Below are 55,707 nucleotides of genomic sequence, written 5' to 3'. Positions count from 1 at the left end.
TATCCTTCACGGTGATGAGCCCGACGCAGCGATAGGCATCATCGACGACGAGCAGCTTCTCGATCCGCCGCTGGTGGAGCAGGCGCCGCGCATCCTCCTGCGTGGTGCCGAGCGGCACCGTCGCCAGATTCTGGCTGGTCATCAGCTCTCGAACCGGCTGCTTGGGATTTTCGGCGAAGCGCACGTCGCGATTGGTGAGGATGCCGACCAGCTTGCCGGACGGCTCGGTGACGGGAATGCCGCTGATCCGATGGCGGGCCATCAGATCCTGCGCGTCGGCGAGCGTCTGGTCTGGACCGATGGTGATCGGATTGACCACCATGCCCGATTCGAAACGCTTGACGGCGCGGACTGCTGCCGCCTGCTCTTCCACGGTCAGATTGCGATGCAGAACGCCGAGGCCGCCGAGCTGCGCCATCACGATCGCCATGTCTGCTTCGGTGACGGTGTCCATCGCGGCGGACAATATGGGTATGTTGAGCGAGATCTCCCTGCTTACCCGGGTGCGCGTATCGGCCATGCTCGGCAAGACCTCGGACGCACCCGGCCGGAGGAGAACATCATCGAATGTAAGGCCGAGGGTAATATCCATGCGCGCCGATATCCTCATGTCCTGCTGCTGTCGAGAGGCTTCTCGTCGAGCCGGTCCTATAGGTATCGCGCACCGCAGTTTCCAGATTGTGTCGCACTGCAAAACCCGAAAATCCACCGAAGACGCCCTACGCTCACGCGCGAGAATCACTCCGGCGCTCGACCATTTCCAGCAAACTGGGCCGGATCGGCCAGCGCACGGGCGAAAAGGGAAAGAAAGGCTCCATCCTGCGCCGCGCCCGCGACGTCCAGCAGCCTGCCGCTCTCGTCATTGGGGCGGTGATAGCGGGTCGACATGAAAGAGCGCAGCCACCGAAGGTCGCCGTAGGCGCCGCCAACCATCACGGCGGGAATGCCGGCGCGCAGGAAAGCCCAGCCATCCTGCCGGCTGACATATGCGTTCGCGCCCCGGCTGTCGGTCACGACTCGCCCTGCATCTGCCGCGATCCGCTCGATCAGCGGATCGAGCGCCGTCTTCCCGCGGCCGATCACGCCGAGCGGCGCATCGCGCGGCGCCACGGCGACACAATCGAAATTGACCGCCGCGACGATCGATCGCAGCGGCACCGGCGGCTGGCGCAGGAAGGCGTGCACACCGCGCATGCCACTTTCTTCCCCAGTAGTCGCAAGGAAAATAATGGTGCGAACCGGCCGCGGCGCGGCGGCGAGCAGCCGGCCGAGCTCGATCAATTCGGCGATGCCGCTCGCATTGTCGATCGCGCCGTTGCAGATGCGATCCTCGGCTCTTTCGGACCGGCACAGGCCGAGATGATCCCAATGGGCGAGCAGCACCACCGCGCCCGCAGCTGGATCACGCCCCTCGATCCGTCCGATCACATTGTGCGACTCGCCCGATCCGCCGAGCCGCACCGGCTGATACCAGGCCCCTGCCCCGGCTCCGGCCGTGAGGCCCGCCTTCTCCATCTCCGCCGAAATATAGGCGATGGTCCTGGCCTCACCGGGAGTGCCGGGCTTGCGCCCCTCGAACGCATCGCTGGCGAGCACCGCGATATGGCGATGCAGCGCGGCGGGATCGATTTCCGGAACGGATCCCGAGGCGAGCATGGCCGCCAGCAACGCGAGCATCGACGCCCTCCTGTTCTCTTCCGTTCGCCGGCACGCGCCGGCTCCAGGCTGCATAGCGTAACCGAATGGTGGGGCAATCGCCGCCTTGCGGCATCAGGCCGGAGCGTTGCGCACCCCCGTGGCCATTCTTGTTCCATGGAGGATGTACCGATTCCGGCTTGCGGCACGCTCCATGAGGCGCATGATCGCGGGCAGACCAGAGGAGAGGCGCGAGGCCCATGGGTTATTTCTTCATCTTCGTGACGGTGCTTGCCGTCGCCTTCGTGTTCTCCGGCGTCACCGTGGTGCGCCAAGGCTATCAATATACGATCGAGCGGTTCGGAAAATTCACCGGCGTCGCGCATCCCGGCTTCAATTTCTACACACCCTTCTTCTATCGCGTCGGGCGCCGCATCAACATGATGGAGCAGGTGCTCGACATTCCGGGCCAGGAGATCATCACCAAGGACAACGCCATGGTCGCGGTTGACGGCGTCGTCTTCTTCCAGGTGCTCGATGCCGCCAAGGCCGCCTATGAGGTGAGCGATCTCTACATCGCGATCATGCAGCTTTCGACGACCAACCTGCGCACCGTGATGGGCGGGATGGACCTCGACGAGACGCTGAGCAAGCGCGACGAAATCAACGCCCGGCTGCTTGCCGTGGTCGATCACGCGACCGAGGCATGGGGCGTCAAGATCACCCGCGTCGAGCTCAAGGACATCCGGCCGCCGGCGGACATCGTCAACGCCATGACCCGCCAGATGAAGGCAGAGCGCGAGAAGCGCGCTTCGATCCTCGAATCGGAAGGCGCGCGGCAGAATGAGATCAACCGCGCCGAGGGCCAGAAGCAGGCGCAGATACTGGAGGCCGAAGGGCGTCGCGAAGCCGCCTTCCGCGATGCCGAAGCGCGGGAACGCGCCGCGCAGGCAGAGGCGACCGCGACCCGGCTCGTGTCCGAGGCGATCGCCAACGGCAACGCCCAGGCGATCAACTATTTCATCGCGCAGAAATATGTCGAAGCGGTGAGCCAGTTCGCTACCTCGCCCAACGCCAAGACGATCCTCTTCCCAGTGGAGGCGACGCAGCTCATCGGCACGCTAGGCGGCATCGGCGAACTGGCAAAGGACGCGCTCGGCGGCTCCGGCAATCCACCTTCCTCACCGCGACCGGCGCCGCGCCGGCCTGGTCCGTTCGAGCAGGCCGGATCATGACGATCGACGGGATCGCGATCGATCCGCAATGGTGCTGGCTGACCGCCGGGGTGCTGCTCGGCATCGCCGAGGTGATCGCGCCCGGCTTCTTCCTCATCTGGCTGGGCGTCGCCGCGCTGGTGACGGGCACCGTAACGCTGGCTTTCGGCATCCCGATCGAGGCTCAATTCGCCTTGTTCGCGGTCATAGCGATCGCCGCGGTCTATGCCGCGCGGCGCTGGTTCCTGGCCAATCCGGGTCCGACCGGCGACCCGCTGCTCAACGACCGTGCGGCGCGGCTGATCGGACAGACGGTGCTGGTCGTCGCCGCGATCGAGGGCGGCGAGGGCCGCGTGAAAGTGGGTGACGGCGTGTGGAATGCCGAAGGCCCCGACATGCCGGAGGGCACGCGCGTGCGCGTCACCGGCGCGACGGGAACGACGTTGCTGGTGGAACGGCTGAACTGAAAGCGCCGAGCCGCGGACAGGCCTACCGTGCCTCGTTTACCGGTTGCGGGACAGCGTCCTCCGACGCCGTCATGATCCGGGATGCCGCCAACCTATCAGGCAAATAATCCAGCATAACGATCGCGCAGCAGGTTCTTTTGGACCTTGCCCATCGCATTACGCGGCAGTTCCTCGACGAAGAGAATGCGCTTCGGCGTCTTGAAACCGGCGAGACGCGCCCGGGCCTCGGCGATCAGCGCAGCTTCGTCGCCCTTCCCGGTCGCCACGGCGATCACGGCTTCGCCGAAATCGGGATGCGGCACGCCGACGACCGCGCTTTCGCCGATACCCTCGAGCGTATCGAGCAGCAGTTCGATCTCCTTGGGATAGACATTATAGCCACCCGAGATGATCAGATCCTTGGCGCGGCCGCTGATCCACACGCGGCCGTCCGCATCGGCGCGGCCGACGTCGCCGGTCCTGAACCAGCCGTCGGCGGTGAATTCCTCGGCGGTCTTTTCCGGCATGCGCCAATAGCCGGAAAACACGCTCGGCCCGCATATCTCGATGCCGCCGGCGTCCTCGCCGCCCGCGATCCGCAGGCCGACGCCGGGCAAGGGGAAACCCACGCTGCCCGGCACGCGATCGCCGACCAGCGGATTGGTGGTGATCACGATCGCCTCGGACATGCCGTAACGCTCGAGGATGCGCTGACCGGTACGGGCTTCGAACTCGGCGAAGGTGCTTTCCAGCAACGGTGCCGAGCCGGACACGAACAGCCGCATATGCGCCGCCGCGGCCCGCTCGAAACCCGGCTGCGCGAGCAGGCGCGTATAGAAGGTCGGCACGCCCATCATCACCGTGGCGCGCGGCAGCATGCGCAGCACGTCCTTCTCGTCGAACTTCGGCAGCCAGATCAGCGCGCCACCGGTCAGCAAGGCGCAATGCAGGGCGATGAACAGGCCGTGGACATGGAAGATCGGCAGCGCGTGGAGCAGCACGTCTCCGCCGCCATAGCCCCAGGCCTCGATCAGCGCCTGCGCATTGGCGGCGAGATTGCCATGGGTGAGCATGGCGCCTTTCGAGCGGCCGGTGGTGCCTGACGTATAGATCAGCGCCGCGACATCGTCGGCGCTACGCGGCTCGCTGCGGTCCAGCGGCTCCAGCGCGGCCGCCTCCCCCGCGAGCGCGACCGCGTCGCGCACTACCAGCGCAGGCTCGGCATCGCCGATGAAATAGGCCATTTCGGCTTCGGTATAGGCGCTGTTGAGCGGCGCGTAGATGGCGCCGATCTTCAGCGTGGCGAGATAAAGTGCCAGCGCCTCGGGGGTCTTTTCGGTCTGCACGACCATGCGGTCGCCCGGCGCTATACCGCGATCGACCAGCAACCGCGCGATCCGCCCGACCAGCGCGGCAAGCCCGCCATAGCTCAGTTCGGCGCCGTCCCGCAGGATCAGGCAGGTCGCCGTCCGATCGGACAGCATGCGGGATTCGATCAGGGAATAGAAGTTCGAGTCCATAGGAGGCGCTTAAAGCATCGCGGCGAGCGGAGGAAACCGGTTTTGCGGCGCGCCGGGACTGCACGGGGTAGCCTCTCAGCGGGTGCGCGCAACCATGAAGAGCGAGCCGGTATAGCCGCTGTGCGTCTCGGCCTCGCTGCCGCCGATCGGCTCGACAGAAATGTCGCCGACATAGGGATGGAAGGCCGCGCGAATGGCATCGGCGTCGACCGGAAGCGCCGGAAAAGGCCGATCCGCTACTACGTAGCCGCGGGACTGATCGAGAAACGCCGCGACCAGCGTGCCGCCCGGACGGACGGCTTCGGCGAGGGCTCGGCAGGCGCTCGCGAATTCGGCCTCGCTACGGGTGATCGATTCGGCGCAGAAGAACATCGTCGCCAGATCCCACTGCGCCTTGGGCAGATCGAAGATCGACGCCTGCTCGACCCTCGCGATCGCCGCGATCGCCGCGACGGGATTCTCGTCCGGCACGTGTCCGGGGCTGACGACGTCCCAATAATAGCGCCAGAGCGGACGCAGTTCGTCACCGGCCAGTTCTTCCCGCAGCCAGTCCACATTCTGGCGCGAATATTCCCAGGCGGTGAGGCTCCTGGCGCGCGGCAGAGCGCACAGCCAGGGAAAGAGATTAGGGCCGGTGCCCACGTCGATGATGTCGAGCGCCGCGCCCGCAGGCGGCGCCGCCGCTATCGCCGCCGCCGTTCGCCGCGCGAGATCGACATCGTCGGGATGCGGCTCGCGATAATAATGATCGAGATAGGCCTCGCTATCGAAGGCATCCCAATCATAGCCGCTGTTGCTGGATGCGAGGGGCTCGCCCTCACCGCTCGACGAGCCCATCAGCCTCGCTCACTGCCTAGTATATGTAACCCAAACATTGGGTTCGACATATCGGCCGACACCGCTCTCGATATCAATATCCACCGGAACCAGGCCGCCTTGAATCTCGACCGGTCCGGACTGATCGAAGTGACGGCCGGTCCAGCTTTCCCAAAAGCCCACCGGCTCCTCGACCGACATCGAGCGTGCGCACGGACCGAGGATCGTCGCGCCCATCGCGACATGGCTGCGCAGCCAGGGATCGAAGGGCGCGCCGCTGCCATTGTCCCACGTCACATAGTCCGAGATCGAGACGTCCGGATAGCGATGCTTGGCAGAAGGCCGAACAGGGATCCACGGCCCGGCGAGGCCGCGCGAGCGCGCAACGTCCCCCATGGCCTTGATCACCCGACGGGCGAGGCCCTTGCCCTGGTGAACTTTGGGAACGGAGACGGCGAGGCCGATTAGAATATTCGGCGTCCGGTCGCGGGTCTCATAGGCGGTCCGCACCGCCCAGTCCCAGCCGTCTTCGGGAAGCTGGCTCATATCCTCGCTATAGAGCGGGACGCAATTTCCGACCGCAACGACATATTTGTGGCGCGCGTCGACCAGGCAGATCTGATGGTCCGCATAATGATCCAGCAGCGCCTGATAATGGTCGAAGCTTGCCTGGGTGAAGTTCAGAAACTCAAGGCCGGACCACGCCGCCTGATCGACGACGAGCGCAGCCTTAGCGATCTCCGGGCTGTCTGCCCGAGATGCCAGGAAATACTCGTCCATCAGAAATGCCCCATCATTTTTAACCGATTCGGTGCCCGCAAGGCCAGGGATATGACCAAAACCGCGCCGTTAGGTTAAAATCCTATAAACCATTTTGGTTTCGTCGGGAAGGCGATTCCCGCAAAACCTTAATCAAAAAGTGACCACCGCTGCTTAGGGTGCCCGCTTGTGGGGGCCGAGCTGCGCCTGCGGCAGGAGCGATTGATGGTGGAATCAACAGGAGGAAGCGTGCCCGGCCGAATCGGCACGCCCACCTTCGGCGTCTCGCTGATGCTGCTCGCGATCAGCAGCGCATTACTGTTCTTCATCGTCTACGCGGGCATTTCGATGAACAATGCCGCGCGGAATTCGCAACGCGACCTGATCAGCGCGGCGCTCAGCGATGCGGTCAACCGGACGCTGATGGAGCAGAAGGGCATCGCGCTCTGGGATGAGAGCACGCGTGCCGCGCAGGGGAAAATCTTCAACGTCAATTGGTTCGACGAGGAGGTCGGCGCCTACTTCACCGAGGGTTATGGCCACGATCAGGTCTATATTCTCGATCCGTCCGATCGGGTGATCTACGGCTATGCCCACGGCAAGCATCTCGATGCCGCGCAGTTCGAGGAAATCCGAAGCAAGGTAGGTCCGATGATCGCCGAGGTGCGCAGCGCCAAGAAGCGTACCTATCTGGAACGGGACCGCCTGTTCGGCCTTAACCAACAACGTTACAGCCGCCTGCAGGGCGCTCGCTCCGCGCGCTGGGCGGCCAACATCCTCTCCGGCCCGGAAGGCCCCGTCATCGTCTCGATCATGACGATCGTGCCAACGGTCGATACAAGCCTGCTGCTGCCCCGCCCCTATCTGATGGTCAGCGTGGTCAAGATCGATCAGGCGATGATGGATCTCATCGGCCGCAGCATCAAGATCGGCGCGATACGACTGGATCCGGCGAATGTGACCGACAGCCAGGCCGTACCTCTCGTCTCCGACGAAGGCGAAGTGGCCGCGATGATGAGCTGGACCTCGCCGAAGCCCGGTCAGCTGCTGCTGACACGCATCCTGCCGATCTTCGCCGTGCTGCTGATCGTCGCCGCCTTCTACACCATGATGATCTTCCGCCGGCTCAACGAGGCCTACGCCAAGCTGCGCGACCAGGAAGCCAGTGCCCGCTTCATGGCGATGCACGACGGCCTGTCACAGTTGCCGAACCGCCGGAACTTCATTCAGACCCTGCGCACCAGGCTAAGCCTGCTCGCGCGGGAAAACTCATCGAACCGGATTGCGATCGCCTATGTCGACGTCGATCGCTTCAAGGACGTGAACGACGCGATCGGGCACGGCGCCGGTGATTCGCTGATCATCCAGATCGGCCCTCGCCTCAAGGATCTGCTGCGGCCGCGCGACATGCTGGCTCGCCTCGGCGGCGACGAGTTCGCGGTGATGCGGGAAATCGTGCCGGGCGAGGATCCGGCCAAGCTCGGCGAGACGATCATGGCCGCGTTCAAGCGTCCGTTCGATGTCGGGAACCAGCAGATCGAAGTGACGGCATCGGTCGGCATCGCCGTTGCTGCGTCGGGCGAAGCCGATCCCGACCGCGTCGTGCAGGATGCGGATATCAGCCTCTATCGCGCCAAGGATCTCGGCCGCAACCGCTATGCGCTGTTCGAAGCGAGCATGGCGGAGGAAGTGCGCAGCCGCCACGAGATCGAAACGGATCTGCGCGCCGCAATCGGCACCAGCCAGATCCAGATGTATTATCAGCCCGTTATCTCGGTGCGAACCGGGCAGGTAACCTCGGTCGAAGCACTGGTGCGCTGGAAACATCCGAAAAAGGGCCTGATCGAACCGGGCCGGTTCATCTCGCTGGCAGAACAGGGTGGCCTGATGGTCCCTTTGGGCGATCATATCCTGGAGCAGGTATTCCGCGAGGCGCATCGGTTCGCCAATGTCGACATCGCGATCAACCTTTCGCCCGTGCAGCTCCGCCAGCGACACCTGCCCGACCGGCTGGACCAGCTGGCTCGCCTGTTCAGTGTCGATCCCCGGCGCATCGTCCTGGAAGTCACCGAGAGCATGCTCATCGATGCCGACGGCGCCACCGAGCGCAGCTTCGAGGACATCCGCAAGCTCGGCTTCCGCATGGCGCTCGACGACTTCGGCACAGGCTATTCGAGCCTCGGCTACCTGCATCGCTTCGAATTCAGCAAGATCAAGATCGATCGATCCTTCGTTTCCTCCGGCTCGCTGGAACGGCTCCGGCCGATCATCGAGGCGATCGTCCATATCGGCCGCGGCCTGCGCATGGACATCGTTGCCGAGGGTGTCGAATCGGCCGCGGAACTGGCGATGATCCAGGCACTGGGCTGCACCGAAGCGCAGGGCTACTGGATCTCTCGGCCGCTTCCCCTTGAAGACATATTGGCCTTCATTTCTACGCCACGCAGCGGCGGCCCCAAGCGCCAGCCCCTGCAGGTGGCGCGAGGCTGAACTTCGCCAAAGCGTCAGTCGATCACTTCGCCCGGGTCGACGCCCCATATCCCGCCGGTCTCGATATAGCCTTCTTGGCCGCGCACGTTGAACAGGCACCAACCGTCCGAGCAGTGACTTATGCGGCCCACGACGCCTGGCGCAGCGCGCCATACGATCGCCGATCCGGCATCGGGCTTGGCATACATGGGGCGGATACTACCCGTCACGATCGCGGTGCGCCGATCCGACAGGAGATTGACCAGCATCCAGCCGGTCGTTCCATCGGGATCCTGGATCTTGCGCCAGCTCGCCTCGCCCTTGCTGTGTTCGTCGGCCTTGATGACCTGAACCACCTTCACCGGCAGATCGGCGCGGCGATACAGCCAGGAGCTCGGGAAATTGCGTCCGGGTCCGGTGCGCATCCGAGCCTGGCCAGCCGAGATCGACGCCCAGTAAGGCGGGTTGCGATCGGGCGCGGCCAGCGCTGAAGCCGTGACCAGAACCGCAGCCGTGACCGCGGCAAACCGCGCGCATCCCCTGATTCCACGCATGAATACAACCATTCGAACACTAAGGAAGAAAGGACAGTAGGCCCGTTTCGATCCGGGCGGAACCGGCCTTTCGCGCAAATATGGCTTACCCGGATCTTCAGCATTCTGAACCACCGCTGGATGAAGCGGTCCGGCCGCGCTCCGTAGCTCTTGACGGCCATGGAGCGAACCGCCAAGCGCTCGGCATGGCCGCCGAACGCCCGGAACATCCCAAGATCGTCGTCACCCGACGACTCACCCCCGGCGTCGAAGCACGCATGGGCCAGCTCTTCCGGACCGAATTCAACGCCGAAGACGCCCCCTATGAGCGGGCGCGCATGGCTGGGGCGATGGCGCGCGCCGACGTGCTGGTCCCGACCGTCACTGACGATATCGATGCGATGCTGATCGACGCGGCCGGGCCGCAGCTCAAGCTCATCGCCAATTTCGGCGCGGGCGTGGACCATATCGATCTCAAGGCCGCGCGCCGCCGAGGCATAATCGTCACCAACACGCCCGGCGTGTTGACCGAGGACACCGCCGACATGGCGATGGCACTGATTCTCGCCGTTCCACGTCGACTCTTCGAAGGCGAGCGCCTCGCCCGCGCCGGCGGCTGGCGTGGCTGGAGCCCGTGCGGCATGCTGGGCCATCGCATCACGGGCAAGACTCTGGGCATCGTCGGCATGGGCCGGATCGGCCAGGCGGTCGCACGCCGAGCCCGCGCATTCGGCCTCTCGGTGCGTTATCATAACCGTCATCGCCTGCCCCAGATCGTCGAGCAGGAGTTGAAAGCGCAGTACGAGCCGGATCTCGACGCCATGCTTGGCCGCATCGACTTTCTGACGATCAACTGCCCCCACACACCGCAGACCCATCATCTGCTGGATGCCCGCCGGCTGGCGCTGCTCGGCCCCCAGAGCTATCTCATCAACACCGCACGCGGCGAGATCGTGGACGAAACTGCGCTGATCGCGACGCTGGAAGCCGGCGGCATCGCCGGAGCGGGGCTCGATGTGTTCGAGCATGAGCCGGCGATCGATCCCCGCCTCGCCGCGCTCGATAATGTCGTCGTGCTGCCACACATGGGCTCCGCCACCTATGAGGCGCGCGAGGCGATGGGCACCAAGGTGATCGCCAACATCCGCGCCTGGATCGATGGACATCGGCCGCCCGATCAGGTGCTCGAGGGATGGATCTGACACCAGAGAGCGGCGGGCGCAGGGAACCAGCCGACGCGCCGACGTGTTGAAGCCGTGGTTAAGACGTCAGAGGGACTGACCGAGGAACCGGACTTCAACCTGCCGGGCGGAACATGTCGAAGGCTGCCGATGCATGCCGTGCGTCCCGCCCGCACATGGAGACGAGAAAATGACACGCCTATGGGTAGTCGGGGCGGCAGTTGCCGCGCTTGGGCTTAGCGGCTGCGCAAGCGACAATCGGGCCGTGCGCGGTGCCGCAATTGGCGGCCTCGGTGGTGCTGCCGTCGGTGCCGTGGTTCCGGGCATCGGCGTCGGCGAGGGGGCGCTTATCGGCGCCGCCGGTGGGGCCGTGGTGGGCGCCCTGTCCGACAAGAAGAAGGGCGGACACCGCTGGTATCGCGACGAAAGCGGCAATGATTTTTGGGTCGATCGCCACGGCAGGCGCCATTACGACTGATCGGTCCTCGCGAATATGCGGCCGATTCCGGGAGCGATTTCGCCCATCTGCGATGCACGCTGAAACCGAGGCGGGACGAATGGATGTGGTCGCGCCTGGCCATCAGTCGAGATCGAGGCCTGCCAGCCAATCGCGTATCATGGCACGGCCCGCCGAAACCGCGTTCGGCCCTTTGACGGCATAGTCAGCACGAATACGCGTCGCATCGGTGCCGGCTTCCGCCAAATAATCGTCGGCTTCGGCGAGCCACGCTTCCACGCGGGGGTCTTCCCCCATTTCGGCATGGCACTGCAGCGCGAGCAGATTCGGCCCGAGCCGGAAAGCCTGTGGGTAGGCCGCGCTGGTCGCCAGCAACTCGGCACCATCGGGCAGATCGAAAGTGTCGCCGTGCCAGTGCAACACGGGCACTTCGTGGATGTGCCGAAGCGGCGACCCGGCGCCAGCCGGATTGAGCGTGATCGGCGCGAAGCCGACCTCCTTGACCGGGCCGGGAAAGACCCGCGCGCCCATCGCGGCGGCAACCATCTGCGCGCCGAGACATACGGCGAGGGTCGGCCGGCCTGCGGCGATGCGCAGCGCAAGGCGCGCAATCTCGCAATCTATCCACGGGTGAGCCTCGCGCTCATAGACACCCATCGGGCCGCCCATCATCACGACGAGATCCGGCTCCAGGAAATCGATCGAGGAGAAGGAAGCATCGGTCACGTCGATCCGATCGATGACGAAACCCGCTTCCTCGACGGGCTGCCGGAAACCGGCGATGCCTTCGTAAGGCGTGTGACGGATGATCAGGGCGCTGGGCATGTCGAGCGCTTAGCCAATCTCTACCAATCCGCGGAAGTTAGAGATTCTTGACCGCCTCATAGCTGTCGCCTTGTCCCGCCGCGGGCATGGTCTCTAGAGGCATATCGGCAGCCGTGCGTCCGGAGAAGCATGATGAGCGACGACCATATCAGCAAGCTGGAACGCCTGGCCCGGCTACGCGAGGCCGGCGTGCTCAGCGATGCGGACTTCGAGAGCGAAAAAGCGAAGATCCTCGCCGAACCGGCGCATCCCGCCTCCCCCAGACGCGACCGGCGCTGGCTCTACGGCAGCATCGCGGCCGGGTTCGCGATCGTCGCGCTGGTCGCCATCGTGATGCTGCTCAATCCGCCGCGCGCCAACATCCAGCCCGGAGTCACGGTCAGGCCGAAGACGCCGACGGATGGCAATGGCAGTGATATCCAGGATCTTCCCGATGTCGCACTGGCTACCCCCGCCAATCCCGTTGACGATCTCAGCGCCGCATTCTCTGCGGCGCAGTTGCCGACGATCGATGGGCCGCTGGAGGAAGGCTTCGCCTTCGCGCCCGACAAGCTGCTTCCCATCGGAGAGCATTACGCGCTGATCAGCGTCGGCCGCGGCCCGCAGACCCATGCCGGCGGCGGCGCGCTCGCGATCAGCTATCTCAATCGGACGCCGGACGGCTTCCAGCAGGCCGCCCGGCCGCTCATCGTGGAAACCGGCTCCTTCGGCACGATCGGCGGCTGGACGCTTCGACGCGATCTGGGCGCGCAACCGATCATCGTCCTCTCGGGCGGCGGCACATGGCAGGGCTGCACGATGAGCGCGGTCAACCTGATCGAACTGCGCGCCGAGCGCCCCGCACGCCTCGACGCGCAGATCGTCACCGAAATATCGGACCGGAGCGACTATGGCGACGGGCAGACTCTCACCGGTTCGCTAAGCCGCAGTCCGGACGGCATCCGCGCGACCTATACGGGCAGCGACCACCGGACCATCGATTATATCCGTGACGGGGACAGCCTTCAGCCGGACTCGGAGCCGGTCGAGGGCTGCTGAGCCCTCAGTCCCCGGTCAGGATACGATCGACGAGCTGCTTCACGCTCGGCACGAACCCGTTGGAATAGAAAGGATCCTGCTTGAAGCGATAAGCGGCATGGCCTGCGAACATCAGATTCTGATCGATCGGTCCGCCATGGGCGATATCCTGCAAAGTCTTCTGGATGCAGAAGCTGCGCGGATCGGCGAGGCGACCGGTGGAATTGCCTTCCATGTCGGCCCAGGAGGAGAAGCTGCACTGGCTGAGGCAGCCCATGCAGTCCGCCTGATCCTTGCGGATCGTCTTCATCTCTTCCGGCGTCACGAACACCAGCGTGTTGTCCGGCGTCTTGAGCGCGCTGGTGAACCCCAGCATGTCCCATTCGCGGGCGCGCAGCAGATCGTTGCGCGTGACCCAGTAGCTCTTGCCCTTGACGCCCACGTCGAGCTTATACTGGTGATCACCCGCCGCCTCGAGCGAGAAAGCGATCTGTCGTTCGGAGCGATGCTCGAGATTGCGCAGGAAATCGTTGCGCACCGCCGAGGAATAGAAGCCGGTCGGCGAGAAGCGGTGGAGCAGGATGTCGCCCTCGTCGAGTTCCGTCAGATGCTGTTTCCAGGCGTCGGGGATCGGGCTTTCCCGGGTAAGCAGCGGACGCGTGCCGAACTGAAAGGCGATGCTGCCGAGCTCGGGATTGTCGATCCAGTCGTTCCACTCGCGCAGATACCAGACGCCGCCTGCCATCACGATCGGGACATCGTCCGAAATCCCGCCCTCGCGCATCGTCTCGCGCAGCGCCTTCACGCGCGGATAGGGATCCTGCGGCTGTAGCGGATCCTCTGCGTTGGAGAGGCCGTTGTGGCCGCCTGCCCGCCAGGGATCCTCGTAGACGACGGCGGCAAGCCATTCGGCAGCCTTGGAATAAGCGCGCTTCCAGAGCGCGCGGAAGGCGCGAGCCGAGCTGATGATCGGCAGATAGTTCACATTATAGGATGCCGCGATCTCGGAGAGGCGATATGGCATGCCGGCACCGCAGGTGACGCCCGTCACCAGCCCGCGCGTCCTTTCGAGAACGCCGTGCAGCACGCGCTGCGCACCGCCCATTTCCCAGAGCACGTTGATGTTGATCGCGCCCCGGCCGTCGGAAATGTCGAAGGCGCGCCGGACCTGCTCGACCGCACCATCGATCGCATATTGGACCAGTTCCTCATGACGCTCGCGCCGTGTCAGAGTCCGGTAGATCTGGGGAATAATCTTGCCTTCGGGATCATAACTGTCGGCATTGACCGCAGACACGGTGCCGATGCCACCGGCAGCGGCCCAGGCACCCGAACTCATATGGTTGGATACCGCAACGCCCTTGCCGCCCTCGATCAATGGCCAGACTTCGCGCCCGCCATATTGAATCGGCCGCAATCCCTTGAACAATATGTCCTCCGTCCGTCAGTCCCGCCGCCTATAGCAGCGATCCCGTAAAATGCGCGGATAAAGTGGGCGGGCGCTCAGCCCAACGCACCGGGACGTCCTATTGCCGAACTATAGAGCGATCGATAGGCATCTACCATCGCATCTTCACCATATTCCGCCTGCGCACGAGCACGGTTGGCCTCGCCGACTGCATGACGCAGGCCGTCATCGGCGATCAGGCGGCCGAGGGCTGCCGCGAACGCGCCTTCATCGGATACGGGAACGACGAAGGCCCGGTTCGGCTCCGCCACCATCTGCGCGACGTCTCCCACATCGGTCGAGACGGCCGGCTTGCCCGCGGCCATTGCTTCGACCAGCGAGATGGGAAATTGCTCGCTGTCGGAAGAGAGGGCAAAAATGTCGAACAAACCGATATAGCGGGCCGGGTCCGGGAGGAATCCCGGCAGCAGCACCCGATCGGCAACGCCCGCGCGCCCTGCCTCGGCGGCGATCGCCTCGCGATCCGGCCCTTCCCCGACGATCACGAGCCGGGCAGCAGCAGCCCCGGTCTGCGCCGCGGCGAAGGCACGCACCAGACGGCGGAGATTCTTGATCGGCCGCAGGCCGGCGAGCGTGCCGACCACGATCTCGCCGGGTCGCTTCTCCAGCCCCGGAATGGCATCTGCCGAAGGCGGCGCGTCATAGCCGGCGAGCGCTATGCCGTTGGCGATCCTGCGCACGCGGCCGGCCGGCTGCTTCCAGACGTCATGTGCGATCCGTTCCAGCCGCACCGACGGGACCACCAGCGCGGAGGCGGCGGGAAAGGCGAGCCGCCGGAACAGCGAGCGGCCGGGCACCGGGCCGTTGCGTTCCCGCACGTTGAAACCGTCTTCATGATGGACGAGCGGTGGCCCGGAAAACAGGCGCCGTGCCATCACCGCATCCATCGCCCCCCAATTGTAGCTCAGCACCAGATCGAAGCCGCGCATGTAACGCGCCAGGGCATGATAACGACCGATCCCCGGCCGTCCGACGAGCGGCGGATGATCCTGCGGAAAATGCACGTCGATCGCCGGATCGATCGCATCGCGCGCACCGATCGCGCCCGGAACGCCGCTCAGCACCGTATGGCGTGCATGGCCGCCGAACAGGTTCATCAGCCGTACGGCGCGCGCTTCCTTGCCGCCGAGCGTGAAGGTGGAGTGGACGTGGAGAATATGAACCGGTTCCGCCATCGGCAGGCTTATCGGGCAATAAGGTGAAGAATTCCGTAGCTCCCGCGATCAGACGCGGCGCAGCAGCCGGTCGATGCCGGCCACGCACTCGGGCTCGTCCAGCGTCGGCGCATGGCCGATCCGCGGCACGACCACCTCCTCCATGGCCGGCAGCCGGCGGCCCATTTCCGCAGCCGTATCGGCAGACAGGATGTCGGAGAGCGCGCCCCGCACCAAGAGGACGGGTACGTCCTTGAGCCCATCGAGCGCCGGCCAGGGATCGGCGACGCTCTCATTGCCCGGCACGCGGAACGGCTCGGCGATCTTCATGTCGTAATCGAACACGATGCGTCCGGCCGGGGTGATGCGGCACTGCCGCTTGGCCATCGCCAGCCAGTCGTCCAGCTTATAGTCGGGAAAGGCGGCATGGTGGGTGTCCCGCAGCGCGCGCGCGGCATGCAGCCAGGTAGGAAAGCTTCCGCCCTTGCCGACATAGCCGCGAATCCGCGTCAATCCGGCGGGATCGATCACCGGGCCGATATCGTTGAGCAGCGCGCCTTTCAGCCGGCCCTGGTTGAGCCCGGCGAGGAACATGGTGAGCAGCCCGCCGAGCGAGGTACCGAACAGCACGAAGCGATCAAGAGCGAGGCTGTCGAGCAAAGCCTGCACGTCCTGCAGATAGACCGGCGGCACGTAGCTCATCGGATCCTTGGCATAGGCGCTCTCGCCGCGGCCGCGCAGATCGATGCAGATCACCCGCCATTCGCCAACCAGCCGCCCCGCCAGCCCCGCGAAATCGCGCGCGTTGCGGGTGAGGCCCGGCAGGCAGAGGATCGTGGGGCGGAAAGCCGGGCCGGCATAATCGCGATAATGCAGCTTCAGGCCGTCCTGCGCCATCCAACTACCGTCCGCCCATGCCGCCATGCTTGCGCCTCCATGCTCTCACGCCCCATATCGCCGCATGGTTGATGCCCCGCAACAGTCCCGTTTTCGTCCCGAGACGACGATCCTGTCTCTCGGCGACGGTTTCTTCGATCCTGTCCAGGCCGCGAATTTTCCCCAGACGATCCTGCGCTTCCGCAACGATCGAGCCGCGGCCGAAATCGGCCTGGCAAGCCTGACCGACGAAGAATGGATCAGGCATTTCGGACGTTTCGAGCCTTTGCCCGGCTCGCTTTGCGAACCCCTCGCTCTGCGTTATCACGGTCATCAGTTCCGCGTTTACAATCCCGATATCGGCGACGGCCGCGGCTTCACCTTCGCCCAGATGCGCGACGATCGCGGCCGGCTGATGGATCTCGGCACCAAAGGCTCCGGCCAGACGCCGTACAGCCGATTCGGCGACGGCCGGCTGACCCTGAAAGGCGGTGTGCGCGAGGTGCTTGCGACCGAGATGCTGGAGGCGCTGGGCGTCGACACCTCGCGCAGCTTCTCGCTGATAGAGACCGGCGAAGCGCTCCATCGCGGCGACGAGCCCTCGCCCACCCGCTCCTCCGTGCTCGTCCGCCTGTCCCATGGCCATATCCGCATCGGCGCTTTCCAGCGCCAGGCGGCCTATCGCGACGAAGCGGCGATGCAGCGGCTGATCGCCTATTCGCTGCGCAACCTGTATGGCGAGGAGCCGGGCAATCAGCCCGCGGCACAACTGCTTTCCCACGTCGTCGGCCGGACGGCGACGCTTGCCGCCTCCTACATGGCCGCGGGCTTCGTCCATGGCGTGCTCAACAGCGACAACATCAACGTCACCGGCGAAAGTTTCGATTACGGCCCCTGGCGCTTCACACCGCGCTGGGAACCCGGCTTCACCGCAGCCTATTTCGACCATCAGGGCCTGTACTGCTTCGGCCGCCAGGCACAGGCGATCCATTGGGACGTGGTGCAATTGGCCATCGCCCTGCGCCTCGTCGCCTCCGCCGAGGAAGTGGCGCCGCCGCTCGACGAATTTCCCGCGCACTACGAAGCGGCGATGGCACAGGCGATGCTGGGGCGGCTGGGCGTACGGCCTCAGGGCGAGCAGGCAGACGTCGCGCTTGTTGCGGCGATCGAGCAGGCCCTGGCCAACAGCCCGGTGGAGATCGACCGATTCTTCTTCGATTGGCGGGGCGGCGCCAGGCGTGGCCCCTCTCCCGCCGATCCGATCTATTCCGCCCCGGCGTTCGAAGCCTTTTCTCAACAAATCGGATCGTACGAATCGGCTGTGCAGCTGTCTCATCCTTATTGGTCGGACGAAACGCCGTGCTCGATGCATATCGACGAAGTGGAAGCGATCTGGGCGCCGATCGCCGAGCGGGACGACTGGTCCGCGTTCGACGCGAAGGTCGCGGCGGTCCGCCGCATGGGCGCGGCGATGACTTGACCGGCCATCCGCAATGATGCTGAGAGCCCGCAGGTCCGGAGATAGCACCTGCAAATGACTGGCGCGGAACTGATTTCCATCGAGCCCGCTACCGGCACACAGCTGTGGACCGGCACGATCGGAGACGTCGACCGGGACGTGGCGGCCGCCCGCGCGGCCTGGCCGGAATGGGCCTCCCGCCCCTTCACCGTACGCGTCGAGCTGATGCGCCGCTTCGCCAATGTCGTGCGCGCCCGGGCGGAGGAATTCGCCGATCTGATCGCGCGCGAAACCGGAAAGCCGATGTGGGAGGCCCGCAACGAGATCGAGGCCGTGATCGGCAAGGTCGACATTTCCGTTGCCGCCTATGCCGAGCGGACCTCCAACCGGAAGCTCGAAGGCGCGCTCGGGGCGCGCAACGCGCTGCGCCACAAGCCGCACGGCGTGCTGGGCGTGCTCGGGCCGTTCAGCTTTCCCGCGCAGCTGCCGAACGGCCACATCGTGCCCGCGCTGCTGGCCGGCAACGCCGTGGTGTTCAAGCCATCCGAAAAGACGCCGGCCAGCGGCAAGCTGCTGGTCGATTGCTATCATGCGGCCGGCATTCCCGCAGGCGTGGTCCGTTTTCTGGCCGGCGGCCCGGCGGAAGGCCAGTCGCTCGCCACCCATCCCGGCCTGGACGGCCTTTTGTTCACCGGATCCGCGCGCGCCGGCTTGCTTCTGCACCGGCAATTCGCCGAGGTGCCGAACCGGATTCTCACACTGGAGCTCGGCGGCAACAATCCGATCGTGGTGTGGGACACGCCTGATATCCACGCCGCCGCCGTCGTCGTGGTGCAGTCCGCCTTCCTGTCGGCCGGCCAGCGCTGCACGGCAGCGCGGCGGCTCATCGTCCGCGACGGTCACCACCGGCCGTTGGTGGAGGCGATCGGCGCGCTGATCGACAGGCTGATCGTGGCGGAACCGCACGAAACGCCCGCGCCCTTCATGGGGCCGGTGATCGACAATGAGGCGGCGGATCTGGTGCAGGAGAAGGTGGTCGAGCTGATCCTACGCGGCGGGCAGCCGATCAAGCATCTCAACCGCCCGATCGCCAGCCGACCGTTCCTCACCCCCGCGCTTATCGACGTGACCAACGTCGCGCAGCGCCCCGACGAGGAGATTTTCGGACCCGTCCTGCAGATGGTGCGAGTACCCGACTTCGCCACCGCGATCGCAGAGGCCAATGCGACCCGCTTCGGCCTCGCCGCCTCGCTCCTCGGCGGCAATCCGCAGCTCTACGATCAGTTCTGGGCCAATATCCGCGCCGGCATCGTCAACTGGAACCGGCCGACCAACGGCACGCCCGCCAACGCGCCGTTCGGCGGGACCGGCCTGTCCGGCAACCATCGGCCAGGCGGCTTCTATGCCGCCGACCATTGCGCCTATCCGGTTGCATCCTCAGAGACGGAACTGATCCGCGCGTCTATCGGAGTCGGCCTTCGCGACGCCTGACCTTCCGACGCCGACAAGTTATCCTAAGGCTTGGGCAAGCAAGGCTCGATTGCGTTTCGTCCTGCAATCCACCATCTGCCCACCATGACTTCCCTGCTCGATCCCGACGCACGCGGCCGCGTGATATTGGTGGGTGCTGGTCCAGGCGATCCCGGACTGCTCACCCTGCGCGCCGTCGAGGCTTTGAAAGCGGCCGATGTGGTGGTGCATGACGGGCTGATCGATCCGCGTGTGCTCGATTTCGCGCCGCCCGCAGCACAGCGCATCTCGGTCGCCAAGCGGCGCGCCCGACACACGCTGCCACAGGAAGCGATCAACGCGCTCATCATCGCCCATGTGAAGTCCGGATCGATCGTCGTTCGGCTGAAGGGGGGCGACCCGTTCGTGTTCGGTCGCGGCGGGGAGGAAGTGGAGGCGGTGCGCGAAGCTGGCCTTCCGGTCGAGGTCATTCCCGGCGTGTCGGCCGCGCTCGGCTGCGCCGCCGAGGCGATGCTGCCGCTCACCCATCGCAACTGGTCCAGCGCGGTCAGCTTCGTCGCCGGCCAGTGCCAGGGATTGAGCGAACAGAATTGGGCCGGCCTGGCAGGCCAGGGCCGCACGCTCGTCATCTATATGGGTGTCGCCTGCGCACCGCTGATCGCCGACAAGCTGATGATGGACGGCGTCGCGCCCGACATGCCGGTGGCGGTGCTGGAGCGCGGTACGCTGGAAGGCAGCCGCGCGTTGCGCACGCTGCTCGCCGACCTGGGCGACATGGTGGCGCGTGAGGACGTCAGCAGCCCGGCGATCATCGTCGTCGGTGAAGTCGTGATGTTGTCGGATGCCGAAAACCGGCTACAGGCGCTTGCAAAGCAGGCGGAGACTCTTTCGTGAAGATTTTGACGGGGAACGATCTGGAGACGGGGGACGTCGTGTGGTGGACCGGCGAGTTCTGGTCGCGCCATGTCGAGGAATCGATCGACGTAGCCGACGGCGGAGACGCCATCGCCGCGCGCGAGGAAGGCGCACGGCGCGTCAACGCGCCCTATGTGATCGATGCGGAACAGACCGATGTCGGCCCCCGCCCGCTCCACATCAAGGATCGCATCCGTGCGATCGGCCCCACGGTTCGGCCCGACCTGGCCGTTCGTCCGGTCGATGCGGCTGCGGGCAATTGGGTGATCTGATGTACAAATATGACGAATATGACCAGACGATCGTGGACTCCCGGGTCGCGGAATTCCGTGACCAGGTGGCCCGGCGCATCGCGGGCGAGATCACCGAGGACCAGTTCAAGCCGCTGCGGCTGATGAACGGCCTCTATCTGCAGCTCCACGCCTATATGCTGCGCGTGGCCGTGCCTTACGGCACCCTGTCGGGCAAGCAGATGCGGACGCTCGGCCACATCGCGCGCAAATATGATCGCGGCTACGGCCATTTCACGACGCGGCAGAACATCCAGTACAACTGGATCAAGCTCGAAGAGGCGCCGGACATCCTGGCCGAACTCGCCGCCGTCGAGATGCACGCCATCCAGACCAGCGGCAACTGCATCCGCAACATCAGCTCGGATCAATATGCCGGCGCCGCCGCGGACGAGATCGAGGATCCGCGCCCTTGGGCCGAGCTGCTGCGCCAGTGGAGCAGCTTCCATCCGGAATTCAGCTATCTACCACGCAAGTTCAAGATCGCGGTGATCGCATCGGACGAGGACCGGGCTGCGATCCAGCTGCACGATATTGGCCTGCAGATCCGTCACAACGACGCCGGTGAGCTGGGCTTCCGAGTCTATGTCGGCGGCGGCATGGGCCGCACGCCGATGATCGCGCCAGTGATCCGGGATTTCCTGCCGGCGGCCGATTTCGTCAGCTACATGGAAGCCTGCCTGCGCGTGTATAATCGCTATGGCCGGCGCGACAACATCTACAAGGCGCGCATCAAGATCCTGGTGCACGAGATCGGTGCGGCCGAATATGCCCGCCAGGTCGAGGAAGAATGGGCACATGTGAAGACGCTCGGGCTCGATCCGCCCCCGGGCGAATTCGAGCGGATCGCCGCGCATTTCGCGCCGCCGGCCTTCGAGACCGGCCTCTCCGACGAAATCGATCGTTCCGATCCGGATTTCGCGCTCTGGCTGGACAGCAACACCCACGCGCACAAACAGCCGGGTTATGCGATCGCGGTGATCAGCCTGAAGCCGATCGGCGGCATTCCGGGCGACGCCTCGGCCGAGCAGATCGAGCTGATGGCCGACCTCGCGGAGCGCTACAGCTTCGACGAGCTGCGCGTTACCCATGCGCAGAACATCGTGCTGCCACACGTGAAGAAGGCGGATCTCTACGCGCTGTGGAAAGCGCTGGACGACGCCGGGCTCGGCACCGCCAATCTGGACCTGATCAGCGACATCATCGCCTGCCCAGGCCTGGATTATTGCAGCCTGGCCAATGCGCGCTCCATCCCGATCGCGCAGAAGATCGCCAAGCGCTTCGAGAATATGGACCGGCAGCGCGATCTCGGCGAACTGAAGCTCAAGATCTCGGGCTGCATTAACGCCTGTGGTCATCATCATGCCGGCCACATCGGCATCCTCGGCGTCGACCGGAAGGGCGAGGAGAATTACCAGCTCCTGTTCGGCGGATCAGGCGCGGAAGATGCGAGCCTGGCGAAGATCGCCGGCCCCGGCTTCAACGAGGACGGGATCGTGGACGCGGTCGAAAAGGCCGTGGAGACCTACCGGACGCTGCGCGAGGACGGCGAGCGTTTCGTAGATACCTATCGACGGGTGGGAATGCAGCCCTTCAAGGAGGCAATCTATGGCTGAGCTGCTCCGCTACCGTGACGACGAAACCCATGAGGAACCGGCGGTCACGCTCGACGCCTTCCTGGGCCAGACTAATGCCACAGCCGTCCGGCTCGAGCCGGACGAGGACGCCCGTGCGCTGATCCCGCATCTCGATCGGCTCGGCCTCATCGAGGTCGCCTTTCCGAAGTTTCGCGATGGAAGGGGCTATTCCGCTGCCCGCATCCTTCGGGAAGCGGGCTACACCGGCGAACTGCGCGCGCAGGGCGACGTGCTGATCGATCAGATCGCCTATATGCGCCGCTGCGGCTTCGACAGCTTCGCTCCCGAGAAAGCGATCTCGCGCGAAGCGGCGGACAAGGCCGTGGGCTTCTATCCCGAAGTCTATCAGAAGGCGGCGGACGGTCGTTCGCCCGTCTGGGCGCTGCGTCATGGCTGAGGCCGCGCGCAAGCTCGACGTGCTCGATATCCGCCCGGCCTTCACCCAGGCCGATGCGGATGCCCTCAACGCGCGCTTTGCGGGCGTCGACACGCTGGAGATGCTCAAGACGCTCTTCGCCGAGGGCATTCTCGGCAACACTGCCGTCGTCTCTTCCTTCGGTACGGAAAGCGCCGTGCTGCTCGATCTGGTCGCCCGAGTGAAGCGGGATGTGCCGGTGATCTTCGTCGACACGCTGAAGATGTTCCCGGAAACCCTGGCCTATCGCACGCAGATCCTCGACCATGTCGGCCTGACCAACGGCCAGGTGGTCTCGCCGGACCTCGCGCTGATCGAGAAGAAAGACGCGACGGGCCTGCGCTGGTCCTACGATCCGGATGGCTGCTGCGACATCCGCAAGGTGGAGCCGCTGGCGCGCGCGAAGCAGGGACTCGACAGCTGGATTTCCGGCCGCAAGGCGTTCCAGTCCCAGACGCGGGCCGCTCTGCCCCGCTTCGAGATCGAAGACGGCCGGCTGAAGGTCAATCCGCTCGGCGAGTGGGTGAAGGCCGATCTGGACGCCTATTTCGAGGAACGGAACCTGCCCCGCCACCCGCTGGAGGCGCAAGGCTATCTGTCGATCGGATGCGAACCATGCACCAGCATCGTGCAGGATGGCGAAGATCCTCGCGCCGGCCGTTGGCGTGGCTGGGACAAGGTCGAATGCGGCATCCACGGCGAACCGTTGAAGGCACCGGACGATCACAGCAACGATCCGGTATTTTGACCGACTCCTCCCCATTCCGGCCATGGGGAGGATTTAGGGCTACCCTTGCGCGCCCGACTCCCCAGCCCCTATAGATTCCGTATGTCCATTACCGACGACGAGAATCTTTTCGCATCTGGCACCTCCTCCAAGGGCGGCGACTATAATGCCTCGTCGATCGAGGTGCTCGAAGGGCTGGAGGCGGTCCGCCGTCACCCCGGCATGTATATCGGCGGTACCGACGAGCGCGCCTTCCATCATCTGGCGGCGGAGGTGCTGGACAATGCGATGGACGAGGCCGTCGCCGGCCACGCCAACCGCATCGAGGTGACTCTGGAACCAGGCAACCGCATCACCATCGTCGACAACGGCCGCGGTATTCCGATCGATCCGCACCCGAAATTTCCAAAGAAATCGGCGCTGGAGGTGATTCTCACCACGCTCCACTCGGGCGGCAAGTTCAGCAACAAGGCCTATAACACGTCGGGTGGCCTGCACGGCGTCGGCGTCAGTGTGGTGAACGCGCTCTCGGTCGATACCGTCGTCGAGGTGGCGCGCAACCGCGAGCTCTTCCGCCAGACATTCTCGCGCGGCCTGCCGCTCGGCAAGATCGAGAAGCTCGGCGCGGCGCCCAATCGGCGCGGAACCAGCGTCGCCTTCACGCCCGATCCCCAGGTCTTCGGCGAGAGCGCGCGCTTCAAGCCAAACCGGCTCTACCGGCTCGCGCGCTCCAAGGCCTATCTCTTCGCCGGCGTCGAGATCCGATGGAAATGCGCGGCCGAGCTGATCGGCGACGATACGCCGACCGAGGCAGTGTTCCAGTTTCCGGGCGGCATAGCCGACCATCTGCGCGAGCAGATTGGCGATCGCGAATGCGCCACCACGAACTTCTTCTCGGGCAAGCAGGATCTGCCGTCGGGGCAAGGCTCGGTCGAGTGGGCGGTCGCGTGGCCGCTCTGGTCCGACGGTTCCTACAGCTATTATTGCAACACCATCCCGACGCCGGACGGCGGCACCCATGAAGCCGGGCTCCGCGCCGCGCTGGTCAAAGGCGTGCGTGCCTTCGCCGAGCTCGTCGGCCAGAAGAAGGGCAAGGACATCGCGGCCGAGGATGTGATGCAGGGCGCCGAGTTGATGCTCTCGCTCTTCATCCCCAATCCGCAATATCAGAGCCAGACCAAGGACCGCCTCTCCTCGCCCGACGCCGCGCGCCTCGTCGAGAATGCGGTGCGCGACCATTTCGATCATTTCCTCGCCGACAATATGGAGCGCGGCAAAGCGCTGCTCGGCTATGTGCTCGACCGGATGGACGAGCGACTACGCCGCAAGGCGGAGCGCGAGGTCAAGCGCAAGACCGCGACCAGCGCGCGCAAATTGCGCCTGCCCGGCAAGCTCACCGACTGTGCGAACGACGATCCGGCAGGTACCGAGATCTTCATCGTCGAGGGCGACAGCGCCGGCGGCTCGGCCAAGCAGGCCCGCGACCGCAAGACGCAGGCGATCCTGCCGATCCGCGGCAAGATCCTCAACGTTGCCTCAGCCAATAGCGCCAAGATATTGGCGAACCAGGAAATCGCCGATCTGATCCAGGCGCTGGGCTGCGGCACGCGCGATCGCTGCCTCCCCGACAATTTGCGCTACGAGCGGATCGTGATCATGACCGACGCCGATGTCGACGGGGCACATATCGCGACGCTGCTGATGACCTTTTTCTTCCAGGAGATGCCCGAGCTGGTCCGGCGCGGTCATCTCTATCTCGCTCAGCCGCCGCTCTATCGGCTCACCTCCGGCACCAAGAGCGTCTATGCGCGGGACGATGCACATCGCGCCGAAATCGAGAAGAAGGAATTCAAGGGCAAGAAGGTCGAGGTATCCCGCTTCAAGGGCCTCGGCGAGATGAACCCCCAGCAACTGCGCGAAACCACGATGGATCCCAAGACGCGCGGCATGATTCGGATCACCCTGCCTCAGGAATATGAGGAGCGCGCGTCCGTGCGCGATCTCGTCGATCGCCTGATGGGCAAGAATCCGGAACACCGCTTCGCCTTCATTCAGGCGAATGCGGCCGCCGTGGACGAAGAAACAATCGATGCCTGACGCGACACCGCGAACAGATTGATAGCCATCCTTAATCAATAACCACCGCTTCCGATTTGCAAATCCGATCGACAGGGCCCATCTCCAAGCCAAGCTGTTACAAGGAGTCGTCGTTCCCATGGCCGGTCTGATCGCCACCGCGATGAAGCGTGGTTTTTCGCGGCACTGCCCTGCCTGCGGCAAGGGCCCGCTGTTTCGCGGCTATGTGAAGGTGCAGGAGCATTGTCCCGTCTGCGGCGAGGATAATGGCCGTCACCGGGTGGACGATGCCGCCTCCTATTTCACCGTGTTGCTGGTCGGGCACATCGTGGTCGCCCCGGCGCTGTTCTTCGAGATGGTCTATGACGCGCCGCTCGGCGTTCTGTTAGGTATCGCCCTGCCTGCCGTCGGCGTCGTGACGCTGGGTGCGCTGCCCTTCATCAAGGGCGCCGTGCTGGGTGCGCTTTCCGGCATCGATCGCAGCGCGAAGGCCAAGCCGAGCGCCGATCGTAGCTGACATAAAAAGAGCACGTTCCGATCCCGTCGATCGGAACGTGCTCCAGAGTCCGGCCCCGCGCCGGAATCTTATTCGGCAGCCTCCTTCAGCCCCTCCGCCGCAAGCGCGGCTTCGGCGTCGTGGCCGATCAGCCTGTCGTAATTCTTGTGCATGCGCATGACGTTCTGCTCGCGCCGGCCGAAAATCACCGACGGAACCGCGCCATTCTCCATCATGATCTGCGAATTGGACTGGACCTTCATGTCCTCCTCCATCGCGACGGTGATCAGCATGTTCGCGACATGCTCGTCGCGCTGGCGGATTTCCTCGGGTGCGTTGCGATCCCAGCCGTAGAGGCGAAACACATAATCGCACTTGCCCGGCTCATCGCTCGGATCGCTGCGCTGGAAGAAGGCCATCAGCTCGCCAGCACCGACCACCGTATTCGGGAAGATCGCGTTGGTGCAGGAGAAATAGCACCATTCGGGCCATTCCTCTTCCGGCAGATCCTTCAGCTTCACGATGTCCGGGCTCACGGTCACCAACGTGTGATGCAGGCCGCTATCGATGTGCAGGAACTGCTGGAGCGTCATCGGGCCTACGGTCTGCGGATGCAGGAAGGGCACATGATAGCCCTCCACGCCGCCATCCACCGCATGCTTCCAGTTTATCCGCGCCGTCGAGCGGAACTCCTTCACGAAGCGCAGATTTTCGTAGTGATAGCCGGCGATCAGGCCTTTCATGTTGCCCATATACGCGTCGAAATCGAGATGGCCGTCCGGTTGCGGATGGACCATGATCAAGCCGATTTCCTCATGGATCGGCAGCGCGATCAGGCCGCGATCCTCGAGCAGGCCGTCGAAGGAATCCTTGCTCGGCACGCCGATCAGGTCGCCATGCGAGTTGAACGTCCAGGCATGATAGGGGCAGGTGAAGGTGGAGGCGTGGCCGCAGCCTTCGGCCAGCTGCACGCCGCGGTGGCGGCAGGCATTGAGGAAGGCCCGCGCCTTGCCGTCCTTGCCCCGCGTCAGCAGGATCGGCTTTCCTGCGATCTCCGTGGCGTAATAATCCCCGTTCTCGGGAATATCGGCGGTATAGGCGATCACCTGCGGGCGATTGAGGAAGAATTCCTCCTTCTCCTTCAGGAACCGCGCCTTGTCGGTGAAGCGGCCGATATCCGCCTCCCAGGCGGGCTCGTCGGAATATTGCGTTTCTTTCCGGTCGACCATCTCGAGCAGCTGCTTCGCGATGGCGATCCGCTGGGCGCGTTCCATGAGATCTCTCCTCTCTCGATACGCAAAAAAGGCGCCGGTCAGCGACCGGTCCATATTTATTGTCGCCCCCAAACTATCTGCTGTGCGCATCGTGGGGTCAATTGGTTTTGATAGACGCACTCCGAAAATGCGCCCGATCGATGTTTGCGGCCCGATTTCCGAATGCGCATGGAAACTGAGGCCCAGTTCGCGCATGAGCGCGGGATGACCGACGGCCTGCCCACCCCCCGCCGCTACGTTGCCATCGTCGCGCTCTGCTTCGGCACCGCGCTTGCCGTGATCGACGGCGGCATCGCCACGGTGGCGCTGCCGACGATCGCACGCGATCTCCACGTGCCCTCCTCCGCAGCGGTGCTGATCGTCACCGTCTACCAGCTTGTTCTGGTGATGAGCTTGCTCCCCGCCTCCGCGCTGGGCGACCGGATCGGCCATCGCAAGCTCTACCAATATGGGCAGCTGCTGTTCGCAGTCTCGACCATGCTCTGCTTCTTCGCCAAGAGCCTGCCCTTCCTGCTCGTGGTTCGCGTCGCCCAGGCGCTCGGCGCCGGAGCGGTGCTCAGCGTGTCGTCGGCGCTGGTCCGCAGCATCTATCCCTCCACCCATCTCGGCCGCGGACTCGGCGTCAACAGCGTGATCGTCTCGATCTCGGCGGCAGTCGCTCCCACGCTGGGCGGCTTCGTCTTGGCGGTCGGCTCCTGGCCTTGGGTATTTGCCTGCGCCGTGCCCTTCGCGATCATATCGCTGTTCCTCGGCTGGAAGGCGCTGCCCGATCCGGAGCCGCGCGACGAGCCCTATGACATAGCCGGCGCACTGCTCTGCGCAGCCACATTCGGCTTTACGATCAGTGGTTTGGAAGCTCTTGTGCACGGCGATTCTCCCATCGTCGCCCTGGCGATCGTTGCGGCCGGCATCCTCTTCGCAATCATATTCGTACGCCGCGAACTGATCGAGCCGCGGCCGATCATGCCCGTCGATCTGCTCGGACGGCCGGTCTTCGCCCTTTCCGCCATAGGCGCGCTCACCGCTTTCATCGCCACGATGACGCTGATCCTTTCCGTATCCTTCCGGCTCCAGCATCAATATGGGCTGTCACCGAGCGAAGTCGGCACGATGATCGCGCCATGGCCGTTCACCACCATGTTCGTCGCGCCGCTCGCCGGCACGCTTTCGGATCGCTATCCTGCTGGCCTGCTGGGTGGCATAGGCATGGCGATCGCCGTGGTTGCGCTGGTCTTCCTCGCTTTCCTGCCAGCCGATCCCAGCTATTTCGACATCGCATGGCGCATGGCCTTGTGCGGCGCCGGCTTCGGCCTGTTCCTCTCGCCGAATGCCCGCCTGATCATCGGATCCACACCACGCGAGCGCGCGGCCTCCGCGGGCGGGCTGATCGCCACCGTCCGGCTGACCGGACAGACGCTGGGTGCGACGCTCGTCGCCGCGCTGCTCGCGCTCGGTCTCGGTGACGGGCCGATTCCGCCGCTGATCTCGCTGGGTCTCGCGCTCGTGGCCGGCATCTGCAGCGTCGCACGCCTGCGGCCGGCGCTACGCAACCCGCCACGCACCGAAGTTGCGGAAGCCCAGCCGGCGAGCTCCGTCGAAGCGCATTGATTTTCTATCTCCATGATAGAGAATATTTGCGATTCGGGAGGGAATGGATGGTTGCCCCGGCACTGCCCGTCAGCCTAGACGATCTGAGACATGGCCGACACGCCTTCCCCCTTCACCTTCCGCGACTATCGATTCTATTGGTTCGCGCGCCTTGCGAGCAACCTCGCCCAGCTCTCCATGGTGGTGGTGATCGGCTGGCAGGTCTACGACATCGCCCGTGGCCAGCTCCACATGAGCAAGGGCGATGCAGCGCTTCAGCTCGGCTATGTCGGCGTCATCCAGTTCCTGCCCCTGCTGCTGCTGACCCTGGTCGTCGGCTGGACGGCGGACCGGGTCGACCGGCGCTGGATCGCGCGGGCCGCGCTGATCCTGGAGATGGTTTGCGCGATCATGCTGGCCACCATGGCGTGGAAGGGCACCACGTCCTTGCCCGCCATCTTCGTCATCGCGGCCCTGCTTGGCGTCTCCCGTGCCTTCGCCGGACCGGCGCTGCAGGGACTGTCGCCGAATCTGGTGCCGCCTGCCGTGCTCCCCGCAGCGATCGCCATGTCCTCGATCGCCTGGCAGGCGGGCGCGGTGTTCGGCCCGGCGATGGGTGGATATTTCTACGCGATCGGGCATTGGGTGCCTTACGCGGTGAGCACGCTGCTCTTCTTCCTCTCAGCGCTGGCGATGTTCCTGATCCGCCCTGTGCCCAGGCCCGAGCTGGGCGGTACCCATCCCTGGCGCCAGATGATCGACGGGCTTGCCTATGTCCGCAAGAACCGGCTCGTGCTGGGCGCTATCTCGCTGGATCTGTTCGCGGTCCTGCTGGGCGGCGCGACGGCGATGCTGCCCGTTTATGCGCGCGACATATTGCAGGTCGGCGCCTCCGGGCTCGGCCATCTGCGCGCGGCGCCCGCAGTAGGCGCGGCGGCCACCGCGATCTGGTTTGCCTACAAGCCGCTCAAGACCAATGTCGGCGTGAAGATGCTCGTCGCGGTAGCGGTGTTCGGCATCGCGACGGCGGTGTTCGGCCTGTCCCGCTGGATGCCGCTCTCGCTGCTCTGCCTCGCCCTGCTGGGCGCGGCCGATATGCTGTCCGTCTTCGTCCGCCAGTCCCTGATCCAGCTCCACACGCCGGATGCGATGCGGGGCCGCGTCGGCGCGGTCTCGACGCTGTTCGTTTCCGGATCGAACGAGCTGGGGGAGGCCGAATCCGGCTTTCTCGCAGCACTGATCGGGCCGGTTGCGGCAGTCGTCGCCGGAGGTATCGGCGCGGTCCTCGTCACGATATTATGGGCGCGCTGGTTCCCAGAGCTCAAGAACGCCCGCACCTTCGATCCCCCAAAGTCCTTGGAATAAGCCAGTCAGGAGAAGCGACATGAAGGCAGCGACCATCCTCGACACCATCGGCAATACCCCGCATATCCGCGTGCAGAGGCTGTTCGGCCCGGATGCGGATGTCTGGATCAAGTCCGAACGGTCCAACCCCGGCGGATCGATCAAGGATCGCATCGCCCTCGCCATGATCGAGGAAGCCGAAAAGTCCGGCAAGCTCCAGCCGGGCGGCACCATCATCGAGCCGACCTCCGGCAACACCGGCATCGGGCTTGCCATGGTGGCGGCGGTGAAAGGCTACAAGCTGATCCTCGTCATGCCGGAATCCATGTCGATAGAGCGGCGCAGGCTGATGCTGGCCTATGGCGCCAGCTTCGATCTCACCCCGCGCGAGAAGGGCATGAAGGGTGCGATCGAGCGAGCGATCGAACTGGTGAACTCCACGCCCGGCTCGTGGATGCCGCAGCAGTTCGAAAATCCCGCGAACATCGACGTCCATGTGAAGACCACGGCACAGGAAATCCTCGCCGACTTCCAGGACACTCCGATCGACGTGCTGATCACCGGCGTCGGCACGGGCGGGCATATCACCGGCAGTGCACAGGTGCTGAAGAAAGCCTGGCCGAATCTCAAGGTCTTTGCGGTCGAACCAACGCTTTCGCCGGTCATTTCCGGGGGCTCGCCGGGTCCGCATCCGATCCAGGGCATCGGCGCGGGTTTCGTGCCCGCCAATCTCCACACCCAGCTGCTCGACGGGGTGATCCAGGTCGATCCGGCCGACGCCAAGGAATATGCGCGCCGCGCCGCGCGCGAAGAAGGCATGCTGGTCGGCATCTCCTCCGGCGCCACGCTGGCGGCGATCGCGCAGAAGCTGAAGGAACTGCCGGCAGGCGCGCGCGTGCTCGGCTTCAACTACGACACCGGAGAACGCTACCTCTCGGTGCCGGACTTCTTGCCGGAGTGAGCCCTCGCTGCAGTCCTCTCCCCTGTGCGGGAGAGGACTATCGTTGCCCCGCTCACCCCACATGCGCTTGAACGACTGCGCCCGCAGCGACGGCGCGGATCCGCAACTGACACGCGAATCCGTGACGGAAGGAGCCGACGGTGATCGAGCATCCGTGATCGGGCTTTCCGCCCAGCGCGGCATCTGTTAGCCGCGCGGGCATGTCCGAAGCACCGACCCTCTCCACCGTTCTCGATGATTACGAGCTGCTCGATGCGGACGACCGCTACCGGCTGCTGATCGATCTCGGCCGCGCTCTGGAGCCGATGCCCGACCCCCTCAAAACCGACGCGACGCTGGTGCGCGGCTGTTCCGCGGCGGTATGGGTCTATCCCACAAGGCTGGAGGACGGGCGGCTGCATTTCCTTGCCGATTCCAATGCCGCAATCACCAAGGGCATCATCGCGCTGGTGCTGCTGACGGTGCAGGATCGCACGCCCGCCGAAATCGGCGCGACCGACATCGGTGCCGCGTTGGCACCATTCGACCTGCGCAACCAGCTCAGCTCCAACCGGACGCAGGGCATCCCCAACATGATCGCGCTGATCAAGGCGACGGCGGAACGCTACGCGGGGTGACCCTGCTCGTCAGGCCGACTTTGGTCGGGATGAGGGTTGATTACCGACCCAGCCGCTTCGTCAGATCGTCCACCGTCGTTCCCGCCTTGACGACCAGCCATTCGTCCGGATGCGCGGTATCGATCAGCGTCACCGCACCCTTGGGGCAGATGTCGAGACATCCGACCTCGACGATGCCCATGCGCGCCTTGCGTCCCTTGCCGCCGTCCAGCGCCTTGCGGAGCACCTTGGCGATAGGCTGTTTGCCGTCATAGCCGAACCCGCCCTTGAGCTTCTTGGAACATTTGCGGCACACGAGGATCGCGCCCTGCCAGCGGCTGCGTACGTGACTTTTCATCTCACCGATTTGAACGCGACGATGCCGGCTTGCGTTCCTCCGCGCGCCGCAGCACTTCGAACGCCGCCTGGATGGACTGGAAACGAACCGCAGCCTGCGCATCGCCAGGCCGCACGTCCGGATGATTCTCCTTGGCCAGTCGGCGCCAGGCGGATTTGATCTCCTCGAAATCGGCGTCGCTATCGACTCCGAGCACCTCCAGCGCGCGCAATTCGTCACGGGTGCGGGTTCCATCCCCCGGACCGCCCCACTGATGGTGCGAGGACGAGGCGAATCCCGAGGCCGTCCGCCGCTCATCGGCCTCGCGCTTGGCAGCTTCCTCGGCGCTCAATCCCTCGAAATAATTCCAGTTGCGGTTATATTCGGCCGCATGCGCCTCACAGAACCACCAGCGGTCGGGGCTGTTTGGCGATTTTGGCGCGGGCCTGTCCCCTGGCTGATCGCACCCTTCCCGGTCGCAAAGCCGTACCTTGGTCGCGCCGCGTTCGCTGCCATAGCCGCGCCAGCGGGGAAAACCCCAGTCATAGGATCGGGAGGATCGGGTCATAGACGCCGATCCTAGCACATCCAGCCGGGATGAAGCCACGCCGGATCTGCCGATCCCGGCTTACAATGGCGAAACAAGCCCCCCGAAGAAGAGGCTGCCGAGTACCGCACCGACGATCAGTCCGCCGATGAACATGGCCAGCAGGATCCAGATCACGATGATTACGACCGTATATCCGCCGGCCTTCACCTCCGGGACCTTCATCAGCACCGTCGCGCCGAGATAGAGGAGATACGCGCCGTACGCGAAGCCGAGCAGCGTGAGCAGCGACGCGAGGCCGGGAATGAAGTGGAAGAAGCCGGCTATCCAAACCGGTGTGGACGCGTAGATGATCAGCTTCGCCGCGGCGATCTGGTTCTTCGCGCCGTCGAAGCTCGGTGCGAGCGCGTCCGCAATCAAGATGACGGCATAGATCAGCGCGAGACCGATGACGTAGCTCAGCAACAAGGGCGCGACATAGCCACCGAAGGGCAGACCCATCATGCCGAAGGGCGTACGGATCAGCAGCATCTTGAGCAGGCCGCCGACGACGGGCAGCAGCGCCATGATCGCGGCATAACCGGTGAACAATTCCTTCACCGTGGCCGGTTCGGACGCCACCACCTGCCATTCGGTCTTCGGTGACATCAGCATGGCCTTTGCGCGACTGACGATATCCATAATCCGCCCCTCCATGAACGAACTGACAGAAGGAAGCGTGACCCGCTTTCCGCGGGGTGTAAAGCCAGAGGGTCTGTAAGCCGGGTTCTGTCCACCGGCCGAGGCCGGATGGGCGATCATTCCTCTAGGGACGGGATCGCTCCCGTCCTCCAGCAACCAACCCGGGCGGCAGGCTGGAGAAGCCATGTGCCGCCCCTATTCGGTCTTGCTCCCGGTGGGGTTTACCATGCCGCTCCCGTTGCCGGCAGCGCGGTGCGCTCTTGCCGCACCCGTTCGACCTTACCCGGCCGAAGCGCGGGCGGTATGCTTTCTGTGGCACTTTCCCTAGGATTGCTCCCGCCGGGCGTTACCCGGCACCGTTTCTCCCTGGAGCCCGGACTTTCCTCCCCTTTCACATGAAAGCGGCGATCGCCCGACCCTCTGGCTGGCGGCTATCTAGCGTGGCCGCGCTCGCGATCCAAGAGCAACGACAAAAGGATCGCGCGGCATTGCCCGTCGATCACGCCATCGATCGCTTCGGGACGCCAGCGCCGCTGGAAAGCGCGTACCGCCGCCGGCCCGTCGGCGACGTCATAGCCGAAGCGGTCGAGCGCCAGCAGGAAGCCCCCGTCGGTCCAATGCGGGTCGGCCAGGCTGCGGCCGGGCCGCGGCAAAGCGAGCCCGAGCCTGGCCAGCCTCTCCCAATCGAACAGCTCGCCCGGATCCTGCTTGCGTGCCGGGGCGACATCCGAATGGCCGACCACGTTCGCCGGCGCTATGTCGAAGGTGCGTACGATTTCCGCCACAAGCGGCGTCAGCGCGGTCATTTGCGCCTCCGGAAAGGGCCGATAGCCCCATTCGTGGCCGGGATTGACTATCTCGATGCCGATGCTCGCCGAGTTCACGTCGGTGATGCCGCGCCATTTCGAACGACCGGCATGCCAGGCGCGCTTCTCCTCCTCGACGAGGCGGAGCACCTGCCCATCCTCGGCCACGACATAATGGCACGAGACCTTCGAAGTCGGGTTGATCAGCCAGGAGATGGCCGAAGCCGCATCCTGCATGCCCGTATAATGCAGCACCAGAATCGAGACCGGCAAGCTGCGGTCGTCGAAATTAGGGGACGGGCAGTCGATGATCTCGCTCATACCACCGGCTCCTCGATCGGCCGCCCCTTCTCCGCGCTGCGCAGCGCGATGATGGTGACGCCGGCGATGGAAAGCGCCGCGCCCAGGATCACGATCGGCGTCAGCACGATGTCGAACGCCACCGCCGATCCGATCACCGCGACTACCGGCGCGCCCAGCGTCAACGGCATCACCCGCGTGATCGGATGCTTCTGGAGCAGCCATGCCATGCCGCCATGGCCGATCAAAGTGGTGCCGATCGCCGAGAAGAGCACCCATCCCCAATCCTGCGCGTTGAGGGCCGGGATGTGGCGAACCGCCTGCGGCTCCAGCACGATGGAGAGCGGTAGCAGCAACGCGAAACCGATCAGCCCGATCCAGGCGTAAATGGTCAGCACGGAAACAGCGCCCAAGCGCCGCACGAGCAACGAGCCGATCGCCCACATCAGCGTGCCGAAACTCATCACGGCAAGGCCCGGGCCCTCATGGACGGCAGCCGGATCGAACACCATCACGACGACGCCGCCGAACGCCAGCACGATGCCGAACAGCCGCAGCAGCGCGATACGCTCGCCCTCGAACAGCACGCCGAGCAGCAGGGCGAACGGCACGCCGAGCTGCGCGGCGATCGACAATGCGCTGACATTGTGACCGATGCGCAAGGCTAGGTTCGAGAAGATGAGGAAGGCAGCACCCTGCATCACGCCGACGAGCAGCAGGGCCTTCATCTTGCCCGGCACGATCCGCAGGAACGGCAGGCATACCAGCATGACCGCGCACTGCCGCAGCATCGCGGCGGTCAACGGCGCCGTATCGCGCACGACTATAGTGATCGCGACGATGTTGATGCCCCAGAAAAAGGTGATCGCCGCGGCCAAGGCGGTATCGAACGCCGACAAGGGGCTCGTTCGAACGGCGGTCACTCTCTCCATGCACCGGCCATAGCCGAGATTACGAGGCGAAAAAGGAATTTTCGTCAGGCAAAGCCGGGAATGGCGGCGAGCTGGATGGGCCGGGGGGTCTCACGCAGGCGATAGAAGCCGCGCGCCGCCGGATCGGGCTCGAACCGTTCGGTCTGATCAATGATCGTCTCGCCCGCGCCTAACATCAACACTCCGTCCGGCGCGATCGCGCGACCCAGCCGATCGAGCACTGCCCGCCGCATCGGCGGCGGGAAATAGAGCAGCACGTTGCGGCACAATATGACATCGAACATGCCCGGTAACGGCATCGGCTCCGTCAGGCTGTGGACGTGGAAACGGACCTTCTCCCGCAACGCCTGCACGAGGCGCCACTGCTCGCCCTCGCGATCGAACCAGCGCAGCAATTGCCGCACGGGCAAGCCGCGCTGCACCTCGAACTGCGTGTAGAGCCCCTCGCGCGCCCGTGCTGTCGCGGATCGGGAGACGTCGGTCGCCTGAATATCGATCGTCCAGCCGCGCCACAGATCCGCCTGTTCGGCAAGACCCATCGCCAGCGAGTAAGGCTCCTGCCCGGTCGAGCACCCGACGCTCCACACGCGCAACCGACGCGCTCCCGCCCTGGCTGAATGGAGCCGGGAGAGCACGGGACCCATCAGCTGCTGAAATGGACCATGATCGCGGAAGAAGGAGGTTTCGTTATTGAGCAACGCTTCGATGACCGCATCGGCGAGTCGCGCGTCCCGCCCGCCGACCAGCGCCGCCACGAGCAGGTCGACGCTTTCGATGCCACGCGCGCGCATGATCGGCACCAGCGCCGTGTCGAGCCGCCATTGACGGCCGGTGCTCAGTTGCTGCCCGGTACGCGCTTCCAGGAGGCCCGCCAGGATACGGGTGGCGGCGGCGCTCAGTTCCATGTCTTAAGCTCCCCGCGCGCCGAGATGACGGGCAATCTGTCCCGGCGGCAGCACCGCCGACGCAAGGCCGGCGGTTGCGACCACGCCCGGCATGCCCCACACCACCGATGTCGCCTGATCCTGAGCCAGTATTTCGCCGCCTGCGGCCGCGAGAACGGCCGCGCCCACCGATCCATCCGCCCCCATGCCACTCAGCAGCACTCCGGCCGCTCCCGCACCGAATATCGCCGCCATTGCCTCAAACATCGGATCGACCGATGGAAAACAGCCATTGGAGACCGGCGCGCGATCCAACCGGACTCGCACGTCGCCACCCGAGCGCATGAGCCGGATATGCGCGTCGCCCGGCGCCACCAGCATGGTGCCGCGCGTCAGCGGCATGCCGTCCTGCGCCACCGCGGTGGGTCGGCCGGCAATGCCCTGAAGCTGGGCGGCGAAATAAGGCATGAATACCGTTGGCAGATGTTGGGTGATCAGCACGGGCGCCGAAAAGCTGGGCGGCAGCTCCGCAAAAAAGGCGGACAGAGCGTGCAGGCCACCCGTCGATGCACCGATACCGAGGCAGGCGATCGGTTCCTCCCCCCGCACACGACGCAGCGGCGAGATGACCGGCCGTTGAATCCGGGGGCGCGCGGCGCGCGCCATGCGCAGAAGCCGCTCGCAGAGCAAGCCCGCGAATTGGGCGTTGAACTCACCCGCGCAGGGCTTGAACAGCGTATCGGCGGCACCGAGGGTCAGCGCCTCCACCGTCTCCGCCGCGCCATCCTCGCAGGCGGACGAGACGATCAGGATGCGGGCGCCGCCGCTCTTCTCGATGATGCGCGGTAGCGCTGTGAGTCCATCCGTGCCGGGCATGCGCACGTCGAGCAGAACGATGTCGGCGGTCTCGCGCTCGAGCAGCGTCAGCGCCTGATCCGCGGAGGATGCCATGCCGACGATGCGGAATTCGGGCCGCGCCTCGAGCAGGTTGGCGAATACGGTTCGTGCGACGATGGAATCATCGACGATCATCAGCCGGATCGGCGCAGAGCGCGGCAATACGCTCGAACGCATCGAATCGCGTGCTCGAGAACTGCGAGCCGGCTGGACGAGGGACATAGGCGCGCTCAAGCCACGCCGACAATCTGCAGCTTGCTTTCCAGCGTTTCGCGGTCGAACGGTTTCATCATATATTCGTCCGCCCCAGCGTCGATGGCGACGCGGATATGGCCGATGCCATTCTCCGTCGTGCACAGCACGATCTTCGGCCGCCGGGCGATATTGGCGAAACGCAGAGCACGCAAAAAATCGATGCCGCTCATAACCGGCATGTTCCAATCCAGCAGCACCACGTCCGGCGGCATGTCCTGGCATTCGGCAAGCGCCTCCTGCCCGTCGGCAGCCTCGCGCACGGAAAAATCCAGCCGTTCGAGGATATGGCGCGCGACCTTCCTGACCACTTTGGAATCGTCGACAACCAGACAGGTTTTCATGCGCGTGAGCTTTCTACTAGACGATCCCGATTCCGCGAGTCCGCCTGACATTCGCCAATTTCTAGATAAGGAAGGTAAGAACCTCGTTAACGCCCGAAGTATCAGGCCGCGGCCAAGGCTGGTCCGGCGACGAGCACGGCGGGATCGACGAGCAACAGCGCATCGCCCTCCAGCGTGACCATGCCCCGTCCCGCGACCGCCCATCCAGGCTGGAGCGAGGCAAGGATCGGCGCCATCTCGCCTTCGATCGTAGCGACATCCTCGACATGATCGACGAGCAGGCCATAGCCATGCCCTTCGATGTTGACGACGATCGCCGGCAACACGCCCTCGCGCGGCGACATACCAAGGCCGAGTGCAGTCCGGCAGTCGATCACCGTCAGAACCCGACTGCGCAGTGCGGTCAATCCGGCGATATGCGGAGCGAGCCGCGGCACCGGCGTGATTGCCTCGAGCTCCACGACCGACTCAACCTCCTCGGTTGCCAACACGACGCGTTCGCCCGCGATCAGGGCGACGAGGAATAGCCCGTTCATCTATGGCCTCCCTGCGCGAGGCCGGCTTTCAGGGCATCCAGCAAGGCCGGCCGATCGTAGCGATAGATGCTCCCGGCCGGCGCACCCGCGGTTTCGCGCTGCCAGCGCAGCCGTACGACCGGACTGCGCGTGCCGGCAGGTTCCGGCGCATCGCAGGCGATCACGAGCGCCACATCGGACGGCGATGGTTCCCTCGCGAACAGGACGCGATAGCCATTCGACTCGACCAGTGGGCGCAATATCTCTCGCGTCCAGCTACCGTCATCCCCGGTCAGCAGGCATATCGGCCGCTCGGGCTCAGCCGCCAGCGGGATCGCTCCGCCCTCCGCGAACAACCAGTGCGGATCCAGCATCTCCACCGGCTGCCCATCCACCAATGCCACGCCCGCAACCGGGCCGGGCCGGGCGGCCGGCGTGAGGCTGGTCGTGAGGTCGACGATGTCTCGCACCGTGTCGATCGCATAGGCCAACGCAATCTCGCCATCGCTGATGCGCAGGATCCGGATTATCTCGCGTCCGTCCAGGCCTTCGCCACTGATCAGCGGCAACAAGCGACCGTCGCGTACGACCCGCAGGCGTCCCGCGCTCATCTTCACGCTCTGGGCTGGAATGTCCTCGATCCTCTCCACCAGCGAGAGACGGATGCCGCGTTCGACGCCGTCGCTGTCCCGGAAAAGCAGTGTCGGCACCGCCTCGATCGCGGCAACTGGAACTTCGGGCTCGATCCGTGCAGTCTCGCTCCACGAAACGCCGCCCGCGACCGCGAGCCCGGCGGGATCGAGCAGCAGAATCGGCCGGCCATTGTCCGGCAGCGCCGCGCCTGCATAGATGCCGGCCGCCATCACCACCGGCGCCGCAGGCTTGATCACCAGTTCCTCATGATCGTGCACTGCCGCGACGGCAAGCGCATAAGCCTCGCCCCCCGCCGGCTTGAGCACCACGAGCATGGTGGATTGCTCCGGCGCATCCTCGGCGTCGATGATCCGCGCAAGGCATGCAACGGGCATGCGCCGCCCGCGGATGTTGGCGATGAGTGCGCCACCGAGTGATTCGAGCCGTACCGATTCGCCCGCCACCCGGACGATCTCGTCGATCGCCGCGCGGGGCAGCGCAAAGGTCAGCCCACCCGCCTCGATCGTCAATGCCGGGATGATGGTGAGGGTCAGGGGTACGCGAAGCGTCAGCTTGAGTCCCGAACCCGGACGACTGTCTATCTCGACCACGCCGCCGATGCGTTCGATATTGGATTTGACCACGTCCATCCCGACCCCGCGCCCGGATATGGCCGTAACCTCTTGCGCCGTCGACAGACCCGGCTCGAAGATCAGGGCCAGCCGCGCAGCCGCGGACAATCCCCGGGCTGCATCGGCGGACAGGATTCCGGCGGCGATGGCGCGCTGTACCAGTCGCTCCGAATCGATGCCGCGACCATCGTCCGCCACTTCGATGACGATCTGGTTGCCTGCCTGGCGCGCCGCCACGCTCAAGCGGCCGATCGCCGGCTTGCCCAGCTCGAGACGCGCCCCAGGCGGCTCGATGCCATGGTCGATCGCGTTGCGGATGATGTGGGTCAGGGGATCGCGGATTACCTCGATCATCTCGCGATCGAGCTCGACATCGGCCCCATCGACTTCGAGCATCACCGTTTTGCCGAGTTCCGCGGAAACGTCGCGAAGCAGCCGCGGCAGGCCGGAGAATAGCGCCTCGATCCGCTGCATGCGCGTCCGGGTGATCGTATCGCGCATTTCCGCGACAGAGGTTGAAAGCCGTTCGAACGCGGCATCGACTCCGGGGTCGCTCGAAATCTCACGCAGCCGGCGCGCCAGTTCGTTGCGGGCCAGCACCATGTCCGAAATACCCGCCATCATTCGATCGAGCAGATCGATCTGGAGGCGGATGCTGCGCGAGGGCGCGCGCGGAGTGGAAGCTGGCGCCGTGGGAAGCGGCGGTTCTCCCTCGTTGCAGAGATCCGGCTCGGGCTCGGACGGACATCTGAGCAGGGCGGTCGGCGGTTCAGGTCGGCGTTCAGCCAACGCCTCGATCAAGTCGCGGTCATCGCCCGACGGGCATACGCCCTGCGCTTCCAGCGCATCGATCAGCTCGACGATACGGTCGATGATCGCGAGTACCGCATCCACCAGCATCGCATCGGGCACACGGCGATCCGCGCGTACGTCAGCCAGCGCATCCTCGCAGGCATGGCTCAGCCGCTCCAGCCGCGGCAGATCGAGAAAGCCGCAACTGCCCTTGACGGTATGGACGAAGCGGAAAATCCCATCGAGCCGGGTGCGATCCTGAGGCACGGCTTCCCATGCTACCAGTTCGCCCGCGACGGTTTCCAGGGTCTCGCGGGTTTCGGCGATGAATTCGGTAAGGATCTCGTCCATCGGCCCCTGGTCCGGCGTTATGCCGTTCCAGATCGCACGCCGATGGTAAATTACGACTTAACGCCTGGGCAGCAAGGCGCCGAACAGCAGCACGCCTTCGTCGGGTTCGGACACCTGGATCGAGCCACCGATTTCGGCGGCCAGACGATGCACCAGCCAGGCGGCGGCGGCGCGCGGCGTCAGCGCGTCGGGATCGGTGTTGCCCAGCAGCGCGGTGCGCAGTTCGGGATCGAGCACAAGCCGCGGGCCCTCCGCACGCACTACGATCTCGCCGCTCTCGGCACCGATATCCAGCCGGCCGCCGCGGACCAGCGCATCCGCCGCGATCAGCGCGAGGTTGAGCAGGATCTTCAGCGCATTCTTGCCGAGCGCCGGTTCCGTCACCATCCAGCCGAGCAGGATGCGTTCGCCGCCGAGCAGGCCCTCGATCGCCGCCTTGGCCTCGCGGCTGTCGACCGTATCGCCGAAACCACCCGCCGCGCCGAAGGCGAGCCGGAAGAATTTGAGCTTGTTGGCCGAAACGCGGGCGCTTTCCGCCAGCAGTTCCAAGCAGCGCGCACGCATTTCCGGATCATGTTCGTCCGCCAGCAACTCGACGCCGTTGTTCAGCGCGCCAACAGGGCTCAACAGATCATGGCACAGGCGCGAACATAGCAGACTGGCGAAATCGACCTCACGCATCCGGATGACTCTCGTACTCTAGGTTCGGGCGCTCTTGTGGCGATTGCCCCGACGATGCGCAAGCCGAAGCACCTCATGGATCGCACGTCTTGAAGGTCACGGGTGAAAAACGTCCATGCAGCGCCCCCGTGCTGCCGGCCTGCCACAACCGCGCGTCGCCGCCCGAGACGATCAGCCATAGTCGGCCCGGTTCGGCCATCGCAGCGTCGCAGGCGGAGGGGGTGACATCGCCGGACGGGTGCGAATGATAATGGCCGACGAGCCTCGGTCCCCCCTGCCGCTCGGCCCGCAGCGCCGCGAAGAGCGCGCGCGGATCGATCTCGAAGGTGCGCTCCGGCGCTTCGGCCACATTGTCCGCCGGATCATAGGCCGTGATCCGGTCCTCATCGCCGAACAACAGACCGCAGACCTCCCTGCCCGGCTCGGCGGCGGCGAGAGCGCGTATTTCCTCCAGCAGCGTCCTTGAAATTTCCAACATCATTCCCATATCCGCAACGAAATGGACCGGGGGATGTCGATAGAGCATGTAACGCTGCCGAGCGAGGCAGCGGGATGGCGCCTCGATCGCGCCCTTGCCACGGCGATGCCCAAATTGTCGCGCGAGCGGCTTAAGGCGCTCATCTCGTCCGGTCAGGTGTCAAACGATGCCGGCGTCGCAGTGCGCGATCCGTCGGCCAAGGCAATCGGCGGCGGCGTCTATGCGGTGGCCATTCCCGCGCCCGCTCCGGCCCATAACGAGGCGCAGGACATTCCGCTCGCCATCGCCTATGAAGACGAGCATCTGATCGTCGTGGACAAGCCGGCAGGGCTGGTCGTGCATCCGGCGGCGGGCAATGCGGACGGCACACTGGTCAATGCGCTGCTTCACCATTGCCGGGGCAGCCTTTCCGGCATCGGCGGAGTCGAACGGCCCGGCATCGTCCACCGCATCGACAAGGATACGTCGGGCCTGATCGTCGCGGCCAAGACGGATCCGGCGCATATCGGCCTGGCCGCCCAGTTCAAGCGGCATAGCATCGACCGGCGCTACCGGGCGATCGTCGCCGGCCTGCCGAAGGTTCCGGACGGAACGGTGGATGCTGCCCTGGCACGCTCCAACGTCAATCGCCAGAAGATGGCGATCGTCGAGGGAAGCCGGGGCAAACGGGCCGTGACGCATTATCGTCTCATTTCGCCTCTACGAGGGGCGGCAATGATCGAATGCCGGCTGGAAACGGGCCGTACCCATCAGGTTCGCGTGCATATGGCCTCGCTCGGCCACCCGCTGCTCGGCGATCCGGTTTATGGCAGGCCACGGGAACATCGGGACCTGCTGACTCGTTTGGGTTTTCATCGGCAGGCGTTGCACGCGGCCCATCTGGGCTTCGTCCACCCGATCACAAGCGCAGCTTTATCCTTTGGTAGTGATATTCCTACCGATATGCAGCGACTATTAATCGAGCTAGCGCTATAAAGGTTGCAAATGAGGACGGATATCTCCGACTCACGAGGTTCAAGGGTCCTCACGGACCGAAGGGAGACATGATCATGGCAAGCGGAACCAGCGTCCCAGCGACGATCCCCGCACTCGGTGGAGAGCAGAGCCTCAACCGCTACCTCGCCGAGATCCGTAAATTTCCCCTCCTCAGTCCGGAGGAGGAATATATGCTCGCCAAGCGCTTCCAGGAGCATCAGGATCCTGAAGCAGCGGCCAAGCTGGTCACCAGCCACCTGCGGCTCGTCGCAAAGATCGCGATGGGCTATCGCGGCTACGGCTTGCCGGTCAGCGAGCTGATCAGCGAAGGCAATATCGGGCTGATGCAGGGCGTGAAGAAGTTTGAAGCCGATCGCGGCTTCCGCCTCGCGACCTACGCCATGTGGTGGATTCGAGCCTCGATCCAGGAATTCATCCTGAGATCTTGGAGCCTGGTGAAGATGGGCACCACCGCCGCGCAGAAGAAGCTCTTCTTCAACCTGCGGCGGATGAAGTCCAAGCTCGATGCGTTTGAAGATGGTGATCTGCGCCCTGAGGACGTCAGGTCGATCGCGACCGATCTGGGCGTGAGCGAGGATGAGGTCGTCAACATGAATCGCCGCATGGCGATGGGCGGGGACAGCTCGCTCAACGTCGCGATGCGCGAGGATGGCGAGGGCCAGTGGCAGGATTGGCTGGTCGACACCGATCCGCTGCAGGACGAGCGGCTGGCCGACGCCGAGGAAAAGGATGTCCGCCACGAGCTTCTGATCGAAGCCATGGGCGCGCTGAACGACCGCGAGAAGCACATTCTTGCCGAGCGCCGACTGAGCGAGGATCCCAAGACCCTTGAGGAGCTGAGCCAGGTCTATGGCGTCTCGCGCGAGCGGGTCCGCCAGATCGAAGTCCGAGCCTTCGACAAGTTACAGAAGGCGATGATGAAGATCGCCGGCGAGAAAAGGCTGACCGCCGCCTTCGCCTGACGGCAGGCGACACACCAGAAGAAGGCCCCGGTGCCCTGAGCACCGGGGCTTTTTCATGTCCTGCATTCCGACTTTCCGAACTTTATCGTCGGGATGACGATTCTCCTGCGATGCTCTAAGCGATGCCGATGGACGAAATCGCCGCCCCTGCCCCTGCTCTGGCGCCTGCCCCGCCCCAACGCTCGCTGCTCCGACGCGCGGTCGGGTTGACCGTGCGCGCTGTCATCCTCTTCGTGGTGGGATCGCTGGTGTGGGTCGGCGTCTACCGCTTCGTGCCGCCGCCGATAACATTCACCATGATCGGCGGCATGCTGGACGGCCACGGCCTCACCAGAGACTGGATGAGCCTGTCCGAAATGAGCCCCAACATGGCGCGCGCCGCCATCGCAGCCGAGGATGCACGCTTCTGCACGCATCATGGCTTCGACCTCCAGGCGATCGAGCAGGCCGCGAAGCGCAATGCCCAAGGCAAGCGGTTGCGCGGCGGTTCTACGATCAGCCAGCAGACCGCCAAGAACGTCTTCCTGTGGCAGGGACGATCATGGGTCCGCAAAGGCCTCGAAACGTGGTTCACCGTGCTCATCGAGACGCTTTGGGGCAAGCGGCGGATCATGGAGATGTATCTGAACGTCGCGGAAACCGGCATCGGGACTTATGGCGCGAATGCCGGCGCGATGCGCTATTTCCACCATGACGCCAGCACCTTGAGCACGACCGAAGCCGCCCGTATTGCCGCGATCCTGCCCCTTCCTAAGAAACGCGAGGCAATTGATCCCAGCGGCTTTACACGACGCTACGGCAACCGCATCGCCGCACGGAGCGGCGTGGTATCTCGCGATGCGCTGGACATGTGCCTGCGATAAGCCCCCCCGTCGGCAGAAAGCCGTGCAACCTACGACGCGATGGCAGGAAAACGCCGCTACCGGCAGTCGGCGCAGCGCCCACGAACCTCGATCACCGGGCGTTGAGGCTGAAACCCGGCCTTCTTCGCTGCCGCGCGAACATTGTCGGAAAGGTGATCGTCGTCGATATGCGTGGTCTGGCCGCAGGCATCGCAAACCAGAAAGATGCAGTCATGCTCGCAATCGGGATGCGCGTTGGCGACATAGGCATTCGCACTTTCCACCCGGCGCGCGACATTTGCGTCCACGAACAGGTCGAGAATGCGATAAACGCTGTTGGCGGCAACCCGGCGGCCTTCCGCCTTGGAGACCGCCTCGGCAATGTCATAGGCGGACGCCGGACGTTCGAAGCCGGCCAGCGCATCGAACACGGCGGCCCGCATCGTCGTCCATTGCTGGCCCGAACGCTCCAGCGCGGTCTGCGCGGCGCCAACGAGCGCTGTGCCTTCATGCAGGGTGTGAATATGACCGGCCATGCCGCCAATTTAGGCACGACCGCGAGGCGCGACAAGCGCGATTAGATCAGCGCCCGCCGATTGAGATCATGCCCAAGCGCGACGACAGACACGCCGAAGATGGTTGCCAGCGTCTCGTAACCACCATGCGGCAAGCTCATCGCACCGGCCATGATGCCGATGCCGAGGCCGCCTACCGAGGCCGGCAGGAACATGCCGTGGCGCAGCGCGCCGCTGCCGAGACCCAGCGCCGCGAAAACCGTAGCGAGAATGAGCCCGGTCTCATGAATCGCCGGATTGAGCAGGATGCCGCCTACGGAGGCGAACAGCGCCACGAACACCGCCGTAGAAACGCAATGGACGACGCACAGCCCGGACAGGCCCATAGCGAGCTTGTCCAGCCAGCCGCTGCGCCAGGCGCCGGATTGCAGTTGCGAGTCCATATGCACGGGCCATCATTGCCACGCAAAAAGTGAAGTTACAACATATCATGTGCAAAATCGTTGCGGACCAGCCGGACGCGTCGCATAGGGCCGGCGTGTCGATCCTCTCCCGCCCGCCTCGTCCAGCGCCCAATGCGCGCGGCCTTTCCAACTGGCTGATCGTGGTGGCCACGATGGTCTTCCTGATCGTCGCCGTCGGCGGCATCACCCGGCTAACCGAATCGGGCCTATCGATCACCGAGTGGAAGCCGATCCGCGGCACCATCCCGCCGCTCAACGAGGCCGAATGGCAGGCCGAGTTCGCCGGCTACAAGGCAATCCCGCAATATCGCGAGTTCAACCAGGGCATGACCCTGGCAGGCTTCAAGCAGATTTATTTCTGGGAATATCTGCACCGCTTGTTGGCCCGCGGGATCGGCCTCGTCATGGCCCTGATCGCTCTCGCCTTCTGGTGGCGGCGAGCGATTCCGCCGGGCTATGGCTGGCGGATGATCGCGATCCTGGCCCTCGGCGGCTTGCAGGGTGCGATCGGCTGGTGGATGGTCGCCTCCGGCCTCGTCCATCGCACGGAGGTGAGCCATATCCGGCTCGCCATCCATCTGCTCGCGGCGCTGCTGATCTTCTCGGTGCTCGTCTGGACGGTGATCGATCTGCGCAAGGGCGCGGCCCGCCTGCCGTTGCTCGGAGCCGCGGTGCTCGGCCTGCTCACCCTCCAGCTCATGTTCGGCGCCTTTACCGCGGGACTGCGCGCAGGCTATGCCTTCGCCGAATGGCCCACCATGGGCGGCGGCCTCTTCCCCCCCGGCGTGCCGCTGCTCGAACCCTTCTGGCGCAATCTGGTGTATCAGCCGATCGTCGTGCAGTTCGTGCATCGCTGGCTGGCTTTCGTGGTCGCCGCCACGGTTGCGCTGCTCGCCTGGCGGGCCGCCAAGGCCGGTGCTCGCGGCGCCTCAATCGCGCTGATCCTGGCAATATTCTGCCAAATCGGGCTGGGCATAGCGACGCTGCTCAGCGGCGTAGATCTGCCGATCGCGGTGGCGCATCAGGCGATGGCCGTATTGCTGCTCGCCAGCGTGCTCGCCGCTGCGCACGGAACCGCAAGAAACCGCGGGATCGCGCAAAGGTATCATAGTACCATTCGAAAATAGCCCGGTTTTGCTTGACTCTGAAGGGGCCATTGCGCATTAGGCCCGGGCATTCCGCGCCGCCCCTGAAACGGGCGGCGCTCTCGTTTCAAAAAGAGGTCATGGCCCCATGAAGGCGCTGCTGAAGACCACCAAGCCGGCGAAGCCGCATGAGGTGGAAAAGAAATGGCATCTGATCGACGCAGACGGTCTGGTCGTCGGCCGCGTTGCCACGATCATCGCCAATATCCTGCGCGGCAAGCATAAGCCGAGCTTTACCCCGCACGTCGATTGCGGTGACAATGTCATCGTCATCAATGCGGACAAGGTGCGCTTCACCGGCCGCAAGCTGGCGCAGAAGGTCTATTACAAGCACACCGGCTATGCCGGCGGCATCAAGGGCGTGACCGCGGGCAAGGTGCTCGAGGGTCGTTTCCCCGAGCGTGTGCTCGAAAAGGCTGTGGAGCGCATGATCCCGCGCGGGCCGCTGGGCCGTCAGCAGATGCGCAACCTGCGCGTCTTCGCCGGTGCCGAGCATCCGCATGCCGCGCAGAATCCCGAGGTGCTCGATGTCGCCTCGCTCAATCGCAAGAACAAGGTGGGCGCATAATGTCCGACAACCGCCAGTCCCTGTCCGATCTCGCGGCGCTGACCAACGCGGCGCAGGCTGCCCAGGCAGCCGCTCCCGATGCACCGGCAGATGCCGCTGCCGAGGCGCCTTCGGCTCCCGTTCAGTTCTCCTCGACACCGCTGCGCGAGCAGGTGCTCGATGCCTATGGCCGTGCCTATGCCACCGGCCGTCGTAAGGATGCCGTCGCCCGCGTGTGGCTGAAGCCGGGCACCGGCAAGATCACGATCAACGGCCGCGATCAGGAAGTCTATTTCGCGCGTCCGACGCTGCGTCTGGTCATCAACCAGGTATTCGGCATCACCGACCGCGAGGGTCAGTATGACGTCGTCGCCACCGTCAAAGGCGGCGGCCTATCCGGCCAGGCCGGCGCCGTGAAGCACGGCATCAGCCAGGCGCTCACCCGCTATGAACCCGCCCTCCGCACCACGGTGAAGCAGGCCGGCTTCCTGACCCGCGACCCGCGCGCTGTCGAGCGTAAGAAGTACGGCCGCGCCAAGGCCCGCCGCAGCTTCCAGTTTTCGAAGCGCTGATCCGGCCCTTCCGGTCTTTGGAAATGGCGGTCTTCCTATCGGAAGGCCGCCTTTTTCTTTGGGCATTTTCGCGATCCATCGCTCCTCGCGCCTCTCCGCCACCTGCTCGGCAACGGTGGATGATCGTGCATCGACGGCACATGGATTGGGCTATGCACCGCATGTTGGTGACGACTGGGATCACGTAATCGCCGAAGAGGCCGTCATGCTGGACAGGCACGATGCGCCGTCGCTCTGCAGTTTCCAGCATGTAGAACGCCGGTCATGCATAACGACGTCAATCGATTGCCGGCACGCTTCGTGAGCACCGCAACATCTGATCGCAGGCGGTTCCCCTATGCCGAAAGCAAGCCTATGGCGTGCGGGAAACTCGTGACCTCGATGCTTTCGCGCGGCAGCATTCGATCTACAGGCATTTTAAATGACCGACCTTCCCTTTGCCGCCGCTACGCTCGACACCCTGTTCGCGGCCATCCTGATAGATGACGAGATTGACGATCATGTCAGCCTCCCTGATCCTATCCCGCTCGATCCGAGCATCGATGATCTACGCGATTGTTTCCGCCTCTGCCGTCAACTCTGGACCGACGGCGTCGATCGTGCGGAAGCGATCCGTCTCGTCCATCTGCTGCTGCACGATGGCGATCTGAATGCCGAGAATCGGCTGAAATACAAATACATCCGGGCTAAATACAAGCATCTGCGCTTCGCCTTCACCCTCTACGACTCACGCCACGCTTGCCCGCCCCGGTTCAAGTTGACCACCACGATCATGGGCCATCTGCAGGACGCCTTCCGCAACGGGCAGCGTTATACCGCGATCGGCTATGCGGTCATGCTGCGCGTTCTGCTGATGAATCCCTTCTGGAACTCCACCCGCAGGGAGGCTTTTTCCGCGCCGCTCGACGATCAGGCCGGCTTCACGCGCTTCATGACGGCGGAAATCGGGAAGCTGCGCGCGGAACTCGCCAAGGAAACGCTCAACGGCGCCGAATTCCACGCGATGCGCAAGATCATCAGCCGACACGTGTCCTTCTTCGATACGCTGCGTACGCTGCGGCCAACCGATTCAGCCTATAAAATGTCCCGCTATCTGAGCGCCATCAACGGGATGATGGGCAGCATGCACGACGATCTGGTCGAGCGTGGCGTTTCAGGCGAGCAGGATTATCACCGCCACCGTTTCGCCCTACCCGCAGAGATTCGCGAACGGCTTCAGCTGCTGGTCGATCGCTATCCGGCCTGAGACACGCGTGCGAGCAGCGCCCGCGCCAGGCCGCCGATGTGCGGCCCCCAGGCCAGCTTCGCGCGCCACTCGGCCGGTATGCCGCTGACCCCATGAAGGGCGCCGGCGAGTTGGCCTGCGATGGCGGCGGTCGTGTCTGCGTCGTCTCCCAAGTTAGCCGCGATCAGCACTGCCTCTCGAAAATCCGACGCCTGCTCGACGCACCATAGCGCGGCCTCCAGGCTATGCGCGACATAGCCGGAGGATCGGATCGCGCCGCGCGGCTTGTCCCGCCAGCCGAATGCCAGAATCGAGGCAATAGGATCACTGCCCACGCCGGCGGCGGCGGTGACAGCTTCGTCGAACCGCGCACCGCCGATGGCAGCATGCAGGATCAGCGCATAGCCCTCGCACGCATCCGGGCACTGCTCCGCGGCATGGGTCGTCTCGCTCTGTCGCCGCGCCACCACCCGCATCGCCTCGACGCCCGCACCGACACCCCAGATCGCCACCGGTGCAAGCCGCATCAGCGATCCGTTGCCCGCTTTTTGCGGATCCGCCGATCCCGCGATCGGATCGCCGTCCCGTTCGAACCGATCGAGCGCAACGCGCGTCGTAACGCCAATGTCGAACATTCACCCGTCGCGCTATATTCGCCCCAGCGCCACCAGTTGACCAAGCGGCTCATCAAGTCGCGCGGATCGAGTCCTCCGCACTGAATCAAGCTTTCCGCCAGGGCCAGCGCCATGGACGTATCGTCGGTCCAGGTCCCGGCCGGGAGGCGAAAGGGACCGCCGCCGATCATGTCGGTCAACGGCGGATAGCTGTCCCGCCGCTCGAATTCGAGCGTGGTGCCAACCGCATCGCATGTTGCAAGGCCGATAAGCGCTCCGATCGCACGGTCTTCCAGGGTGCCGGGGACGACGGAATCGAGATGGATGTCGCTGGTCATGCCAAAGGCTTTGCCAGCAGTTTGGCGCAAGGCTACGTCCGCTACGCGTCGTCCCGGACAGCCTTCAGACCGGATCGTCCATTCGCGCATAGGCATCCGCGACCGATCCGCCGAAGAAACGCTGCCGGCGCCCCTCGTCCATTCCAGCGAGCACTTCGCCGTAGAAGGTCCTGGGATCGCCGAAGCCTTCGAAATGCGGGAAATCGGACGAGAAGACGATCATGTCGTCCGGCAGATCCTCCATGATGCGCACGATCGGCGAATCATTGCCGCCTGACAGCGGCGTCGCGCGTACGTTGCGGGCGACATAATCGCTCGGCTTCATCGGGTTCTTCCACTCGCCGAGGAAAAGTTGCGAGAGCGGCGTCGCGCGATCGTCTATGTCGCGGATGAAGAAGGGCAGCCAGCCGCAGCCGAGCTCCGCGATCAGCAGGGTCAGCGCCGGATTGCGCTCGAACGTGCCGCCGAAGACGAACGCACTGATCAGCATCATCGGCGTCACATGGCGGAAGCTGCTGCCGAACTGGCGCAGCAGCGTCGCATCCGCGCTCATATTGCCCCAGCCGGGGGCGAAGCTCATCCGCTCGAAGCCGGTGTGGAGCATCGCGATCATGCCGTTGTCGGTCACCGCGCGCCACAGCCGGTCCCAGTCCGGATGGGCGAGCGACTTGCCGTCGACCGGCGCGCCGGGGATCAGCACCATGCGGCTGCCGCGCCGGCGCATCCGGCCGAGCTCGGCCACCGCCCAGTCGAGATCGCCATAATCGAGCGCGGTCACCGGGCGCAGCCGCCCGCCCGACCCGTCGCACTGGTCCGCCAGCCAGTCGTTGCAGGCGCGCACCACCTCGCGGCGCAGCCCCGGATCCTCGACGAAGGTGAGATAGTTCACGCCCGCGAGGCAGATGATGTTCTGGATGTCGATGCCCTGGGCATCCATCCATTTGAGCCGCGCCTGGGCATTGGCGACCTGGAACTGGTCCTTGCCCTCGAACTCCTGGCGGCGGTCCTTCTCGTCGAGCTTCTCCTGCGCGAACAGCGCGAGCAGCCCCGGCGGCGAGAGCTCGGCATAGGAAGGGCGATCCGTAACGGGCATGCTCTCGACGAGATCGCCGCAGATGGTCTGCACGGCGAGGGCGCCGGGATCGACCTTCGGCAACCGCCTCGCGAGGTCCGGATAGGGATCGAGCCATTCGGCACCCGGCTCGAAATGCGCATCGACGTCGATGGTCCTCAGCATGATCGGCTCTCCTGCCCGGCGCTCTGCGGCACCCGGCGCGCACGCTATCATGACCGGGCGACCGCGATAAGGCCCGGCCGCGCCGCCGTTGCCAGGCGGCCGACGACGACATAGTTTCGCGTCCGGCACGGCTCCGTCAGAGAGTCATAAAAGCCTGCATAGAGGATGTCATGGCATCGCCGCGGGGAGAAACCATGACGCGCTACGACATGATCGTTATCGGCAGCGGGCCTTCGGGCCGCAGGGCAGCAATCCAGGCCGCCAAGCTCGGGCGATCGGTGCTGGTGGCGGAGAATCGGCTGCGCGTCGGCGGCGTATCCGTGCACACCGGCACGATTCCGTCCAAGACGCTACGCGAGACGGTACTCAATCTTTCCGGCTGGCGCGAGCGCGGCTTCTACGGCCTCGCCTACCGCGTGAAGAAGGATATCGAGGGCAAGGACCTCGGCGCGCGCCTCACCAAGACGCTCGATTACGAGATTGATGTGCTGGAGCATCAGTTCGCCCGTAACGGCGTCGATACGATCGCCGGCGTAGCCCGCTTCCTCGACCCCAACACGGTAGAGGTGACGCCTCACGGCGGCGAAGCCGTCGCCTATCAGGCCGATAAGATCGTAATCGCGGTCGGCACCCGCCCCTTCCGGCCGCAGCACATTCCCTTCGACGATCATCGCGTGGTGGACAGCGACTCGCTTGTCTCCGAATTGCGCGTGCCGCGCAGCCTCGCTGTGGTCGGCGCGGGTGTGATCGGTCTCGAATATGCCACCATCTTCTCGGCGCTGGACGTGCCGGTCACGATCATCGAGCCGCGCAAGAACTTCCTCGAATTCATCGATCGTGAGATCATCGAGGAATTCGTGCACGAGCTACGCAAGCGCGGCGTCAATTTCCGGCTCGGCTGCAAGCTCGCCCAGGTGGAATTCGATGCGCAGGGCTGGCCGGTCTCCGTGCTCGACGATCAGCGCCGCATCCGATCGGACATGCTGCTCTACGCGGCCGGCCGGATCGGAGCGACCGACTCGCTCAGTCTCGAGGCGTGCGGTCTCGCCGTGGACGATCGCGGTCGGCTGGCGGTCGATCCCGAAACCTTCCAGACCAGCGTGCCGCACATCTATGCCGCGGGCGACGTGATCGGTTTCCCCAGCCTCGCCTCCACATCGATGGAGCAGGGCCGCATCGCCACTTGCCATGCCTTCGGCGCACCGCTGATGCCGGCGCCGCGCTTCTTTCCCTACGGCATCTACGCCGTGCCCGAAATCTCCACCGTCGGCCTCACCGAGGAGCAGGTGCGCGAGCAGGGCATTCCCTATGAAGTCGGCATCGCACGGTTCCGGGAAACTTCGCGCGGCCATATCATGGGCCTGCAGTCGGGCATGATGAAGATGCTCTTCTGCCTCACCGACAAGCGACTGCTCGGCGTGCATATCGTCGGCGAGGGTGCGACCGAATTGATCCATATCGGACAGGCCGTGCTCAACCTGCACGGCACGCTCGATTATTTCGTCCAGAATACCTTCAATTATCCGACACTTGCCGAAGCCTATAAGATCGCCGCGCTGGACGCTTTCAACCGGATGCCGCTTGACTGAACCGCCGTCTGCGGCACAGCTCAGCCATGGACGATGCACCCATCATCACCCGCCGCACGTTGATGGCCGGCATGCTGGCCGCAACGCTGCCCGCGCCCGCCCTCGCCGCCCGCAAGGACGACCGTTTTCAGATATTGGAGAAGATCGGCGGCGGCCGGCTCGGCGTCGCCGTCTATGACGGCGAAACACAGCGATACAACGGCTGGCGTGGGCATGAACGCTTTCCGATGTGCAGCACCTTCAAGCTGCTCGCCGCAGCATTGGTGCTGCACCGGGTGGATCGCGGCGTGGAAAGCCTGGATCGGCGCGTGACCTACGGCCAAGACTCGATCGTGGCATATTCGCCGGTCACCGAGCAGCGCATCGCCAGCGGCATGACCGTCGGCGAGCTGTGCGAGGCCGCGATCACGCGCAGCGACAACACAGCGGGCAATCTGCTCCTCGCCAGCTTCGGCGGTCCGCCCGCGCTTACCGCCTTCGCCCGGCGGTTGGGCGGAGGCCGCACGCGGCTCGATCGGACCGAGACCGAGCTCAACAGCGCCCTGCCCGGCGACCGGCGGGACACTACGACACCGCGCGACATGGTCGACATGATGCGCCGTCTATTCTTCGGCCGGGCGCTCTCCGCACCGTCGCGGACCATCCTGCTCGGCTGGCTCGGCGCGAACCAGACCGGCGCACGCCGGCTGCGTGCGGGCCTGCCCTCCGGATGGACCATCGGCGACAAGACCGGCACCGGCGATAATGGCACCGCCAACGACGTTGCCATCCTGTGGCCCCCCGGTCGCCGCCCGATGCTGATCGCGGTCTATCTGACGCAAGCGCCGGGAGCCTCCGCGAGTCTCGATGCGATCATCGCGGAAGTCGCCCGCACCGCCACACGCTGACGGGTACATTGCTTGAATTGGACCTTTCGCCGGATAAGGTGCCGGGGCGGGGACGAAATGCCGGAGACAGACATGGCCGACGATAGCCTTCGCCAACGCGCGATCGCACTTTATGACCGCTTCACGCATGAGGGGATGGATCGCCGGGCTTTCTTCTCCGAACTGAGCCGCATGGCGGGCGGTGCCGCCGCGGCCAACCTGCTGCTGGCCGGCATCGCTGCCGATCCGGCTGCCGCGGCGATCACGGCGCCGGGCGATCCGCGCATCATCGCCAAGCGCGTGCGCTGGAAGGTCGCCGCCTCCCGCATGCTCACCGGCTATCGCGCGATGCCGAGCGGCACGCCTGCCGCGCCCCTGCCGCTGGTCATGGTGATCCACGAAAATCGTGGCCTCAATCCGCATATCGAGGATATTGCGCGGCGCTTCGCGCTCGCCGGCTTCATCGCACTCGCACCCGATTTCCTCTCCGCGAGGGGCGGTACGCCCAAGGACGAGGACAAGGCGCGCGGGCTGATCAGCCAGCTCGACCTCGATCGGACCACCGCGGATGCGGTCGCCACGGTGGCGATGCTCGCCAAGGATCCAGCGGGTAACGGCAAGGTCGGCGCGGTCGGTTTTTGCTGGGGTGGCGCACTGACCGATCGGGTCGCGATCGCAGCCGGCGACAGCCTGCGCGCGGCTGTCCCTTATTATGGGCCCGCCCCGGATCCCACCGAAGCCGTAAAGGTGAAGGCGGCGATGATGCTGCATTTCGCCGGTCTCGACGATCGTGTGAACGCCACCGGCCGGCCTTGGGTGGAGGCTTTGCGCGCTGCCCATGTCCGCTATGAAAGTTATCTCTATCCCAATGTGAATCACGCCTTCAACAACGACACCGCGGCCGATCGCTATAATGCCGATGCCGCCAAGCTCGCCTGGGATCGCACGATCCGCTTCCTGAAAACCCAGCTTGCCTGAGAGGAGCCGACGATGAGCGACGACATCCTGTTCTACCACAATCCTCAGTCGCGCTCGGCGATGGTGCGTGCGGCTCTGGAGGAATTCGGCCTGCCCTATCGCACCGAGATCCTCGACTTCACCCAGGGCGAAAATCGGCGCGAGCAATTCACCAAGATCAACCCGATGGGCAAGATCCCGACGATCGTCCACAATGGTACGGTCGTCACCGAAAGCGCGGCGATCATCGCCTATCTGGCGGATGCCTTCCCGGAAAAGGGGCTGGCCCCCTCGCCCACTTCGCCCGATCGCGGCACCTATCTGCGCTGGCTGTTCTTCACCGCCGGCTGCTTCGAGCCCGCCTTTTTCGACGTGATGATGAAACGCCCGCCCGCCGAGAAGCGCGCGCTCGGCTATGGCAGCTATGAGGACGTCATCAACGCAATCGAAATCGCGCTGACGCCGGGGCCGTGGATTCTCCGTGACACCTTCAGTGCCGCGGATCTCTATCTCGGCGCGGAACTGAGCTTCGCCACCCGCTTTGGCGGCCCCGGCCTAGCCGAGAACCGGATCATCCAAGATTATGTCGCTCGCTACCAGTCACGGCCCGGCGTCGCAAAAGCCGCCGCGGACGATCAGGCGATGATCGCCCAATGGCAGAAGGCCAACGCGCCAGCGTCATAGCAGCCAGGCGGCAACTATCCCGATCGCGAGCAGCTTGACCAGCCAGCCGGCAGCATGGCTGACGGTAACGAATGGGTCCAGCTTGATGAACAACGCGTTGCCGAGCAGCAGCGGCAACGGCCCGATCAGCCAGATCATCGCGGCGAGCTTGAGTGCGCCGCGATGATCCGTCTGGCCAAGCTTGGCCGCGAGCAGCACGAAGCCAGCGGCAGTGACCAGCGCAAAGAGCTGGGCCAGCAGGATCCGCCCGCGCCCGCCCCTGCCCTCACGCCTTACCTCGGGAAAGACATTGTAGCGGTCATGGAACAGCACGCCCATGAACAGCCAGTCGGCGAAACCCGCAGCCAGCGTTCCTAGAGCATTTTGTGATCATACGGGATCATATCCGGCATGACGGATATAATTCTGACATTCGTGGGCGGGGAAGAGGTCGAGGAGTTGTCCGGTTCGATCCCATAAGGCGTCGCGAGAACGC

Annotated in this window: 59 protein-coding genes and 1 other RNA gene (1 of these 60 only partly in view); 30 read left to right on the top strand and 30 right to left on the bottom strand. The window is 64.8% G+C overall.

The window, feature by feature from the left end; translation table 11 throughout:
* A protein-coding gene (guaB, locus tag GQY20_RS28485; RefSeq protein WP_157220565.1) for an IMP dehydrogenase crosses the window boundary here: on the bottom strand, positions 1–592 show its beginning. The gene continues 866 nt to the left of window position 1, outside the view; only the first 592 of its 1,458 coding nucleotides appear in the window; its start codon is at positions 590–592; its stop codon lies beyond the left edge, outside the window.
* Between the two features lie 146 nt (positions 593–738).
* On the bottom strand, positions 739–1,677 hold the full coding sequence (locus tag GQY20_RS28480; RefSeq protein ID WP_157220564.1) for a M28 family peptidase: 939 nt from the start codon (positions 1,675–1,677) through the stop codon (positions 739–741).
* Between the two features lie 218 nt (positions 1,678–1,895).
* Here GQY20_RS28480 and GQY20_RS28475 point away from each other — a divergent pair, with 218 nt between their 5' ends.
* Both GQY20_RS28475 and GQY20_RS28470 read left to right on the top strand, forming a co-directional pair.
* Complete coding sequence (locus GQY20_RS28475; protein ID WP_157220563.1) at positions 1,896–2,870, top strand: SPFH domain-containing protein; 975 nt, start codon at positions 1,896–1,898, stop codon at positions 2,868–2,870.
* Positions 2,867–3,316 carry an NfeD family protein gene (locus tag GQY20_RS28470; RefSeq protein WP_157220562.1) on the top strand — a complete coding sequence of 150 codons (450 nt, stop codon included), beginning with the start codon at positions 2,867–2,869 and terminating at the stop codon, positions 3,314–3,316. The genes GQY20_RS28475 and GQY20_RS28470 overlap by 4 nt, the downstream gene beginning before the upstream one ends.
* A 95-nt stretch (positions 3,317–3,411) precedes the next feature.
* On the opposite strand, the gene GQY20_RS28465 is transcribed toward GQY20_RS28470, so the two are convergent.
* The 3 genes from GQY20_RS28465 to GQY20_RS28455 form a co-directional block, all read right to left on the bottom strand.
* Positions 3,412–4,815, bottom strand: coding sequence for an AMP-binding protein (locus GQY20_RS28465; RefSeq protein WP_157220561.1), 1,404 nt, complete (start codon positions 4,813–4,815; stop codon positions 3,412–3,414).
* A gap of 75 nt (positions 4,816–4,890) precedes the next feature.
* Positions 4,891–5,652 (bottom strand): class I SAM-dependent methyltransferase, encoded by a 762-nt coding sequence (locus GQY20_RS28460; RefSeq protein ID WP_157220560.1) that lies wholly within the window; start codon positions 5,650–5,652, stop codon positions 4,891–4,893.
* Positions 5,653–5,661: 9 nt separating this feature from the next.
* Entirely contained in the window at positions 5,662–6,411 is a 750-nt protein-coding gene (locus tag GQY20_RS28455) for a hypothetical protein (RefSeq protein WP_198351264.1), read from the bottom strand.
* A 228-nt stretch (positions 6,412–6,639) separates the two neighbouring features.
* Here GQY20_RS28455 and GQY20_RS28450 point away from each other — a divergent pair, with 228 nt between their 5' ends.
* Complete coding sequence (locus tag GQY20_RS28450; RefSeq protein ID WP_198351263.1) at positions 6,640–8,880, top strand: bifunctional diguanylate cyclase/phosphodiesterase; 2,241 nt, start codon at positions 6,640–6,642, stop codon at positions 8,878–8,880.
* Between the two features lie 14 nt (positions 8,881–8,894).
* On the opposite strand, the gene GQY20_RS28445 is transcribed toward GQY20_RS28450, so the two are convergent.
* Complete coding sequence (locus GQY20_RS28445) at positions 8,895–9,413, bottom strand: SH3 domain-containing protein (protein ID WP_157220558.1); 519 nt, start codon at positions 9,411–9,413, stop codon at positions 8,895–8,897.
* A 185-nt stretch (positions 9,414–9,598) separates the two neighbouring features.
* Between GQY20_RS28445 and GQY20_RS28440 the strand changes: the two genes are divergently transcribed.
* Together GQY20_RS28440 and GQY20_RS28435 are read left to right on the top strand one after the other, a co-directional pair.
* Positions 9,599–10,594, top strand: coding sequence for a 2-hydroxyacid dehydrogenase (locus GQY20_RS28440; RefSeq protein ID WP_157220557.1), 996 nt, complete (start codon positions 9,599–9,601; stop codon positions 10,592–10,594).
* Between the two features lie 169 nt (positions 10,595–10,763).
* On the top strand, positions 10,764–11,051 hold the full coding sequence (locus GQY20_RS28435) for a YMGG-like glycine zipper-containing protein (RefSeq protein WP_157220556.1): 288 nt from the start codon (positions 10,764–10,766) through the stop codon (positions 11,049–11,051).
* A gap of 102 nt (positions 11,052–11,153) precedes the next feature.
* On the opposite strand, the gene GQY20_RS28430 is transcribed toward GQY20_RS28435, so the two are convergent.
* Complete coding sequence (locus GQY20_RS28430) at positions 11,154–11,855, bottom strand: glutamine amidotransferase (protein WP_157220555.1); 702 nt, start codon at positions 11,853–11,855, stop codon at positions 11,154–11,156.
* A gap of 132 nt (positions 11,856–11,987) precedes the next feature.
* Between GQY20_RS28430 and GQY20_RS28425 the strand changes: the two genes are divergently transcribed.
* Complete coding sequence (locus GQY20_RS28425) at positions 11,988–12,893, top strand: SHOCT domain-containing protein (RefSeq protein WP_198351262.1); 906 nt, start codon at positions 11,988–11,990, stop codon at positions 12,891–12,893.
* A 4-nt stretch (positions 12,894–12,897) separates the two neighbouring features.
* Here GQY20_RS28425 and GQY20_RS28420 read toward each other — a convergent pair whose 3' ends face one another.
* The 3 genes from GQY20_RS28420 to GQY20_RS28410 all read right to left on the bottom strand — a co-directional run bounded on the left by GQY20_RS28420 (position 12,898) and on the right by GQY20_RS28410 (position 16,418).
* Positions 12,898–14,301, bottom strand: a complete 1,404-nt coding sequence (locus tag GQY20_RS28420) for an NAD(P)H-dependent flavin oxidoreductase (protein ID WP_157220553.1) — start codon at positions 14,299–14,301, stop codon at positions 12,898–12,900.
* 74 nt (positions 14,302–14,375) lie between these two features.
* A complete protein-coding gene (locus GQY20_RS28415; RefSeq protein ID WP_157220552.1) occupies positions 14,376–15,515 on the bottom strand; it encodes a glycosyltransferase in 1,140 nt (379 codons plus the stop codon).
* A 48-nt stretch (positions 15,516–15,563) separates the two neighbouring features.
* Complete coding sequence (locus GQY20_RS28410) at positions 15,564–16,418, bottom strand: alpha/beta fold hydrolase (protein ID WP_157220551.1); 855 nt, start codon at positions 16,416–16,418, stop codon at positions 15,564–15,566.
* A gap of 37 nt (positions 16,419–16,455) precedes the next feature.
* On the opposite strand from GQY20_RS28410, the gene GQY20_RS28405 reads away from it, so the two are divergent.
* From GQY20_RS28405 to GQY20_RS28365, 9 genes are all read left to right on the top strand, one after another.
* Positions 16,456–17,850 (top strand): protein adenylyltransferase SelO family protein, encoded by a 1,395-nt coding sequence (locus GQY20_RS28405; protein WP_157220550.1) that lies wholly within the window; start codon positions 16,456–16,458, stop codon positions 17,848–17,850.
* 54 nt (positions 17,851–17,904) lie between these two features.
* Entirely contained in the window at positions 17,905–19,320 is a 1,416-nt protein-coding gene (locus GQY20_RS28400; protein WP_157220549.1) for a succinylglutamate-semialdehyde dehydrogenase, read from the top strand.
* A gap of 84 nt (positions 19,321–19,404) precedes the next feature.
* Positions 19,405–20,193, top strand: coding sequence for a uroporphyrinogen-III C-methyltransferase (gene cobA, locus GQY20_RS28395; protein WP_157220548.1), 789 nt, complete (start codon positions 19,405–19,407; stop codon positions 20,191–20,193).
* Positions 20,190–20,486: a DUF2849 domain-containing protein gene (locus tag GQY20_RS28390; RefSeq protein WP_157220547.1), complete on the top strand. Its 297-nt coding sequence runs from the start codon at positions 20,190–20,192 to the stop codon at positions 20,484–20,486. Before cobA ends, GQY20_RS28390 begins: the two co-directional genes overlap by 4 nt.
* The gene (locus GQY20_RS28385; RefSeq protein WP_157220663.1) at positions 20,486–22,120 is read left to right on the top strand and encodes a nitrite/sulfite reductase; all 1,635 of its coding nucleotides are present in this window, start codon (positions 20,486–20,488) and stop codon (positions 22,118–22,120) included. The genes GQY20_RS28390 and GQY20_RS28385 overlap by 1 nt, the downstream gene beginning before the upstream one ends.
* Positions 22,113–22,538, top strand: coding sequence for a DUF934 domain-containing protein (locus GQY20_RS28380; protein WP_157220546.1), 426 nt, complete (start codon positions 22,113–22,115; stop codon positions 22,536–22,538). The genes GQY20_RS28385 and GQY20_RS28380 overlap by 8 nt, the downstream gene beginning before the upstream one ends.
* Positions 22,531–23,304 (top strand): phosphoadenylyl-sulfate reductase, encoded by a 774-nt coding sequence (locus GQY20_RS28375; RefSeq protein ID WP_157220545.1) that lies wholly within the window; start codon positions 22,531–22,533, stop codon positions 23,302–23,304. Before GQY20_RS28380 ends, GQY20_RS28375 begins: the two co-directional genes overlap by 8 nt.
* A gap of 81 nt (positions 23,305–23,385) precedes the next feature.
* Entirely contained in the window at positions 23,386–25,380 is a 1,995-nt protein-coding gene (gene parE / locus GQY20_RS28370; RefSeq protein WP_198351261.1) for a DNA topoisomerase IV subunit B, read from the top strand.
* Between the two features lie 118 nt (positions 25,381–25,498).
* Positions 25,499–25,876 (top strand): DUF983 domain-containing protein, encoded by a 378-nt coding sequence (locus GQY20_RS28365; protein ID WP_157220544.1) that lies wholly within the window; start codon positions 25,499–25,501, stop codon positions 25,874–25,876.
* A 68-nt stretch (positions 25,877–25,944) separates the two neighbouring features.
* On the opposite strand, the gene GQY20_RS28360 is transcribed toward GQY20_RS28365, so the two are convergent.
* The gene (locus GQY20_RS28360) at positions 25,945–27,129 is read right to left on the bottom strand and encodes an aromatic ring-hydroxylating oxygenase subunit alpha (protein WP_157220543.1); all 1,185 of its coding nucleotides are present in this window, start codon (positions 27,127–27,129) and stop codon (positions 25,945–25,947) included.
* A gap of 204 nt (positions 27,130–27,333) precedes the next feature.
* Between GQY20_RS28360 and GQY20_RS28355 the strand changes: the two genes are divergently transcribed.
* The 4 genes from GQY20_RS28355 (at position 27,334) to GQY20_RS28340 (ending at position 31,638) form a co-directional block, all read left to right on the top strand.
* Positions 27,334–28,737, top strand: a complete 1,404-nt coding sequence (locus tag GQY20_RS28355) for an MFS transporter (protein ID WP_157220661.1) — start codon at positions 27,334–27,336, stop codon at positions 28,735–28,737.
* 90 nt (positions 28,738–28,827) lie between these two features.
* A complete protein-coding gene (locus GQY20_RS28350) occupies positions 28,828–30,081 on the top strand; it encodes an MFS transporter (RefSeq protein ID WP_157220542.1) in 1,254 nt (417 codons plus the stop codon).
* A 19-nt stretch (positions 30,082–30,100) separates the two neighbouring features.
* Positions 30,101–31,021, top strand: coding sequence for a cysteine synthase A (gene cysK, locus GQY20_RS28345; protein WP_157220541.1), 921 nt, complete (start codon positions 30,101–30,103; stop codon positions 31,019–31,021).
* Positions 31,022–31,221: 200 nt separating this feature from the next.
* On the top strand, positions 31,222–31,638 hold the full coding sequence (locus GQY20_RS28340; protein ID WP_157220540.1) for a SufE family protein: 417 nt from the start codon (positions 31,222–31,224) through the stop codon (positions 31,636–31,638).
* A 40-nt stretch (positions 31,639–31,678) separates the two neighbouring features.
* Here the strand turns inward: GQY20_RS28340 and GQY20_RS28335 are convergent, their stop codons facing one another.
* The 13 genes from GQY20_RS28335 to GQY20_RS28275 form a co-directional block, all read right to left on the bottom strand.
* Positions 31,679–31,975, bottom strand: a complete 297-nt coding sequence (locus GQY20_RS28335) for a hypothetical protein (RefSeq protein WP_157220539.1) — start codon at positions 31,973–31,975, stop codon at positions 31,679–31,681.
* 1 nt (position 31,976) lies between these two features.
* A complete protein-coding gene (locus GQY20_RS28330) occupies positions 31,977–32,522 on the bottom strand; it encodes a J domain-containing protein (RefSeq protein WP_157220538.1) in 546 nt (181 codons plus the stop codon).
* A 60-nt stretch (positions 32,523–32,582) separates the two neighbouring features.
* Positions 32,583–33,182, bottom strand: coding sequence for a Yip1 family protein (locus tag GQY20_RS28325; protein ID WP_157220537.1), 600 nt, complete (start codon positions 33,180–33,182; stop codon positions 32,583–32,585).
* A gap of 60 nt (positions 33,183–33,242) precedes the next feature.
* An RNA gene (rnpB, locus tag GQY20_RS28320) (RNase P RNA component class A) lies at positions 33,243–33,606 on the bottom strand.
* A 7-nt stretch (positions 33,607–33,613) separates the two neighbouring features.
* Positions 33,614–34,309, bottom strand: coding sequence for an N-acetylmuramoyl-L-alanine amidase (locus GQY20_RS28315; protein WP_157220536.1), 696 nt, complete (start codon positions 34,307–34,309; stop codon positions 33,614–33,616).
* A complete protein-coding gene (locus GQY20_RS28310; protein ID WP_198351260.1) occupies positions 34,306–35,211 on the bottom strand; it encodes a DMT family transporter in 906 nt (301 codons plus the stop codon). The genes GQY20_RS28315 and GQY20_RS28310 overlap by 4 nt, the downstream gene beginning before the upstream one ends.
* Positions 35,212–35,264: 53 nt before the next feature.
* The gene (locus tag GQY20_RS28305; protein WP_157220534.1) at positions 35,265–36,125 is read right to left on the bottom strand and encodes a CheR family methyltransferase; all 861 of its coding nucleotides are present in this window, start codon (positions 36,123–36,125) and stop codon (positions 35,265–35,267) included.
* 3 nt (positions 36,126–36,128) lie between these two features.
* Positions 36,129–37,136: a chemotaxis protein CheB gene (locus tag GQY20_RS28300; RefSeq protein WP_157220533.1), complete on the bottom strand. Its 1,008-nt coding sequence runs from the start codon at positions 37,134–37,136 to the stop codon at positions 36,129–36,131.
* A gap of 95 nt (positions 37,137–37,231) precedes the next feature.
* Positions 37,232–37,597, bottom strand: a complete 366-nt coding sequence (locus GQY20_RS28295) for a response regulator (RefSeq protein WP_157220532.1) — start codon at positions 37,595–37,597, stop codon at positions 37,232–37,234.
* A gap of 101 nt (positions 37,598–37,698) precedes the next feature.
* Positions 37,699–38,133, bottom strand: a complete 435-nt coding sequence (locus GQY20_RS28290; RefSeq protein ID WP_157220531.1) for a chemotaxis protein CheW — start codon at positions 38,131–38,133, stop codon at positions 37,699–37,701.
* Positions 38,130–40,520: a chemotaxis protein CheA gene (locus tag GQY20_RS28285; protein ID WP_157220530.1), complete on the bottom strand. Its 2,391-nt coding sequence runs from the start codon at positions 40,518–40,520 to the stop codon at positions 38,130–38,132. Before GQY20_RS28285 ends, GQY20_RS28290 begins: the two co-directional genes overlap by 4 nt.
* A 57-nt stretch (positions 40,521–40,577) precedes the next feature.
* A complete protein-coding gene (locus GQY20_RS28280; RefSeq protein ID WP_157220529.1) occupies positions 40,578–41,201 on the bottom strand; it encodes a histidine phosphotransferase family protein in 624 nt (207 codons plus the stop codon).
* A 73-nt stretch (positions 41,202–41,274) separates the two neighbouring features.
* A complete protein-coding gene (locus GQY20_RS28275; protein WP_157220528.1) occupies positions 41,275–41,682 on the bottom strand; it encodes a Mov34/MPN/PAD-1 family protein in 408 nt (135 codons plus the stop codon).
* Between the two features lie 18 nt (positions 41,683–41,700).
* On the opposite strand from GQY20_RS28275, the gene GQY20_RS28270 reads away from it, so the two are divergent.
* The 3 genes from GQY20_RS28270 to mtgA all read left to right on the top strand — a co-directional run bounded on the left by GQY20_RS28270 (position 41,701) and on the right by mtgA (position 44,500).
* Positions 41,701–42,654: an RluA family pseudouridine synthase gene (locus GQY20_RS28270; RefSeq protein ID WP_157220527.1), complete on the top strand. Its 954-nt coding sequence runs from the start codon at positions 41,701–41,703 to the stop codon at positions 42,652–42,654.
* Between the two features lie 74 nt (positions 42,655–42,728).
* Complete coding sequence (gene rpoH / locus GQY20_RS28265; RefSeq protein WP_157220526.1) at positions 42,729–43,637, top strand: RNA polymerase sigma factor RpoH; 909 nt, start codon at positions 42,729–42,731, stop codon at positions 43,635–43,637.
* Between the two features lie 128 nt (positions 43,638–43,765).
* Positions 43,766–44,500: a monofunctional biosynthetic peptidoglycan transglycosylase gene (gene mtgA, locus GQY20_RS28260; protein WP_157220525.1), complete on the top strand. Its 735-nt coding sequence runs from the start codon at positions 43,766–43,768 to the stop codon at positions 44,498–44,500.
* Between the two features lie 56 nt (positions 44,501–44,556).
* On the opposite strand, the gene GQY20_RS28255 is transcribed toward mtgA, so the two are convergent.
* Together GQY20_RS28255 and GQY20_RS28250 are read right to left on the bottom strand one after the other, a co-directional pair.
* Positions 44,557–45,015 (bottom strand): Fur family transcriptional regulator, encoded by a 459-nt coding sequence (locus GQY20_RS28255; protein ID WP_157220524.1) that lies wholly within the window; start codon positions 45,013–45,015, stop codon positions 44,557–44,559.
* 41 nt (positions 45,016–45,056) lie between these two features.
* Positions 45,057–45,437, bottom strand: a complete 381-nt coding sequence (locus GQY20_RS28250; RefSeq protein ID WP_157220660.1) for a MerC domain-containing protein — start codon at positions 45,435–45,437, stop codon at positions 45,057–45,059.
* Positions 45,438–45,484: 47 nt separating this feature from the next.
* Here GQY20_RS28250 and GQY20_RS28245 point away from each other — a divergent pair, with 47 nt between their 5' ends.
* From GQY20_RS28245 to GQY20_RS28230, 4 genes are all read left to right on the top strand, one after another.
* Positions 45,485–46,585 carry a COX15/CtaA family protein gene (locus GQY20_RS28245; protein WP_157220523.1) on the top strand — a complete coding sequence of 367 codons (1,101 nt, stop codon included), beginning with the start codon at positions 45,485–45,487 and terminating at the stop codon, positions 46,583–46,585.
* A 106-nt stretch (positions 46,586–46,691) separates the two neighbouring features.
* Positions 46,692–47,171, top strand: a complete 480-nt coding sequence (gene rplM, locus GQY20_RS28240) for a 50S ribosomal protein L13 (protein WP_157220522.1) — start codon at positions 46,692–46,694, stop codon at positions 47,169–47,171.
* Positions 47,171–47,722 (top strand): 30S ribosomal protein S9, encoded by a 552-nt coding sequence (rpsI, locus tag GQY20_RS28235; RefSeq protein WP_157220521.1) that lies wholly within the window; start codon positions 47,171–47,173, stop codon positions 47,720–47,722. Before rplM ends, rpsI begins: the two co-directional genes overlap by 1 nt.
* Positions 47,723–48,143: 421 nt before the next feature.
* Entirely contained in the window at positions 48,144–48,968 is an 825-nt protein-coding gene (locus GQY20_RS28230; RefSeq protein ID WP_157220520.1) for a hypothetical protein, read from the top strand.
* Here GQY20_RS28230 and GQY20_RS28225 read toward each other — a convergent pair.
* From GQY20_RS28225 to GQY20_RS28220, 3 genes are all read right to left on the bottom strand, one after another.
* Positions 48,956–49,582: an ADP-ribosylglycohydrolase family protein gene (locus GQY20_RS28225; protein WP_269769793.1), complete on the bottom strand. Its 627-nt coding sequence runs from the start codon at positions 49,580–49,582 to the stop codon at positions 48,956–48,958. The genes GQY20_RS28230 and GQY20_RS28225 overlap by 13 nt on opposite strands.
* Complete coding sequence (locus GQY20_RS32890) at positions 49,474–49,899, bottom strand: ADP-ribosylglycohydrolase family protein (protein WP_269769792.1); 426 nt, start codon at positions 49,897–49,899, stop codon at positions 49,474–49,476. The genes GQY20_RS28225 and GQY20_RS32890 overlap by 109 nt, the downstream gene beginning before the upstream one ends.
* 64 nt (positions 49,900–49,963) lie before the next feature.
* The gene (locus GQY20_RS28220) at positions 49,964–51,136 is read right to left on the bottom strand and encodes an amidohydrolase family protein (RefSeq protein WP_157220519.1); all 1,173 of its coding nucleotides are present in this window, start codon (positions 51,134–51,136) and stop codon (positions 49,964–49,966) included.
* A gap of 194 nt (positions 51,137–51,330) precedes the next feature.
* On the opposite strand from GQY20_RS28220, the gene sthA reads away from it, so the two are divergent.
* The 4 genes from sthA (at position 51,331) to GQY20_RS28200 (ending at position 55,232) form a co-directional block, all read left to right on the top strand.
* Entirely contained in the window at positions 51,331–52,725 is a 1,395-nt protein-coding gene (gene sthA, locus GQY20_RS28215) for a Si-specific NAD(P)(+) transhydrogenase (RefSeq protein ID WP_157220518.1), read from the top strand.
* Between the two features lie 26 nt (positions 52,726–52,751).
* Complete coding sequence (bla, locus tag GQY20_RS28210; RefSeq protein ID WP_157220517.1) at positions 52,752–53,612, top strand: class A beta-lactamase; 861 nt, start codon at positions 52,752–52,754, stop codon at positions 53,610–53,612.
* Positions 53,613–53,684: 72 nt separating this feature from the next.
* Entirely contained in the window at positions 53,685–54,569 is an 885-nt protein-coding gene (locus tag GQY20_RS28205) for a dienelactone hydrolase family protein (RefSeq protein ID WP_157220516.1), read from the top strand.
* 12 nt (positions 54,570–54,581) lie between these two features.
* Positions 54,582–55,232 carry a glutathione S-transferase family protein gene (locus GQY20_RS28200; RefSeq protein ID WP_157220515.1) on the top strand — a complete coding sequence of 217 codons (651 nt, stop codon included), beginning with the start codon at positions 54,582–54,584 and terminating at the stop codon, positions 55,230–55,232.
* On the opposite strand, the gene GQY20_RS28195 is transcribed toward GQY20_RS28200, so the two are convergent.
* Positions 55,227–55,580 carry a DUF1761 family protein gene (locus GQY20_RS28195; protein ID WP_269769795.1) on the bottom strand — a complete coding sequence of 118 codons (354 nt, stop codon included), beginning with the start codon at positions 55,578–55,580 and terminating at the stop codon, positions 55,227–55,229. The two genes, GQY20_RS28200 and GQY20_RS28195, sit on opposite strands and share 6 nt — an antisense overlap.
* Positions 55,581–55,707: the final 127 nt, after the last annotated feature.

The sequence above is a fragment of the Flavisphingomonas formosensis genome (assembly GCF_009755815.1).
GTDB classification, from domain to species: domain Bacteria; phylum Pseudomonadota; class Alphaproteobacteria; order Sphingomonadales; family Sphingomonadaceae; genus Flavisphingomonas; species Flavisphingomonas formosensis.
Note: the sequence above shows the minus strand (reverse complement) of the source record. Positions and strands in the feature narration are given on the sequence as shown.

Coding starts and splice junctions, on each gene's coding strand:
- GQY20_RS28480 (WP_157220564.1), bottom strand. CDS start 1,677: ATGCTCGCGTTGCTGGCGGCCATGCTCGCCTCGGGATCCGTTCCGGAA.
- GQY20_RS28475 (WP_157220563.1), top strand. CDS start 1,896: ATGGGTTATTTCTTCATCTTCGTGACGGTGCTTGCCGTCGCCTTCGTG.
- GQY20_RS28470 (WP_157220562.1), top strand. CDS start 2,867: ATGACGATCGACGGGATCGCGATCGATCCGCAATGGTGCTGGCTGACC.
- GQY20_RS28465 (WP_157220561.1), bottom strand. CDS start 4,815: ATGGACTCGAACTTCTATTCCCTGATCGAATCCCGCATGCTGTCCGAT.
- GQY20_RS28460 (WP_157220560.1), bottom strand. CDS start 5,652: ATGGGCTCGTCGAGCGGTGAGGGCGAGCCCCTCGCATCCAGCAACAGC.
- GQY20_RS28455 (WP_198351264.1), bottom strand. CDS start 6,411: ATGGACGAGTATTTCCTGGCATCTCGGGCAGACAGCCCGGAGATCGCT.
- GQY20_RS28445 (WP_157220558.1), bottom strand. CDS start 9,413: ATGCGTGGAATCAGGGGATGCGCGCGGTTTGCCGCGGTCACGGCTGCG.
- GQY20_RS28440 (WP_157220557.1), top strand. CDS start 9,599: ATGGCCGCCGAACGCCCGGAACATCCCAAGATCGTCGTCACCCGACGA.
- GQY20_RS28435 (WP_157220556.1), top strand. CDS start 10,764: ATGACACGCCTATGGGTAGTCGGGGCGGCAGTTGCCGCGCTTGGGCTT.
- GQY20_RS28430 (WP_157220555.1), bottom strand. CDS start 11,855: ATGCCCAGCGCCCTGATCATCCGTCACACGCCTTACGAAGGCATCGCC.
- GQY20_RS28425 (WP_198351262.1), top strand. CDS start 11,988: ATGAGCGACGACCATATCAGCAAGCTGGAACGCCTGGCCCGGCTACGC.
- GQY20_RS28415 (WP_157220552.1), bottom strand. CDS start 15,515: ATGGCGGAACCGGTTCATATTCTCCACGTCCACTCCACCTTCACGCTC.
- GQY20_RS28410 (WP_157220551.1), bottom strand. CDS start 16,418: ATGGCGGCATGGGCGGACGGTAGTTGGATGGCGCAGGACGGCCTGAAG.
- GQY20_RS28405 (WP_157220550.1), top strand. CDS start 16,456: ATGGTTGATGCCCCGCAACAGTCCCGTTTTCGTCCCGAGACGACGATC.
- GQY20_RS28400 (WP_157220549.1), top strand. CDS start 17,905: ATGACTGGCGCGGAACTGATTTCCATCGAGCCCGCTACCGGCACACAG.
- cobA (WP_157220548.1), top strand. CDS start 19,405: ATGACTTCCCTGCTCGATCCCGACGCACGCGGCCGCGTGATATTGGTG.
- GQY20_RS28385 (WP_157220663.1), top strand. CDS start 20,486: ATGTACAAATATGACGAATATGACCAGACGATCGTGGACTCCCGGGTC.
- GQY20_RS28380 (WP_157220546.1), top strand. CDS start 22,113: ATGGCTGAGCTGCTCCGCTACCGTGACGACGAAACCCATGAGGAACCG.
- GQY20_RS28375 (WP_157220545.1), top strand. CDS start 22,531: ATGGCTGAGGCCGCGCGCAAGCTCGACGTGCTCGATATCCGCCCGGCC.
- parE (WP_198351261.1), top strand. CDS start 23,386: ATGTCCATTACCGACGACGAGAATCTTTTCGCATCTGGCACCTCCTCC.
- GQY20_RS28365 (WP_157220544.1), top strand. CDS start 25,499: ATGGCCGGTCTGATCGCCACCGCGATGAAGCGTGGTTTTTCGCGGCAC.
- GQY20_RS28360 (WP_157220543.1), bottom strand. CDS start 27,129: ATGGAACGCGCCCAGCGGATCGCCATCGCGAAGCAGCTGCTCGAGATG.
- GQY20_RS28355 (WP_157220661.1), top strand. CDS start 27,334: ATGACCGACGGCCTGCCCACCCCCCGCCGCTACGTTGCCATCGTCGCG.
- GQY20_RS28350 (WP_157220542.1), top strand. CDS start 28,828: ATGGCCGACACGCCTTCCCCCTTCACCTTCCGCGACTATCGATTCTAT.
- cysK (WP_157220541.1), top strand. CDS start 30,101: ATGAAGGCAGCGACCATCCTCGACACCATCGGCAATACCCCGCATATC.
- GQY20_RS28340 (WP_157220540.1), top strand. CDS start 31,222: ATGTCCGAAGCACCGACCCTCTCCACCGTTCTCGATGATTACGAGCTG.
- GQY20_RS28335 (WP_157220539.1), bottom strand. CDS start 31,975: ATGAAAAGTCACGTACGCAGCCGCTGGCAGGGCGCGATCCTCGTGTGC.
- GQY20_RS28330 (WP_157220538.1), bottom strand. CDS start 32,522: ATGACCCGATCCTCCCGATCCTATGACTGGGGTTTTCCCCGCTGGCGC.
- GQY20_RS28325 (WP_157220537.1), bottom strand. CDS start 33,182: ATGGATATCGTCAGTCGCGCAAAGGCCATGCTGATGTCACCGAAGACC.
- GQY20_RS28315 (WP_157220536.1), bottom strand. CDS start 34,309: ATGAGCGAGATCATCGACTGCCCGTCCCCTAATTTCGACGACCGCAGC.
- GQY20_RS28305 (WP_157220534.1), bottom strand. CDS start 36,125: ATGGAACTGAGCGCCGCCGCCACCCGTATCCTGGCGGGCCTCCTGGAA.
- GQY20_RS28300 (WP_157220533.1), bottom strand. CDS start 37,136: ATGATCGTCGATGATTCCATCGTCGCACGAACCGTATTCGCCAACCTG.
- GQY20_RS28295 (WP_157220532.1), bottom strand. CDS start 37,597: ATGAAAACCTGTCTGGTTGTCGACGATTCCAAAGTGGTCAGGAAGGTC.
- GQY20_RS28290 (WP_157220531.1), bottom strand. CDS start 38,133: ATGAACGGGCTATTCCTCGTCGCCCTGATCGCGGGCGAACGCGTCGTG.
- GQY20_RS28285 (WP_157220530.1), bottom strand. CDS start 40,520: ATGGACGAGATCCTTACCGAATTCATCGCCGAAACCCGCGAGACCCTG.
- GQY20_RS28280 (WP_157220529.1), bottom strand. CDS start 41,201: ATGCGTGAGGTCGATTTCGCCAGTCTGCTATGTTCGCGCCTGTGCCAT.
- GQY20_RS28275 (WP_157220528.1), bottom strand. CDS start 41,682: ATGATGTTGGAAATTTCAAGGACGCTGCTGGAGGAAATACGCGCTCTC.
- GQY20_RS28270 (WP_157220527.1), top strand. CDS start 41,701: ATGGACCGGGGGATGTCGATAGAGCATGTAACGCTGCCGAGCGAGGCA.
- rpoH (WP_157220526.1), top strand. CDS start 42,729: ATGGCAAGCGGAACCAGCGTCCCAGCGACGATCCCCGCACTCGGTGGA.
- mtgA (WP_157220525.1), top strand. CDS start 43,766: ATGGACGAAATCGCCGCCCCTGCCCCTGCTCTGGCGCCTGCCCCGCCC.
- GQY20_RS28255 (WP_157220524.1), bottom strand. CDS start 45,015: ATGGCCGGTCATATTCACACCCTGCATGAAGGCACAGCGCTCGTTGGC.
- GQY20_RS28250 (WP_157220660.1), bottom strand. CDS start 45,437: ATGGACTCGCAACTGCAATCCGGCGCCTGGCGCAGCGGCTGGCTGGAC.
- GQY20_RS28245 (WP_157220523.1), top strand. CDS start 45,485: ATGTGCAAAATCGTTGCGGACCAGCCGGACGCGTCGCATAGGGCCGGC.
- rplM (WP_157220522.1), top strand. CDS start 46,692: ATGAAGGCGCTGCTGAAGACCACCAAGCCGGCGAAGCCGCATGAGGTG.
- rpsI (WP_157220521.1), top strand. CDS start 47,171: ATGTCCGACAACCGCCAGTCCCTGTCCGATCTCGCGGCGCTGACCAAC.
- GQY20_RS28230 (WP_157220520.1), top strand. CDS start 48,144: ATGACCGACCTTCCCTTTGCCGCCGCTACGCTCGACACCCTGTTCGCG.
- GQY20_RS28225 (WP_269769793.1), bottom strand. CDS start 49,582: ATGTTCGACATTGGCGTTACGACGCGCGTTGCGCTCGATCGGTTCGAA.
- GQY20_RS32890 (WP_269769792.1), bottom strand. CDS start 49,899: ATGACCAGCGACATCCATCTCGATTCCGTCGTCCCCGGCACCCTGGAA.
- GQY20_RS28220 (WP_157220519.1), bottom strand. CDS start 51,136: ATGCTGAGGACCATCGACGTCGATGCGCATTTCGAGCCGGGTGCCGAA.
- sthA (WP_157220518.1), top strand. CDS start 51,331: ATGACGCGCTACGACATGATCGTTATCGGCAGCGGGCCTTCGGGCCGC.
- bla (WP_157220517.1), top strand. CDS start 52,752: ATGGACGATGCACCCATCATCACCCGCCGCACGTTGATGGCCGGCATG.
- GQY20_RS28205 (WP_157220516.1), top strand. CDS start 53,685: ATGGCCGACGATAGCCTTCGCCAACGCGCGATCGCACTTTATGACCGC.
- GQY20_RS28200 (WP_157220515.1), top strand. CDS start 54,582: ATGAGCGACGACATCCTGTTCTACCACAATCCTCAGTCGCGCTCGGCG.